At 69.8% G+C, this 56,917-nt stretch carries 50 protein-coding genes and 1 pseudogene (1 of these 51 cut by a window edge); 19 read left to right on the top strand and 32 right to left on the bottom strand.

Annotation, left to right across the window (positions count from 1 at the left end; genetic code table 11):
• A protein-coding gene (locus tag AQJ84_RS38520; RefSeq protein WP_030038948.1) for a ribonuclease HII crosses the window boundary here: on the bottom strand, nucleotides 1-626 show its 5' portion. Its footprint begins 76 nt before the window's first position; only the first 626 of its 702 coding nucleotides appear in the window; the start codon lies at nucleotides 624-626; the stop codon falls past the left edge of the window.
• A 94-nt stretch (nucleotides 627-720) separates the two neighbouring features.
• On the bottom strand, nucleotides 721-1,344 hold the full coding sequence (locus tag AQJ84_RS38515) for a TetR/AcrR family transcriptional regulator (protein ID WP_030038947.1): 624 nt from the start codon (nucleotides 1,342-1,344) through the stop codon (nucleotides 721-723).
• Nucleotides 1,345-1,531: 187 nt separating this feature from the next.
• Here AQJ84_RS38515 and AQJ84_RS38510 point away from each other — a divergent pair, with 187 nt between their 5' ends.
• On the top strand, nucleotides 1,532-3,079 hold the full coding sequence (locus tag AQJ84_RS38510; RefSeq protein ID WP_030038946.1) for an MFS transporter: 1,548 nt from the start codon (nucleotides 1,532-1,534) through the stop codon (nucleotides 3,077-3,079).
• A 380-nt stretch (nucleotides 3,080-3,459) separates the two neighbouring features.
• Here AQJ84_RS38510 and AQJ84_RS38505 read toward each other — a convergent pair whose 3' ends face one another.
• The 3 genes from AQJ84_RS38505 to AQJ84_RS38495 form a co-directional block, all read right to left on the bottom strand.
• Nucleotides 3,460-4,386 (bottom strand): ADP-ribosylglycohydrolase family protein, encoded by a 927-nt coding sequence (locus AQJ84_RS38505; protein ID WP_030038945.1) that lies wholly within the window; start codon nucleotides 4,384-4,386, stop codon nucleotides 3,460-3,462.
• Nucleotides 4,387-4,398: 12 nt separating this feature from the next.
• Nucleotides 4,399-5,058, bottom strand: a complete 660-nt coding sequence (locus tag AQJ84_RS38500) for a histidine phosphatase family protein (RefSeq protein ID WP_030038944.1) — start codon at nucleotides 5,056-5,058, stop codon at nucleotides 4,399-4,401.
• A gap of 119 nt (nucleotides 5,059-5,177) precedes the next feature.
• Nucleotides 5,178-5,783 carry a YdbC family protein gene (locus tag AQJ84_RS38495; RefSeq protein ID WP_030038943.1) on the bottom strand — a complete coding sequence of 202 codons (606 nt, stop codon included), beginning with the start codon at nucleotides 5,781-5,783 and terminating at the stop codon, nucleotides 5,178-5,180.
• 148 nt (nucleotides 5,784-5,931) lie between these two features.
• Between AQJ84_RS38495 and AQJ84_RS38490 the strand changes: the two genes are divergently transcribed.
• Nucleotides 5,932-6,465, top strand: coding sequence for a TerD family protein (locus AQJ84_RS38490; protein ID WP_030038942.1), 534 nt, complete (start codon nucleotides 5,932-5,934; stop codon nucleotides 6,463-6,465).
• A gap of 135 nt (nucleotides 6,466-6,600) precedes the next feature.
• Here AQJ84_RS38490 and AQJ84_RS38485 read toward each other — a convergent pair whose 3' ends face one another.
• The 3 genes from AQJ84_RS38485 to nrdR form a co-directional block, all read right to left on the bottom strand.
• Complete coding sequence (locus tag AQJ84_RS38485) at nucleotides 6,601-7,626, bottom strand: hypothetical protein (protein WP_225889256.1); 1,026 nt, start codon at nucleotides 7,624-7,626, stop codon at nucleotides 6,601-6,603.
• Nucleotides 7,627-7,924: 298 nt separating this feature from the next.
• Nucleotides 7,925-10,819, bottom strand: coding sequence for a vitamin B12-dependent ribonucleotide reductase (locus AQJ84_RS38480; RefSeq protein ID WP_030038940.1), 2,895 nt, complete (start codon nucleotides 10,817-10,819; stop codon nucleotides 7,925-7,927).
• Nucleotides 10,820-10,981: 162 nt separating this feature from the next.
• Nucleotides 10,982-11,542 (bottom strand): transcriptional regulator NrdR, encoded by a 561-nt coding sequence (nrdR, locus tag AQJ84_RS38475; protein WP_030038939.1) that lies wholly within the window; start codon nucleotides 11,540-11,542, stop codon nucleotides 10,982-10,984.
• A 562-nt stretch (nucleotides 11,543-12,104) separates the two neighbouring features.
• Here nrdR and lexA point away from each other — a divergent pair.
• Nucleotides 12,105-12,884: a transcriptional repressor LexA gene (lexA, locus tag AQJ84_RS38470; RefSeq protein ID WP_030038938.1), complete on the top strand. Its 780-nt coding sequence runs from the start codon at nucleotides 12,105-12,107 to the stop codon at nucleotides 12,882-12,884.
• Between the two features lie 170 nt (nucleotides 12,885-13,054).
• Here lexA and AQJ84_RS38465 read toward each other — a convergent pair whose 3' ends face one another.
• From AQJ84_RS38465 to AQJ84_RS38450, 4 genes are all read right to left on the bottom strand, one after another.
• Complete coding sequence (locus AQJ84_RS38465; protein ID WP_030038937.1) at nucleotides 13,055-15,043, bottom strand: ATP-dependent DNA helicase; 1,989 nt, start codon at nucleotides 15,041-15,043, stop codon at nucleotides 13,055-13,057.
• Between the two features lie 249 nt (nucleotides 15,044-15,292).
• Nucleotides 15,293-16,120, bottom strand: a complete 828-nt coding sequence (locus AQJ84_RS38460; RefSeq protein WP_030038936.1) for a GNAT family N-acetyltransferase — start codon at nucleotides 16,118-16,120, stop codon at nucleotides 15,293-15,295.
• A 125-nt stretch (nucleotides 16,121-16,245) separates the two neighbouring features.
• A complete protein-coding gene (locus AQJ84_RS38455; protein WP_374935218.1) occupies nucleotides 16,246-18,309 on the bottom strand; it encodes an IucA/IucC family protein in 2,064 nt (687 codons plus the stop codon).
• A gap of 241 nt (nucleotides 18,310-18,550) precedes the next feature.
• Entirely contained in the window at nucleotides 18,551-20,158 is a 1,608-nt protein-coding gene (locus tag AQJ84_RS38450) for an aminotransferase class III-fold pyridoxal phosphate-dependent enzyme (protein WP_079022638.1), read from the bottom strand.
• 678 nt (nucleotides 20,159-20,836) lie between these two features.
• Here AQJ84_RS38450 and AQJ84_RS38445 point away from each other — a divergent pair.
• Both AQJ84_RS38445 and AQJ84_RS38440 read left to right on the top strand, forming a co-directional pair.
• Entirely contained in the window at nucleotides 20,837-22,060 is a 1,224-nt protein-coding gene (locus tag AQJ84_RS38445) for a trypsin-like serine peptidase (protein WP_030038932.1), read from the top strand.
• Nucleotides 22,061-22,283: 223 nt separating this feature from the next.
• Nucleotides 22,284-23,486 (top strand): trypsin-like serine peptidase, encoded by a 1,203-nt coding sequence (locus AQJ84_RS38440; protein WP_030038931.1) that lies wholly within the window; start codon nucleotides 22,284-22,286, stop codon nucleotides 23,484-23,486.
• Nucleotides 23,487-23,615: 129 nt separating this feature from the next.
• Here AQJ84_RS38440 and hflX read toward each other — a convergent pair whose 3' ends face one another.
• The 6 genes from hflX to miaA form a co-directional block, all read right to left on the bottom strand.
• On the bottom strand, nucleotides 23,616-25,109 hold the full coding sequence (gene hflX, locus AQJ84_RS38435) for a GTPase HflX (protein WP_030038930.1): 1,494 nt from the start codon (nucleotides 25,107-25,109) through the stop codon (nucleotides 23,616-23,618).
• A 168-nt stretch (nucleotides 25,110-25,277) separates the two neighbouring features.
• The gene (locus AQJ84_RS38430; protein ID WP_030038929.1) at nucleotides 25,278-26,771 is read right to left on the bottom strand and encodes a M1 family metallopeptidase; all 1,494 of its coding nucleotides are present in this window, start codon (nucleotides 26,769-26,771) and stop codon (nucleotides 25,278-25,280) included.
• A 224-nt stretch (nucleotides 26,772-26,995) separates the two neighbouring features.
• Nucleotides 26,996-29,236 carry a RelA/SpoT family protein gene (locus AQJ84_RS38425; protein WP_030038928.1) on the bottom strand — a complete coding sequence of 747 codons (2,241 nt, stop codon included), beginning with the start codon at nucleotides 29,234-29,236 and terminating at the stop codon, nucleotides 26,996-26,998.
• A 208-nt stretch (nucleotides 29,237-29,444) separates the two neighbouring features.
• Nucleotides 29,445-30,314, bottom strand: a complete 870-nt coding sequence (gene dapF / locus AQJ84_RS38420; RefSeq protein WP_030038927.1) for a diaminopimelate epimerase — start codon at nucleotides 30,312-30,314, stop codon at nucleotides 29,445-29,447.
• A 78-nt stretch (nucleotides 30,315-30,392) separates the two neighbouring features.
• On the bottom strand, nucleotides 30,393-30,893 hold the full coding sequence (locus tag AQJ84_RS38415; protein ID WP_030038926.1) for a hypothetical protein: 501 nt from the start codon (nucleotides 30,891-30,893) through the stop codon (nucleotides 30,393-30,395).
• Nucleotides 30,894-31,001: 108 nt separating this feature from the next.
• Nucleotides 31,002-31,940 (bottom strand): tRNA (adenosine(37)-N6)-dimethylallyltransferase MiaA, encoded by a 939-nt coding sequence (gene miaA / locus AQJ84_RS38410; protein WP_030038925.1) that lies wholly within the window; start codon nucleotides 31,938-31,940, stop codon nucleotides 31,002-31,004.
• Between the two features lie 182 nt (nucleotides 31,941-32,122).
• On the opposite strand from miaA, the gene AQJ84_RS38405 reads away from it, so the two are divergent.
• Both AQJ84_RS38405 and AQJ84_RS38400 read left to right on the top strand, forming a co-directional pair.
• Nucleotides 32,123-32,437 (top strand): hypothetical protein, encoded by a 315-nt coding sequence (locus tag AQJ84_RS38405; protein WP_053190908.1) that lies wholly within the window; start codon nucleotides 32,123-32,125, stop codon nucleotides 32,435-32,437.
• A gap of 24 nt (nucleotides 32,438-32,461) precedes the next feature.
• On the top strand, nucleotides 32,462-32,776 hold the full coding sequence (locus AQJ84_RS38400) for an antitoxin (RefSeq protein ID WP_030038923.1): 315 nt from the start codon (nucleotides 32,462-32,464) through the stop codon (nucleotides 32,774-32,776).
• Between the two features lie 167 nt (nucleotides 32,777-32,943).
• On the opposite strand, the gene AQJ84_RS38395 is transcribed toward AQJ84_RS38400, so the two are convergent.
• The 4 genes from AQJ84_RS38395 to AQJ84_RS38380 form a co-directional block, all read right to left on the bottom strand.
• Nucleotides 32,944-33,657 (bottom strand): class III extradiol dioxygenase subunit B-like domain-containing protein, encoded by a 714-nt coding sequence (locus AQJ84_RS38395; RefSeq protein ID WP_030038922.1) that lies wholly within the window; start codon nucleotides 33,655-33,657, stop codon nucleotides 32,944-32,946.
• A gap of 43 nt (nucleotides 33,658-33,700) precedes the next feature.
• Nucleotides 33,701-35,221 carry a tRNA (N6-isopentenyl adenosine(37)-C2)-methylthiotransferase MiaB gene (gene miaB / locus AQJ84_RS38390; RefSeq protein ID WP_030038921.1) on the bottom strand — a complete coding sequence of 507 codons (1,521 nt, stop codon included), beginning with the start codon at nucleotides 35,219-35,221 and terminating at the stop codon, nucleotides 33,701-33,703.
• A 72-nt stretch (nucleotides 35,222-35,293) separates the two neighbouring features.
• On the bottom strand, nucleotides 35,294-35,965 hold the full coding sequence (locus tag AQJ84_RS38385; RefSeq protein WP_030038920.1) for a response regulator: 672 nt from the start codon (nucleotides 35,963-35,965) through the stop codon (nucleotides 35,294-35,296).
• The gene (locus AQJ84_RS38380; protein ID WP_225877159.1) at nucleotides 35,965-36,915 is read right to left on the bottom strand and encodes a sensor histidine kinase; all 951 of its coding nucleotides are present in this window, start codon (nucleotides 36,913-36,915) and stop codon (nucleotides 35,965-35,967) included. Before AQJ84_RS38380 ends, AQJ84_RS38385 begins: the two co-directional genes overlap by 1 nt.
• A gap of 234 nt (nucleotides 36,916-37,149) precedes the next feature.
• Here AQJ84_RS38380 and AQJ84_RS38375 point away from each other — a divergent pair, with 234 nt between their 5' ends.
• A complete protein-coding gene (locus AQJ84_RS38375) occupies nucleotides 37,150-37,635 on the top strand; it encodes a cation:proton antiporter regulatory subunit (protein WP_030038918.1) in 486 nt (161 codons plus the stop codon).
• Nucleotides 37,636-37,639: 4 nt separating this feature from the next.
• A complete protein-coding gene (locus AQJ84_RS38370; RefSeq protein WP_030038917.1) occupies nucleotides 37,640-38,869 on the top strand; it encodes a cation:proton antiporter in 1,230 nt (409 codons plus the stop codon).
• A gap of 43 nt (nucleotides 38,870-38,912) precedes the next feature.
• Here AQJ84_RS38370 and AQJ84_RS38365 read toward each other — a convergent pair whose 3' ends face one another.
• Nucleotides 38,913-39,317: a pyrophosphohydrolase domain-containing protein gene (locus AQJ84_RS38365; protein ID WP_030038916.1), complete on the bottom strand. Its 405-nt coding sequence runs from the start codon at nucleotides 39,315-39,317 to the stop codon at nucleotides 38,913-38,915.
• 265 nt (nucleotides 39,318-39,582) lie between these two features.
• On the opposite strand from AQJ84_RS38365, the gene AQJ84_RS38360 reads away from it, so the two are divergent.
• A complete protein-coding gene (locus AQJ84_RS38360) occupies nucleotides 39,583-40,581 on the top strand; it encodes a TAXI family TRAP transporter solute-binding subunit (protein WP_030038915.1) in 999 nt (332 codons plus the stop codon).
• A gap of 163 nt (nucleotides 40,582-40,744) precedes the next feature.
• Here AQJ84_RS38360 and AQJ84_RS38355 read toward each other — a convergent pair whose 3' ends face one another.
• Nucleotides 40,745-42,130: a sensor histidine kinase gene (locus AQJ84_RS38355; protein WP_053190905.1), complete on the bottom strand. Its 1,386-nt coding sequence runs from the start codon at nucleotides 42,128-42,130 to the stop codon at nucleotides 40,745-40,747.
• A gap of 9 nt (nucleotides 42,131-42,139) precedes the next feature.
• Nucleotides 42,140-42,826 carry a response regulator transcription factor gene (locus AQJ84_RS38350; RefSeq protein WP_030038913.1) on the bottom strand — a complete coding sequence of 229 codons (687 nt, stop codon included), beginning with the start codon at nucleotides 42,824-42,826 and terminating at the stop codon, nucleotides 42,140-42,142.
• 287 nt (nucleotides 42,827-43,113) lie between these two features.
• Between AQJ84_RS38350 and AQJ84_RS38345 the strand changes: the two genes are divergently transcribed.
• From AQJ84_RS38345 to AQJ84_RS38315, 8 genes are all read left to right on the top strand, one after another.
• Nucleotides 43,114-43,890 (top strand): amino acid ABC transporter ATP-binding protein, encoded by a 777-nt coding sequence (locus AQJ84_RS38345; RefSeq protein ID WP_030038912.1) that lies wholly within the window; start codon nucleotides 43,114-43,116, stop codon nucleotides 43,888-43,890.
• A gap of 88 nt (nucleotides 43,891-43,978) precedes the next feature.
• On the top strand, nucleotides 43,979-44,827 hold the full coding sequence (locus tag AQJ84_RS38340) for a glutamate ABC transporter substrate-binding protein (RefSeq protein WP_030038911.1): 849 nt from the start codon (nucleotides 43,979-43,981) through the stop codon (nucleotides 44,825-44,827).
• A 97-nt stretch (nucleotides 44,828-44,924) separates the two neighbouring features.
• Nucleotides 44,925-45,599, top strand: a complete 675-nt coding sequence (locus tag AQJ84_RS38335) for an amino acid ABC transporter permease (RefSeq protein ID WP_030038910.1) — start codon at nucleotides 44,925-44,927, stop codon at nucleotides 45,597-45,599.
• Nucleotides 45,596-46,504 carry an amino acid ABC transporter permease gene (locus tag AQJ84_RS38330; protein ID WP_030038909.1) on the top strand — a complete coding sequence of 303 codons (909 nt, stop codon included), beginning with the start codon at nucleotides 45,596-45,598 and terminating at the stop codon, nucleotides 46,502-46,504. Before AQJ84_RS38335 ends, AQJ84_RS38330 begins: the two co-directional genes overlap by 4 nt.
• Before the next feature lie 176 nt (nucleotides 46,505-46,680).
• Nucleotides 46,681-48,330, top strand: a complete 1,650-nt coding sequence (locus AQJ84_RS38325; RefSeq protein WP_053190902.1) for an FAD-dependent monooxygenase — start codon at nucleotides 46,681-46,683, stop codon at nucleotides 48,328-48,330.
• 33 nt (nucleotides 48,331-48,363) lie between these two features.
• Entirely contained in the window at nucleotides 48,364-48,537 is a 174-nt protein-coding gene (locus AQJ84_RS45190; protein WP_374935206.1) for a putative leader peptide, read from the top strand.
• 81 nt (nucleotides 48,538-48,618) lie between these two features.
• A complete protein-coding gene (locus tag AQJ84_RS38320; RefSeq protein WP_030038906.1) occupies nucleotides 48,619-49,182 on the top strand; it encodes a cupin domain-containing protein in 564 nt (187 codons plus the stop codon).
• 122 nt (nucleotides 49,183-49,304) lie between these two features.
• On the top strand, nucleotides 49,305-49,673 hold the full coding sequence (locus AQJ84_RS38315; RefSeq protein WP_053190946.1) for a rhodanese-like domain-containing protein: 369 nt from the start codon (nucleotides 49,305-49,307) through the stop codon (nucleotides 49,671-49,673).
• Between the two features lie 35 nt (nucleotides 49,674-49,708).
• Here the strand turns inward: AQJ84_RS38315 and recX are convergent, their stop codons facing one another.
• The 4 genes from recX to AQJ84_RS38295 form a co-directional block, all read right to left on the bottom strand.
• Complete coding sequence (gene recX, locus AQJ84_RS38310; RefSeq protein WP_053190900.1) at nucleotides 49,709-50,602, bottom strand: recombination regulator RecX; 894 nt, start codon at nucleotides 50,600-50,602, stop codon at nucleotides 49,709-49,711.
• Between the two features lie 3 nt (nucleotides 50,603-50,605).
• Nucleotides 50,606-51,727: a recombinase RecA gene (recA, locus tag AQJ84_RS38305; protein WP_030038902.1), complete on the bottom strand. Its 1,122-nt coding sequence runs from the start codon at nucleotides 51,725-51,727 to the stop codon at nucleotides 50,606-50,608.
• A 365-nt stretch (nucleotides 51,728-52,092) separates the two neighbouring features.
• Nucleotides 52,093-53,346 (bottom strand): AI-2E family transporter, encoded by a 1,254-nt coding sequence (locus AQJ84_RS38300; protein ID WP_198536296.1) that lies wholly within the window; start codon nucleotides 53,344-53,346, stop codon nucleotides 52,093-52,095.
• Nucleotides 53,347-53,516: 170 nt separating this feature from the next.
• On the bottom strand, nucleotides 53,517-53,711 hold the full coding sequence (locus AQJ84_RS38295; protein ID WP_030038900.1) for a DUF3046 domain-containing protein: 195 nt from the start codon (nucleotides 53,709-53,711) through the stop codon (nucleotides 53,517-53,519).
• An 80-nt stretch (nucleotides 53,712-53,791) separates the two neighbouring features.
• On the opposite strand from AQJ84_RS38295, the gene AQJ84_RS38290 reads away from it, so the two are divergent.
• The gene (locus AQJ84_RS38290; RefSeq protein ID WP_030038899.1) at nucleotides 53,792-54,736 is read left to right on the top strand and encodes a hypothetical protein; all 945 of its coding nucleotides are present in this window, start codon (nucleotides 53,792-53,794) and stop codon (nucleotides 54,734-54,736) included.
• 140 nt (nucleotides 54,737-54,876) lie between these two features.
• Here AQJ84_RS38290 and AQJ84_RS38285 read toward each other — a convergent pair whose 3' ends face one another.
• The 3 genes and pseudogenes from AQJ84_RS38285 to AQJ84_RS38275 all read right to left on the bottom strand — a co-directional run bounded on the left by AQJ84_RS38285 (nucleotide 54,877) and on the right by AQJ84_RS38275 (nucleotide 56,788).
• Nucleotides 54,877-55,185, bottom strand: a complete 309-nt coding sequence (locus AQJ84_RS38285; RefSeq protein ID WP_053190897.1) for an AzlD domain-containing protein — start codon at nucleotides 55,183-55,185, stop codon at nucleotides 54,877-54,879.
• The gene (locus AQJ84_RS38280; protein ID WP_198536298.1) at nucleotides 55,182-55,904 is read right to left on the bottom strand and encodes an AzlC family ABC transporter permease; all 723 of its coding nucleotides are present in this window, start codon (nucleotides 55,902-55,904) and stop codon (nucleotides 55,182-55,184) included. The genes AQJ84_RS38285 and AQJ84_RS38280 overlap by 4 nt, the downstream gene beginning before the upstream one ends.
• Nucleotides 55,859-56,788: pseudogene (locus AQJ84_RS38275) on the bottom strand (AraC family transcriptional regulator). The gene AQJ84_RS38280 and the pseudogene AQJ84_RS38275 overlap by 46 nt, the downstream one beginning before the upstream one ends.
• Nucleotides 56,789-56,917 lie beyond the last annotated feature (129 nt).

Genomic DNA, 56,917 nt, shown 5'->3' with positions numbered 1-56,917 from the left:
CGCCACTGGGGCAGCGCATCAAGATACGCCCACGACAGCCGGTGGTACGGGGTGGGTCCCCGCTCCTCCAGCGCGGCCTTGTGCACGGGCGACGGATACCCGGCGTTGGCCGCAAAATCGAAGTCTGCATGGTCGATACCCAGTTCGGCCATCATTTTGTCGCGCTGAACCTTGGCGATCACCGAGGCCGCCGCGACAGCCACGCACGACCGGTCACCCTTGATCACCGTGCGGACCTTCCACGGCGTCCCGAGATAGTCGTGCTTCCCGTCGAGGATCACCGCGTCGGGACGGACCGGCAGGGCGTCCAGAGCACGCACCGCCGCGAGCCGCAGAGCAGCCGTCATACCCATCTGGTCGATCTCCTCCGGGGAGGCGTGCCCCAGGGCATACGACGACACCCACTGGTGCAACTCCTTGGCGAGCTCGGTGCGCCGCTTGACGCTGAGCAGCTTGGAGTCGGTGAGACCTTCGGGGGGTCGGCGCAGTCCGGTGACCGCCGCGCAGACGCTGACGGGGCCGGCCCAGGCACCGCGGCCCACCTCGTCGACACCGGCAATGATCTTCGCTCCGGTCGTGGCGCGGAGGGAGCGCTCGACGGTGTGAGTAGGCGGTTCGTACGGCATGGCGCCCTTAGCCTACGCCGCCCGGATCACCCTTCGACACCCCGGTTTCCCTTAACGGCTTCGACGGTGTCCGCGAGCCCTTTGCCTGTCGGCGTCACGCGCCGGTCGGCCGCAGTAGCGGAACCATCAACTGGTCGATCATGTCTTCGACATCTCGGTCGTTCCATTCGCTCGCGCACATCTTGGAGCGATACATCATCATGGCCGGGATGGCATCGAAGACGTAACCGTTCGCCGCGTCGCCCCGCACCTCTCCACGCTCTATCCCGCGCGCGATGACCTCGCGCAGCAGCGCGAGGGTCGGCTCCACTACACCCCCGAAGATCACGCCATGGAAGCGCTCCACCTGCGCGGGGTCGCATTCGTGAATCACCGCCCGGAGAGCGAAGCCCGGGCGTGAGTACATCGCATCACGCGCCCGCAGGCACAGCGAGAGCAGATCCTCGCGCACGCTCCCAAGATCGGGAGCCTCTCCGAGAGGCGGCAACCCGGCCTGGAGCGCATCCGCGACAAGGTCCTCCTTGGAGGGCCAACGCCGGTACACGGCGGCCTTGCCGGTCTGGGCGCCGGAAGCGACGCCCTCCATGGTGAGGCCCTTCCAGCCGACCGTACTGAGCTGATCCAGGGCGGCTTCGAGGATCGCGCGTTCGAGCACGACGCCGCGCCGACGAAGGGAGGCCGTCCGAGCGGGGGCGGCCGTCCAGCGCGAGGTAACCATCTGAGCGTCTCCAACAGACAGGGGGAGCGGGGTTTTGGGGAGGGAGGGGATCAGCGCGCAGAAGCAGCGGGGGACGCGCCACGCGACAACAGGCCGAGTGAACGCTTGCGTTCACTACACGGGACTCACTACCGTTGACGCAACAGTGAACGCGATCGTTCACTAAAGCTGTCGTGGGGGACCCATAGTGACGACCTCTCAGTTGATTAAGGACCAGAAACCAGGTGCGGCCCGCCGGGAGGGGCATCCCGGCATCGCACTCGCCGTCATCGCGGCCTGCCAACTCATGGTGGTACTCGACGCGACGATTGTGAACATCGCGCTCCCGCACATACAAGACGCGCTCAAGTTCAGTACGACTGACCTCACCTGGGTGGTGAGCTCCTACACCCTGACCTTCGGCGGCCTGCTGCTCCTCGGCGGCCGGGCCGGCGACATCCTCGGCCGTCGTCGGGTCTTCATGACCGGCATCCTGCTGTTCACCTTCGCCTCGCTGCTCGGCGGACTGGCCCAGGAGCCGTGGCAGTTGCTGGCGGCACGCGTTCTGCAAGGGGTGGGGGGCGCGATCGCGTCGCCCACGTCGTTGGCCCTCATCACCACGACGTTCCCCGAAGGCCCGGAGAGGAACCGGGCTTTCGGCGTCTTCGCCGCGGTGTCCGCGGGCGGCGGCGCCATCGGTCTGCTCGCGGGCGGCATGCTCACGGAGTGGCTCGACTGGCGTTGGGTGCTCTTCGTGAACGTCCCCATCGGCGTGTTGATCGCCGTGCTCACCCCGCTGTACATCAGCGAGTCCGAGCGGCACACCGGACGCTTCGACATCGCCGGCGCGTTGACCTCGACCTCCGGCATGGCCCTGCTCGTCTACGGGTTCATCCGGGCAGCGGACGAGGGGTGGCGCGACAGCCTGACCATCGGCTCGTTCGGTGCTGCCGTGGTTCTGCTGTTGGCCTTCGCGTTCATCGAGTCCCGCGCCAAGGAACCGAGCACCCCACTCAGGATGTTCGCCGATCGCAATCGCTCGGGAACATACGTGATCATGCTGAGCCTCGCCGCGGCAATGTTCGGCATGTTCTTCTACATCGTGCTCTTCGTGCAGAACGTGCTGGGGTACAGCCCGATCAAGGCCGGTCTCGCCTTCCTCCCGGTCACGGTCGTCATCGGTCTGGGGGCCGCCCTGTCGCAGCGGTTCCTGCCGGTTCTCGGGCCCAAGCCCTTCATGATCGTCGGCTCGGCGCTGGCAGCGATCGGGCTGGGCTGGCAGGCCCTCATCAGCTCCGACAGCTCCTATGCCGGCGGCGTGCTCGGGCCGATGCTGGTGTTCGGCTTCGGCATGGGCCTGAACTTCGTGACGCTGACACTCACCGCGGTCTCCGGTGTCGCCCCGCATGAAGCGGGAGCGGCCTCCGGACTCCTCAACACCACTCAGCAGGTGGGCGGTTCGCTCGGCCTGTCCATCCTCACGACGGTTTTCGGCTCGGCCAGCAAGGACGAGGCGGAGAAGCAGCTGCCGAAGTTCCTCGCCGAAGGTTCGGCGGAACAGAAGGCACAGTTCGGCCAGACACACCAGCTGCCCGCCCCCTGGGGACACGAGGTGCTCGCCCAGGGCATCTCGACGGGCTTCATCGCGGCCGCGGCAATGGCCGTCCTCGCCCTGATCACCGCCTGGTCGGTGATCAGGGTCCGCAAGAGCGATCTGGACGCCCTGGCCGGCACGGCGGGACCCGGCATCGGCTGAGCCGACCGACCCCATCCAGCGATGCGAATGGCCGACCCCGGTCCAAGAGCCCCGAGGCAGGGACCGCGGTCCGGCCATTCGCACGCCACGCGCTCGGGCCGACACACCCAGCACCGCCAGCGCAACCAGCGTCGTCACCGAACCTCGTAGGAAATGCATGGTCACCCCCGCCCTGCTCGCGTGTCACCTGCCCGTGCGACCCCGTATCGCACACGGCGACTGACACGAGAACGCCCCGCCGGTCACACAGAGTTCCCAACACGTACAGAGAGTTGTGAAAGGCTCGCGATCGCGCTCGCCGACAGACAGTGAGCAGCACACCGCCACGCCGGGAGCCACCGTCAAGCCTCAGAACGCAGGTCAGCCTTCGACCCGAGTCCTCAGACCTCGGACCTCGGACCTCGGACCGAAGCGGGAACCCAGTCAGGCAGAACCTCCGTCTGTTCCACCCAGGCCGTCGGCGGCGTGCCCGCTTTGCCCGCGGCGATCACCCCGCCCACGATGGCGCAGGTCGTGTCGACATCGCCGCCGACCTGCGCCGTCGTCCAGAAGGCCTGCTCGTAGTCCCCCAGGGCCCTGGCGGCCGACCAGAGCGCGAAGGGGACGGTGTCGTGGGCCGTCGTACGCCGCCCGCAGCCCAGTACGGCAGCGACGGTGCCGGCATCGGCGTAGTCGAGCATGTCCCGGGCTCGCCTTAGTCCGGCGCCCACGGCGCTCTTGGGAACCAGCGCGATCACACCGTCGAGGAGCACCTCGGGGCTGGGCGGGCCACCGGGAGCGGCGGCCAGCGCTGCGGCCGCGGCGACGGCCATGGCACCGACCACGGCCTCACGGTGCTGGTGCGTGGGGTACGAGGAGATCTCCGCCTGGTGGGTGGCCTGCTCGGGGTCGTCCGCGTACCAAGCGCCCAGGGGGGCGACGCGCATCGCGGCCCCGTTGCCCCAGGACCCCTGGCCGTTGAAGAGCTCGGCCGCGAGTTCCCGCCAGTCGCCGCCCTCCCGGACCAGCCGAAGCAGACGGTTGACCGCCGGGCCGTAGCCACGGTCGAAGTCGTGGTGCTCGGCGAAGGAGCGAGCCAGGGCGTCCTGGTCGATGCGGTGGTGGGCGGCCAGGACCGCGACCACGGAGCAGGCCATCTCCGTGTCGTCCGTCCACTGCCAGGGGCCTGGCGGCAGCTCGCGGTCCTTCAGCAGGGGGTAGTTCACCGGCACGAAGAACTGCGAGCCCAGCGCGTCCCCCACGGCCAGTCCACGCAGGCTGGCCAGGGCGCGATCCAGGCGCCCGTCGGGAGAGGAGTCAGCGGTCATCGCCCTGCCACTCTATCCGGTGATCCCGTACGGCTCCGGATCCCGCCATCGGTCGAAGGGCCGGTCGAGCACATACTTGCCGTCGTCTCCCAGAACGAGCATCCGCATCTCCGCGTTCCCGGGATTCGCGAGTGACTCGAACTCCGCGACCGTCCAGTGGAACCAGCGCATGCAGAACAACCGCATGGCCAGACCGTGCGTGACGAGCAGGACGTTGGAGGGGTGGTCGGGTGCCTCGAAGCTGCGGTACAGGCTCTCCAGGAAGTTGCCGACGCGGTCGTACACGTCGGCCCCGGACTCCCCCTGAGCGAAACGGTAGAAGAAGTGCCCGTACGCGTCCCTATAGGCCTTCTGAAGCCGCACGTCGTCGCGGTCCTGCCAGTTTCCCCAGTCCTGCTCGCGCAGCCGGGGCTCCTCGCGCACCCGTATGAGCTCGGGGTCCAGGTGGAAGGCACGCAGGGTCTCGTGCGTTCGGCGATACGGAGAGACGTACACGCTGACGCGCTCGCGTCCGAACACCTCGCGCAGCCGCTTGCCCGTCTCCTCTGCCTGCTGCAGGCCCCGGTCGGTCAGGGCCAGGGCGTGGTCGGGTTCACGCTCGTACACGGTGTCATCAACATTGCCCGTTGACTCGCCGTGCCGGACAAGGACGATGCGCCGTGGTCGTGCCATGCCAAGACCCTAGATCGAGTGACGGCTCATAGAGCACTCCTACGGCCTCCATACAGCGTAGGTCACACACTTTCCGCACCAGCGGCCACATCAAGAGCCACGAGCCGCCGACCGGGACGTCACACCGTCCAGCTCGGTTCCAGCTCCACGATGTCGCCCGTGAGGGACGCGACGTCCGCCTCCGTCTGCGCCCTCAGGGCGAGGCGCTCCACCCGCTCGGTGCGGTATTTGCCGTGTTCGGCGGCCGAGAGCCACATCGACAGGACCAGGAACTCGCTTCCGGGCGCCTCTCCGAACAGTCCGCGGATCATGCCGGGCGATCCGGCCATCGCGGGGTTCCAGACCTTTTCCTGCATGAGCGTGAAGTGCTCGGCGCGCTCCTCGTGGACGCGGCAGTGGGCGACGCGTACCAGGTCCGCGTCCGAGAACCGCGGTTCGAAGCCGGTCTTCACGTCGAAGCGGTAGTCGAACAGTTTGGCCTGGCGGTCCTTGAAGGTGCCCGACTGCGCCGTGGCCAGTCGGTCGTACGACCTGGCCATGAAGGAGTCGTAGAAGGCGCGGCTCTCCCAGAAGGCGAAAGTGTGCGCCACGCCCGGCCGCCCCCGGCTCCATCCACCACCCTGTCCCCGAAACCCCGGCTCCCCCAGAAGCCCCGCCCACTTTCGCTGCCCCCGCTCGAAACCGCGGCGGTCCACCACGGTGCAGCGAATCCACTTGACCAGCACCGCGCCATGGTAAGGCCACGGGGCGTGGCGCAGGTCACTCTCGAACGGAGTGCTCTCCGGCGGGCGCACGCGTACGCGTGGCAGGATGGACAACCTGCCTTGTCCGCCCGGCAGTTCGGGCGGCGCCTCCGGGGGAAGGGGAAGTCTGGTGAACGGCCTCAAGAAGGGCATCCGAAAGGTCGAGATCGCCCTCAAGTGGGACCCGAGTCCGGCTGGAGAGCCGCCCAGCGATCTGGACGTCGTCGCCGCCACCTACCTGACGAGCGATCCGCACGGGGATCCCGACTACGTGGTGCACTTCGACAGCCGCTCCCCCGACGGCACCATCTACCTCAACCGTGACAGCAAGGACGGCAAGGGCTTCGGGTGGGACGAGGTCATGACGGTCGAGCTGGAGCGGCTCGACGCCCGCTACGCGCGCGTGGTGGTCGGCGTGGTGATACAGCAGCGGCCGGAACGTCGGACCTTCGTGAGCGTGATCAACCCCGCGCTCCGCATCCGTGAGGGTTACACCGACCTCGCCGCGGACAACTTCGGGGAGGTGCTCGGGGCGACGGCGGCCACAGTCGGCGAGTTCGTACGCGAGGGCTCCGGCACCTGGGAGTTCCATCCCGGCGTCCAGGGCTTCGAGGACGACCCCGCGACGTTCACGGCGACCATGGGCCGGACCCGCCGGCCCTGACCCTCCCTTGCCGCTTCGGATGAACGACACGCTGTGAGGGCGGCGGCACCGAGAAGTCGGCGCCGCCGCCCTGGCAATGCGCGCATCCCTGAGGACGCAGGTCTGCGGATGAGAGCAGTGCCGGCGGCCAGGCGCTTATTCCTGAGGTGCGCTTTTCCTCGGAGGACCAAGCAGGTCGCCGAACGCCCTCAGCACCAAGTGGGACGCTGACTCAGCGAGCCAGAGCAAACGATGATCGTCGGCAGCTATGGCGTTCCTTGCCGTTTCGCACCATTCCTCCCGTTCGAGGAGGGCGACGTAGCCCTCCCGACAGGTCTGCCACCGTCCGACGGACTCGATCGAGCCCTCGTCCCCGTGCTCGCCGAGGCTTCCCGCGAGTAGTGCGGCGGTGTAGTAGCGGCTGGGCGAAGGCCCCAGCCGCTCAAGGTGACGCAGCAGAGCAGCCAGCGCTTCCTCGGCGTGCGGATAGTGCGCGAGCGTCATGCCCATGCCCTGGCAAGAGGTGAGCACGTGGAGGAGGCTGCCAGCGTGCTCCACGACCTCGGCATCCGCAACCGCTCCAACGAGGGCCTGGTGGAGGCCTGCGGCCAGCGCCACCTTGCCGGCGAAGTAACCGTTGAGGAAGTCCCCGTCCACGGCATTCCGCAACAGCCAGTGACGGACGTCCGGATGACCCTCCACCAGCCGACACAGCGCCTCGACCACGTAGACCCGCCCCCAGCCGGCTACTCGATCCGCCAGCCAGAGGAGCGCACCCGCGCCGTCCGGCAACCGCTCCATCGCATGCGCCGCGAGTGGACCGAAGGTGCAGGAGAGGAGTCCGACGGTCTGGATGTACGGAACATCGTCGACAGTGCCGACCGCGGCGAGCAGGGACAGGCCGACGACGACATCGTCCGTGTCGGTTCCGTGCCTGACGAGCCGGCGCCCCGCCTCCCTGGCCCGTGCGCCTCCGCGCAAGGCAGCCGCGGCGACGCGTGGGTTGGGATGGATGGGCACGTGGATGCCGTGAAAACGGCCGACCAGTTGATCGGGGACGGACCGTGGGTCGCTGAAGTTCTCATCGAGGACGGCCGCGACGTCGGCCCCGATCTGCTCACGATCACGGGGGTGCTCTGGCCGCGGCCTACTGCGACGACGCTCTTCGTCGGGATACGGCACACCATCACGTGGCAGCGGGGCGTCGGGGGTCAGCCCGTGGAGACGCAGGGCATGGTCGAACAGTGTGGTCCTGGATCCGGGAAGCTCAGTCCCGGCGGCCTCGCTCAACGGAGGCGGAAGGGCTCGATTCTCTTGATCATGCCCCTGAGCCTGCCATCACGGCACCTGCGACGACAAGCCCACGACAGGCATCTCGATGGCATCGCATACGACCGGCCGGGATCGCGTAGACCAAGGGCGGTGGAGCGACATGCGCTCCACCGCCCTGACCGGGTTCAGCCCTGGAGGCCGCCCGGGATCAGCTGCAGCCGCTCGTCGAGCCGCAGCCCTCGCAGATGTAGCAGGAACCGGCCCGCTGCATCTTCGTACCGCAGGAGAAGCACAGCGGGGCGTCGGCCTGGATGCCCAGCTGCATCTCCACCAGCTCGGCGCTGGTGTGGGCCTGCTGCGGGGCGGGCTTGGCCACCTCGACCTCGGCCTTCGGCGTGGCGACGGCCTTCAGCTCCTGGGCACGCGGCGCCGACTGTGCGAGCCCCTCGACGTCGACCTCGTCGTCGGAGGGCTCGTACGAACCCGTCTCCAGGTGGCGCTGACGCTCCTCGGCGGAGTGGATACCGAGGGCCGAACGCGTCTCGAAGGGCAGGAAGTCGAGCGCCAGGCGGCGGAAGATGTAGTCGACGATCGACTGCGCCATCCGCACGTCCGGGTCGTCCGTCATGCCGGCCGGCTCGAAGCGCATGTTGGTGAACTTGGAGACGTACGTCTCCAGCGGCACGCCGTACTGCAGGCCGACGGAGACGGCGATCGAGAAGGCGTCCATCATGCCCGCGAGGGTCGAGCCCTGCTTCGACATCTTCAGGAAGACCTCGCCCAGGCCGTCGTCCGGGTAGGAGTTGGCCGTCATGTAGCCCTCGGCGCCGCCGACGGTGAAGGACGTCGTGATCCCGGGGCGGCCCTTGGGAAGGCGCTTGCGGACCGGGCGGTACTCGACGATCTTCTCGACCGTCTCGCGAATGGTCGCCTCGGCCTTCTCCGTGACCTCGGCCTTCTCCTTCTCCTTGGTCTTGGCGGAGAGCGGCTGGCCGACCTTGCAGTTGTCGCGGTAGATGGCGAGCGCCTTGACGCCCATCTTCCAGGCCTCGAAGTAGACCTCCTCGACGTCCTCGACGGTCGCCGACTCCGGCAGGTTGACCGTCTTGGAGAGGGCGCCGGAGATCCACGGCTGGATCGCGGCCATCATGCGGACGTGGCCCATCGCGGAGATGGAACGCTCGCCCATGGCGCAGTCGAAGACCTCGTAGTGCTCCTGCTTGAGACCGGGGGCGTCGATCACATTGCCGTGGTCGGCGATGTGGGCGACGATCGCCTCGATCTGCTCCTCCTGGTAGCCCAGGCGGCGCAGAGCCTGCGGGACGGTGCCGTTGACGATCTGCATCGAGCCGCCGCCGACCAGCTTCTTGAACTTGACCAGCGCCAGGTCGGGCTCCAGGCCGGTGGTGTCGCAGGACATCGCGAGACCGATGGTGCCGGTCGGGGCGATGACGGACGCCTGGGAGTTACGGAAACCGTTCTTCTCACCGAGACGCAGCACGTCCTGCCAGGCTTCCGTGGCGGCGGCCCAGATCGGCGTGTCCAGGTCGTCGATGCGGACGGCCTTCGTGTTCTCGTCCGAGTGCTGCTTCATGACCCGCAGGTGCGGCTGCGCGTTGCGGGCGTAGCCGTCGTACGGGCCGACGACCGCGGCGAGTTCGGCGGAGCGTCGGTACGACGTGCCGGTCATCAGGGAGGTGATGGCACCGGCGAGGGCGCGGCCGCCGTCGGAGTCATAGGCGTGGCCGGTCGCCATCAACAGGGCGCCGAGGTTGGCGTAACCGATGCCGAGCTGGCGGAACGCGCGCGTGTTCTCGCCGATCTTCTGGGTCGGGAAGTCCGCGAAGCAGATGGAGATGTCCATCGCGGTGATGACGAGCTCGACGACCTTCGCGAAGCGCTCGACGTCGAAGGACTGGTTGCCCTTGGTGTCGTCCTTCAGGAACTTCATCAGGTTCAGCGAGGCGAGGTTGCAGGACGTGTTGTCCAGGTGCATGTACTCGCTGCAGGGGTTCGAGCCGTTGATCCGGCCGGACTCCGGGCAGGTGTGCCAGTGGTTGATGGTGTCGTCGTACTGGATGCCGGGGTCGGCGCAGGCCCAGGCGGCCTCGGCCATCTTGCGGAAGAGGGACTTGGCGTCGACCTCCTCGATGACCTCACCGGTCATGCGGGACGTCAGGCCGAACTTGCCGCCCGTCTCGACGGCCTTCATGAAGGTGTCGTTGACCCGGACCGAGTTGTTGGCGTTCTGGTACTGGACAGACGTGATGTCGTCGCCGCCCAGGTCCATGTCGAAGCCCGCGTCACGGAGGGCGCGGATCTTCTCCTCTTCCTTCACCTTGGTCTCGATGAAGTCCTCGATGTCGGGGTGGTCGACGTCGAGGATGACCATCTTGGCGGCGCGGCGGGTGGCGCCACCGGACTTGATCGTTCCTGCGGAGGCGTCGGCGCCTCGCATGAAGGAGACCGGACCGGAGGCGTTGCCGCCGGAGGAGAGCAGCTCCTTGGAGGAGCGGATGCGGGAGAGGTTCAGGCCGGCGCCGGAACCGCCCTTGAAGATCATGCCCTCTTCCTTGTACCAGTCGAGGATCGACTCCATGGAGTCGTCCACGGCCAGGATGAAGCAGGCGGAGACCTGCTGGGGCTGCGGCGTACCGACGTTGAACCAGACGGGGCTGTTGAAACTGAAGATCTGGTGCAGGAGGGCGTACGCCAGCTCGTGCTCGAAGATCTCGGCGTCAGCGGGCGAGGCGAAGTACTTGTAGTCCTCGCCGGCCTTCCGATACGTCTTCACGATGCGGTCGATCAGCTGCTTGAGGCCGGTCTCACGCTGCGGGGTGCCCACGGCACCGCGGAAGTACTTGCTGGTGACGATGTTGACCGCGTTCACCGACCAGAAGTCGGGGAACTCGACGCCACGCTGCTCGAAGTTGACCGAGCCGTCGCGCCAGTTGGTCATGACGACGTCACGGCGCTCCCAGGACACCTCGTCGTACGGATGCACGCCGGGGGTGGTGTGGATGCGCTCGATACGCAGCCCCTTGGTCGCCTTGGTGCCCTTGGCGCGGGAACTCCGTGCCGGACCGCTCGCCGTCTCTGTCATGCCGCCTCCCTGTACGGGCTAAAACGCCCTGAAGTGCCCCGATGTTCCCGGGACACGGTGTTCTGTCTGGTGCTGCGGACACCCTCACTACGGCCCGCAACAGGTCTTCTCATCGCCGTTGCCCGGCTGGGCCCGGAGTCTTGGTCCGGGGCCGGCCCGCGGTCAGTCGGCGGCGCGTGCGGGCTCGGGAACCTGAGCAGTCCCTCCGGACCCGCTGTCGTCTTCGTGGCTCCCCGCGTCGGCACCGTCGCGGTCTTCGTCGTCCGCGGCGGGGGATCCCGTCTGTTCCCTGAGCTCCGCGATCGCGGCCTCGAAGTCCTCGAGCGAGTTGAACGCCCGGTAGACGGAGGCGAATCGCAGATAGGCGACGAGGTCGAGCTCCTGCAACGGGCCGAGTATGGCCAGCCCCACGTCGTGGGTGGTCAGCTCGGCGCTTCCGGTGGCCCGCACCGCCTCCTCGACCCGTTGGCCGAGCTGGGCGAGCGCGTCCTCGGTGACAGGCCGTCCCTGGCATGCCTTGCGCACACCATTGATGACCTTGGTACGGCTGAAAGGCTCGGTGACTCCGGACCGCTTGACCACCATGAGCGAGCAGGTCTCCACAGTCGTGAAACGACGGGAGCAGTCAGGACACTGGCGGCGCCTGCGGATCGACGTGCCGTCGTCGGTCGTACGACTGTCGACCACGCGGCTGTCGGGGTGCCTGCAGAAGGGGCAGTGCATGAACTTCCAACCCTCCTCACAGCAGACTCAATAGCCCCAGGAGGCCCTTGGGCCCCTCGAAGCAGCCCCCAGCATAGGCGATCGCCGTAGGCTCGAAGACCCGGGGGACCACAACTTCTGGGCTGCTGCCGCAATCCAACCACTAGATGTGGGGATTGGCCCATACATACACGCCACGCGCGCGTGTCGCTCGCGCAGGACCACGTGCCACCTGCGCGAACCGGCCCACCGGCACGGAACCGCACAGCCGTATCGCTGCGACACATGCGGAGATACCGTGGGCGCCGCAGGGAGGGCGCGTGGGATTCCGGCAGAGATGGGGGCCGGTTCCGAGCGGGCCGAAAGGCGGATGGCAGACTGGGGCAACACCCACGAGGCCACCACCCCGGCGGTGAAGAGTACAACAATGGGCGCTTTTGTCTGCGAGGCGCCGCGTCATCTATACACCCGGCCACATGATCGCGTCAGGCTATTCACGTTTTTTCACTCGAACGTGTGTTTGGCGCAACCTTTCGAAAGCAACTACCGTTGTCCAGCAGGGAGACCATCGAGAGGGGCCGACGTGACCACCACCGCAGACAGCGCCACCATCACTGCCCAGGACCGCTCCCAGGGCCGACTCGAGCCGGTGCATGCGATGAACGAAGCCATGAATCCCGAGGGGCACAAGCGCTCCCTGCCGGGCCGACCTCCAGGCATCCGGGCGGACAGCTCCGGACTCACGGACAGGCAACGCCGGGTGATCGAGGTCATCAGGGACTCCGTGCAGCGGCGCGGCTACCCGCCGTCGATGCGGGAGATCGGCCAGGCGGTCGGCCTGTCCAGCACCTCGTCCGTCGCACACCAGCTCATGGCACTGGAGCGCAAGGGCTTCCTGCGCCGCGACCCGCACCGCCCGCGTGCCTACGAGGTGCGGGGCTCCGACCAGGCTTCCTCGGCCCAGCCCACGGACACAGCGGGCAAGCCCGCCGCGTCGTACGTACCTCTGGTCGGCCGGATCGCCGCCGGTGGCCCGATCCTCGCGGAGGAATCGGTCGAGGACGTCTTCCCCCTCCCCCGCCAGTTGGTCGGCGACGGTGAGCTGTTCGTCCTGAAGGTCGTCGGCGATTCCATGATCGAGGCCGCGATCTGCGACGGCGACTGGGTCACGGTCCGCCGCCAGCCGGTCGCCGAGAACGGTGACATCGTCGCCGCGATGCTCGACGGCGAGGCGACCGTCAAGCGTTTCAAGCGCGAGGACGGCCATGTCTGGCTCCTCCCGCACAACGCCGCGTACGAGCCGATTCCCGGTGACGACGCGACCATCCTCGGCAAGGTGGTGGCGGTACTTCGGCGCGTGTGACGGCCGCGGCCGGCGGCCCGTGCGAGCGGCCGGCCCTCTGACCGGGCCCCGGGACCTCTGCGCCGGTTCCGGGGCCCTGTGCTGTGCGCGCCCGGGTGACAAAGGGCTTTCGATCGGGGTTGGCCTGTCCCGGCGTCGGGACAGGCCAACCCCCGATCATTCGTCCGTGATCATTCGTCCGTGGCTTCGGTTTCCGCCTTCTGTGCCACCGCGTCGATGGCGGCCAGCGACTTGCGGACCTGGTTACGGTCCGTCGTGTACCAGAAGTCGGGCAGTGACGCCTTCAGGTAGCTCCCGTACCGCGCAGTCGCCAGACGCTGATCCAGTACGGCGACCACACCGCGGTCCCCCGAAGCGCGTACGAGGCGACCGGCGCCCTGGGCCATCAGCAGGGCCGCGTGGGTGGCGGCGACCGACATGAAGCCGTTGCCCCCGGCGTCCTCCACCGCCTTCTGGCGGGCGCTCATCAGCGGATCGTCCGGCCTGGGGAACGGAATCTTGTCCATGACGACCAGCTGACAGCTCGGGCCGGGCACGTCGACGCCCTGCCATAGCGACAGCGTGCCGAAGAGACACGTCCTCGGATCGGCCGCGAAGTTCTTGATCAGTTCGCCGAGGGTCTCCTCACCCTGCAGGAGGATGGGGAACTCGGGGATTCGGGAGCGGAGTTCCTCCGCCGCCAGTTGGGCCGCCCTCATCGAGGAGAACAGGCCCAGGGTGCGTCCGCCGGCAGCCTGGATCAGTTCGGTGAGTTCGTCGAGCATGTCCGCGCGGTCGCCGTCGCGCGCCGGGCGGGCCAGGTGCTTGGCGACATAGAGGATGCCCTGCCTGGGGTAGTCGAAGGGCGAGCCGACATCGACGCCCTTCCACTGCGGGACGTCCTCGCCCTCAGTGCCTTCGGGGGCCAGGCCCAGCGAGGCACCGACACCGTTGAAGTCGCCGCCCAGCTTCAGCGTCGCTGACGTCAGGACGACTGAGCGGTCCGCGAAGAGCTTCTCCCTCAGCAGGCCCGAGACCGACATGGGAGCGACGCGCAGGGAGGCACCGAATCGGTCATGGCGCTCGTACCAGACGACGTCCCATTCGGAGCCGTTGGTGATCCGCTCCGAGACGTCGTGCACGCTCTCCACCGAGGCCAGCGCCTGCTTGCGGACCGCGTCCTCGTCCTGGACGGACTTGTCGCGGGTGGCGCCGATCCCCGAGATCACGGTGCGGCATGCGTCTCGCAAGGCCATCAGCGCGTAGCCGAGGTCCTCCGGAACCTCCTCCAGCCGCCCGGGAAGGGCGAGCTCCATCACCCGCTCGAAGCCCTCGGCAGCGGTCTGGAGCTGGTCTGCCGCCTTCTCGTTGACGAGCTTCGCCGCACGACGCACCGCGCGGTTGACCTGCCCGGGCGTGAGTTCGCCGGTGGCGACACCGGTGACCCGGGAGACCAGTTCGTGGGCCTCGTCGACGATCAGCACCTCGTGCTGAGGGAGAACCGGGGCACCCTCGATGGCGTCGATGGCGAGCAGTGCGTGGTTGGTGACGACGACCTCGGAGAGCTTGGCGCGCTCGCGGGCCATCTCGGCGAAGCACTCGGCCCCGTACGCGCACTTCGAGGCACCCAGGCACTCCCTCGACGAGACCGAAATCTGGGCCCAGGCGCGGTCGGAGACGCCGGGCGTCAGGTCGTCGCGGTCGCCGGTCTCGGTCTCGTCCGCCCAGTCACGCATGCGGAGCAGGTCCTGCCCCAGCTTGCTGGTGGGTGCGGCCGCCTCGAACTGGTCGAAAAGGCCCTCCTCCTCGTCCTGCGGGACGCCCTCGTGGAGCCGATGCAGACACAGGTAGTTGGACCTGCCCTTGAGCATCGCGAACTCCGGGCGGCGGCGCAGCAGCGGATGCAGCGCGTCGACCGTGCGGGGCAGGTCGCGCTCCACGAGCTGGCGCTGCAGGGCAAGAGTGGCGGTCGCTACGACGACGCGCTCCCCGTGCGCGAGCGCGGGCACGAGATAGCCCAGCGACTTTCCGGTGCCGGTGCCGGCCTGGACCAGAAGATGGGAGCCGTCGTCGATCGCGTCAGCGACGGCTTCGGCCATGGTCACCTGGCCTGGGCGCTCCGCGCCGCCGACGGCAGTGACGGCAGCATGCAGGAGTTCGGGGAGTGAGGGCTTCGTCATAGCGCGACCACCCTACGACCCGGCACTGACAAACGGGTGATCAAGGCGGTGACGAGGGGCGGGATCAAGACCGGGTGCTCCTCGGATGGGGATGGGATCGGACAGGTTGCTGCCTGACAGGCCCGCTCGGCCTTGACTCTGGCTGCCTCGACCAGGACGGAGGCCGCTGGCTGGAAAACCCGTGTGACGCGAGTGGGAACCGGATCGGCTCGAGCGGTGTACCAAAAGTGATGACGCTGCGACGTGGCGTCACAGCAGATGCCGCAGGTGCCGGTCTCGGGCCATGAGGGCGACTTGTCTGGTGGGTAGGTCGACCTCGGCAGCGAAGCCGAAGCCCGCGCTGAGAAAGGCGGCGATGGAGGGAATGTTGCGCAGGTCGGGTTCCGCGATCACGCGGGTACAGGCGAACCGCTTGTCGAGTACGAGATCGGCGACGGCTCGCAACAGAGTGCCGCCGAGCCCCCTCCCGCGGTCGGCGACACTGCCGATCAGGAGGTGGATCCCGGTGTCGTGAGGTCGGGCGGGATAGTGACGGGCCAGTTGATCGAGGTCTGCCCGGTAGATCTCCCAGTAGCTCATCGGCGTGCCCTCCAGCACGCCGAGGCATGGAACGCTGCGTCCGTCGCCGGCGAGCTGCGCCCGTAGGTGGCGGTCCGTGACGGACTGATGTCCCCCCAGCTCCCAGAACTCCGCGACGGCGGGGTCGTTCATCCAACGGCTGACAAGCGGCAGATCCCGGTCCAGGCATACGGGAACGAGATGGAACATCCCTGCGGGGGTGGCGGTCGGACCCCACTCTGCTACGCGGTCGAGCAGGTCGTCGGCTGCCGGTGACACGCCGGCAGACGGTGCCGTGACCTCAGCGTGGTCGCGGACCGGACAGCAGTCGGTGCACTGCTTCTCCTCGAAGAGCGCGATGAGTTCATCGGGGAGGCGCAGCTCCAGCGTGTCTTCGCAGTCGAGGGCTTCGGCATCGCTCGTCTCGGCACGGACCGGGCTCAGGCTCGTACCGGAACCGGTGTGGGGGCCGGTGCCGGCGACGGGGGTGGTGCCGGCGCCGGCGTCGGAGTGAGGCACGGCGACGCTCCTCTCAGCAGAGGGGGTGGGCTGTCCTTGGAGGTGGTGTCGGTCGGAGGTGGTGAGGGATATCGGACGCAGATGGAGAGGGGCTGGCGATGGTCACTCGTAGCGATCAGCAGCGATCAGCGATGTAGGGGGTTGGTGATGGTGACGTAGACGGACTGGGTCGCCACCGGGCCGACGAGTTCGTCAAGGCCGTGCAGCCGGGTGAGCAGGTTCGCCTTGCAGCGCAGGACGGGCATGTCGAGCAGACGGGCGGGCAGCGTGGTGCTCAGTCGGGCGGGGCCCGAGGTCACGTCGGTGAGGAAGCCTCGGAAGGCCGCCAGTAGGAGTTGCTCGTCGGCGAGACGCTGGGAGCCGAACGCTCCGATGAGGCCGAGGACGTTGTTGATCGCGAGGTAGTACGCGAATCGTTCCTCGGTGACCTCGTCGGAGACGAAGGTGTCGCTCTGCTCGCCGATGCCGGGCAGCCGGGCGTCGAGTTCCGCGCGCCGGGACTCGCGGAAGTAGTAGCCCTGGTTGTCGCGGTAGCGGCCTCCGATGGGCCAGCCGTCGCCGTCCAGCAGGAGCAACGTGTTCTGTTGGTGCGCTTCCAGGGCGATTCCCGCTTCCGCGTCCAGCCAGAGCACCGGCCGGACGACGTGCTGGAGGTAGCGCAGGAACCACTCGGCGGCCACGGCTCCGCGGGACCGACCGGTCCGGTCTGCGAGGCGGGTGACCACCTCGGCCAGTCGGGACAGCATGACCGGTTGATCGGCGTGCTGCCGCCGGCCCTCGGCGGCGTGCGGTGACGGGGAGGGGCGGGGTGAGATGAATCCGGCGACGCAGGAGACGTCGTCCTGAGGGCCGAACGGGTTGTGCCGGATCATCACGTCGAGGCCGGGCACGGGGTTGCCGTCCGGATCATCGACGGCAAGCCAGGCCGGGTCCCGGACGATGTCGAACCCGGGGTGAGCCGCCTGCCATTGCTTGGAGAGGCCGCTCCGGAGCAGCCGCTGAACCTCGACTCCGCGCTGGAGTTCCTTACGGAGGTTCTCACGGCGGGAGTTGGTGATGTGCAAGCCAAGGGACAACTTGAGCATGGCAGGGGCGCCGGAGCGATAGACGGTTCGTACGGAGGAGGTGGGGTGCCATGACAAACCGTGCCTGCCGAGGTCCTTGAGCAGTCCTGCGTCGAACAGGGCAGCGGTCTCGGAGCGGTGCAGTACTTCGCGGAGTTGCCATGGATGCAGGGGCAGGGCCGTGTGGCCGTCGGGCAGCGGCAATCCGGGGCCCGCGAGCCGTGCGGTGAGCTGGGCGGCGGAGATCGGGCGGCCGCGTTCGGTCCAGGCGGAGTCGGTGGCCAAGGCGGAGGGAGCAACGGCCAGCCAGTGCAGGGGGAAGGAGCCACGCGACTCTGGTGAGTACAACCGCGCTTCTGCTTCGGAAAGGCCTTCGCGGCTCTTCGGAGTCGGATGCAGCGGGTGTCCGAGCACGAGTGCTTGCTCTGCGGCGAGAAGGAGATCCGGCGGGTCCGCCGTGTGCTTCCGTCGCTCGGTCAGGAAGGCGGCGGTTCGGCGAACTGAGTCAGCCACACGTGCGACGAGATCGGCACCGGCTGAAACTGGGGCAGGGGGTGCCTGGTGAGGAGCGTGGGCCGGGGGGACGGGTGGGGTGATGTCGGGGGCGGTCGTGCCGGTCGGGATCTCACGCGTGAGCAGGGCAGCGACGGTGACCGCGTCGCACGGTGGGGAGAAGTCCCCGGCGCCTGCGAGGTACGGCGGACCGAAGCGGTGCCAGCCTGTCGGGGACCAGTAGTACACGGGAACCGAGAGGGTTGTGCCGCTGGCTGGGAGGGGGATGCGGAGGGTGCCGTTGTCGGGTGCGGGCAGATCGGCCTCGCGGACCCAACAGCGCAGCAGGTTCTCCACGGTTGCGGCTTCGGCAGCCGTGTGTGGGTCCGCATGCTCCAAGAGGTCTGTGGCGGTGCCTCGCATCGACTTCGCCCCCGTCGGGTGCCGCCCCTGTACCGGAACTCTCTCCGCCGGCCTTACGGCCGAGCCTGCCTCCTCTGTGAAGGCCTCCGCACGCTGGTCAGGCGACTGCCTGGTGATCGGCGTAGATCGTGGTCCAGGAGAGAGCGGGCCGCCGGAGACGCCGTCGGTGTGCGGGTGGGCACGGCCGTCGGGTTCGAGAGTGGTGTTCAAGGCTGGGTTCCTAGGGGTGGTTCTGGTGCGAGCGGCCGAAGCGAATCGGTTGGTGTGTGATGAGGCGGCAGAAGGCGGGGGTTGGGGATCAGGTGGTCAGGTGGGTGTGCTGAAGGTCAGGTTCTTCGAGGAGGGGCTCCGCGGCGAAGGTCGGGAAGAGGGGGCACGGATGGGCGCAGGCACCCGTAGGGCCACAGCGACGGCGACCGGGCTGACCCGCCTGCTCGGTGCGGTGACCAGGTCAGCCGGCCTGGTCGTGCGGCGGGTGCTGCTGGTCCTGGCGGTGCGGCCTGGATCCCGATGCGGCGTAGTTCCTAGCGACGTTTGCCACCGCATCAGCCAGTCGGTCCAGTACCGCGGTCGCTTGTCCGTCGGTGATCGTCAGTGGCGGAAGCAGCCGGATGACGCTCGTGCGACGGCCACCCAGATCGACGATGAGGCCTCGGCGCAGGCACTCACGCTGGACGGCGGCGGCGAGTTCGGGAGCGGCCGGGCGGGGGCCTCCCATGAAGGCACCGCCGTCGTGACCAGAGACATCAAGGCCGCTCCTCGCCCCTGCTCCTTCCGCAGGCCGATCCGCCGTCACCACCCGATGCCTGCCGTCGGCCCCGACCTCGGCCTCGACCTGGGCCTGGGCTTGGGCCTCGGTCAGACCTACCTCGGCATCCCCCGCGGGGTCGACCAGCTCGATCCCGATCAGCAGGCCCCGGCCCCGGATGTCACCGAGGATGGGGAACTCGCGTGCAAGCGATCGCAGTTGGTCGAGCATGCGGGAGCCAATGGCCCCGGCCCGTTCCCCGAGGCTGTTTTCGCGGACGTAGGACAGGGTCGCCGTGCCTGCGGCCATGGCCAGTTGGTTTCCCGGGAACGCCGCTGTGGGGGTGTGAGGTTCGCCGGCATCGAGGTCGTCCCGGTAGACGAGTACGGCCAGGGGGAGGCTGCCGCCGATGGCGTTGGAGAGGACCATCACGTCGGGTGTGACGCCGCTGTGGTCCACCGCCCAGAAGGCACCGGTGCGCCCCACTCCGGTCTGGATTTCGTCGGCGATCAGGGGCACGGAGCGATCCGCGGTGAGTTGCCGCATGCGTCGCATCCAAGCGTCAGGCGGGGTGATCACGCCGTCCTCGCTCCGGACGGGCTCGAGGAGCATGCCGGCAGGCAGTGCCAGCCCGGAAACGGGGTCGAGGACGGACTCGGTCCACCGAGCGGCGAGTTCGGCGCCACGAGCGCTGCCGATACCGAAGGGGCAGCGGTAGTCCTGTGCTTGAGGCAGGCCGGCCGAGGACGGGTGGGTGGGGTCTCGTGGCATCGGGGGCGCTTCAGTGGTCGCCCCGTCAGGGACACCCGTGAAGGCCAGCATGCCGCTGCGCCCTGTTGCCGACTGGACGAGCTGCTCAGCCGCTTTGACCGCGTCCGTACCGGCTGGTCCGCAGAATCGCACCCGTGCGCGGTCGGCGAGCCCGGGTGGAAGTGTGCGGAACAGTTCGGTGACGAAGGCGTCCTTGACGGGGGTCGCGAGGTCGAGGGCGTGCAATGGGGCACCCGAATCGAGGACCTTGCGGATCGCCTCCAGGACGACGGGGTGGTTGTGACCGAGGGCCAGGGCGCCCGCCCCCGAGAGGCAGTCCAGGTAACGGCGGCCGTCCGCACCCTCGATGGTCAGCCCGCGCGCTCGCACCGGCACGATGGGCAGGGCACGAGCGTAGGTGCGCGCTGCGGGCTCGCGTACCGACTGACGTCGCAGGATGCCCTCGTGCACGAAGCGCGCGCCACGGGACGACTCCGTGCGAGCACACGCCTCGGCGGCCGCCTCATGCGCCCTCGCAGCAATCTCACCAAGCCCGGTCATGACTGCCTCCAAGCCCCGACCCCAACCACACTCCCCTTCACAGCCACGGTTCCCCGCTCTCCCGCCGTCCAGGGGCAAGCCGTCCTCGCGTCCTCGCCCAACCCGACATACGAAACCCCGCGGGCGTTCACTCGAAGATCCTCGAAAGCTGAAGGGAATGGGACGCGGGGGCCGCGGCTGCCCCGCCCGCACGACCGACCTGGGAGAGAGGCCCCGTCGCTACCAACCCCGGACCGCTCCGCGGGTTACGGGTTGCCTCAAGATCCCTGCAGCCGGCCGGCGAGATCCCCACCCAGGCATCGGTCGGACCGCGGCTCCACGCAACACACGTGCCCATCCGCAGCCATTGGCGGCAACACGACCCAACGGCCCCGAAAGGACCAGACGCCAGCAGACGGAAAGCTGCCGGCTCTCCGGACGATTGCCAGATCAGACAGCTCGTAGCGAAACCGTTGCCCTCCCGGCGGAAGTCCCCCACAGCGAGCGCATAGTGTGTGATGCCGTTCCAACACACCGTGGGCTCAGCGTATGAGCAGACCGATGTGGACCGGTTCGCAGGGATCGGATCCGACTGTCCGGATCCGCTGTCCGGATCCGGTCAGCTCGACTCGGGTCGATCCGGTCCTGCCGGGTTCACGGCACAGCAAACAGTTCGTTCACCTCAGGGGGAGTCAGACCATGCGACCGATCCGGCCGTCCTACACCGCCCGTCGCGGCAGGAACGCGCGCCGCAGAACCTCCCCCGTGCTGGCCGCGGTTGCCCTTGCCTCGGCCCTCGCGCTCACCGCCACGGCCTGCGACTCGGGGGCCGCCGAGGCCGGCGGCGGGGCCTCTGCCTCGGCCACGTCCACGGGTGACAACAAGATCACGATCCCGGACGACATCAAGGACAAGCTCAAAGAGCACGGCATCGACCTCGACAACTGGAAGAACGGCGCCTGGAAGGACTGGAGCAAAGAGGACTGGCTGCGCGAGGCCGACGAGTACATCAACCCGATCATCGAGGGTCTCTGGGATCCGGACCGGATGCGGGAGGCCGAGGACCCGGACAACGCCGTCGACGACAGCGACCTCTCCGGCGACCAGGGCGTGACCGACCCGGAACCCGCGCCTGTGGACGCGAAGGCCGTTTCGCCTACGTACCACGACAACGTGCCCGAAGCAGGCAAGGTGTTCTTCGACTCCCCCGAAGGCACGATGGTCTGCTCCGCGACGGTCGTGCAGGACCCGGCTCACCCCGGCAAGTCCAACATGGTGTGGACGGCCGGCCACTGTGTGCACGCCGGCAAGAAGGGCGGCTGGTACCGCAACATCGCGTTCGTGCCGTCGTACAACGACGAGGCGATGGCGACCGAGCAGCTGGGAAGCGCCACCGAGGAGCAGGTCGCTCCCTACGGTGTCTGGTGGGGCGACTGGGCCCAGACCTCGGACCAGTGGATCGAGCAGGGCGGCGCGACCGGCGGTGACGGCGCCTCGTACGACTTCGCGGTCATCCATGTGACCCCGGAGGAGGGAAGCGGCGGTAAGTCCCTGGAGGAGACGGTGGGTTCGGCCCTGCCGGTGGACTTCAAGGCGCCGGCCGTGACGAAGGTGCCGAGCATCACGGCGACCGGCTACCCGGCGGCGGCACCCTTCGACGGCGAGACCATGTACCAGTGCACGGACAAGCCGGGGCGGCTGTCGATCAGCGCCCCGGACCCGACGATGTACCGCATCGGCTGCACCATGACGGGCGGTTCGTCGGGTGGCGGCTGGGTCGCGACCGGCTCGGACGGCAAGCCGGCGCTGGTCTCCAACACCTCGATCGGTCCGGTGACGGCGGGCTGGCTGGCAGGTCCGCGACTGGGTGAGGTGGCCAAGGGTGTGTACGACTCGGTGAGCGACAAGTTCGCCGGACAGTGACCGGTCGCTGAGCTCGAGCGGCGGTGAGGTGGGACGAACGGCGGCGCGGTGGGCATGACGTGGAACCTTCACCGCCTCGCCGCCGTTCACCCCCAACTGCACGGGCATAGTGGGGTGTCGTCCGCTGGGAAGATCCACCGGGTCACCCCCAGCGGACGACAAGCCCATGACATTCACGGCCTGAGCCGCGCACCGCGCACGTACCCACGGGGGTTACCGCACCATGCGTTCCACACGTACGCCCGCAGCACCACGCCACGGGCGGCGCACTCGCAATTTCCTCACCGTCACCGGCCTCGTCTGCGCCCTGGCCCTGACCGCGACCGCGTGCAACGGCTCGGACGAGGACACCGCCGGCGACAAGCCCGCCGCCGGCTCTTCCCGGACCGCCCCGGGCAAGGTCAAGATCCCCGCCGGTGTCGCCGACAAGCTCAGGGAGCACGGCATCGATGTCGACGACTGGGCGGCCGGCGGCTGGAAGGACTGGGACAGGGACAAGTGGCTCAGTGACGCCAAGGACTTCGTCAACCCGGTGATCGAGGGTCTGTGGAAACCCGAGCGGATGCAGTCCGCCAAGGAGGCCAACAAGACCCTCTCGACGAAGGACGCCGCAGCCGACCAGGGCCTCAGCGACCCGGAGCCGGCGCCGGTCGAGGCCACGGCGGAGAAGACGCCGTACCACCAGAACGCGGCCCCGGTCGGCAAGGTCTTCTTCGACACCCCGGAAGGCCCGGCAGTCTGCTCCGGCACCGTCGTCAAGGACGTGAACCATCCGGGCAGGTCCAACCTCGTGTGGACGGCCGGCCACTGCGTGCACGCCGGGGGCAACGGAGGCTGGTACCGCAACATCGTCTTCGTCCCCGCGTACAACGACCTCGGCAAGTCCGAGGCGCAGCTCGCCGACGCGTCCGCCGCTGAAGTCGCGCCCTACGGCAACTGGTGGGTGGACTGGGCGTCGACGTCGAACGGCTGGATCCAGGGCGGTTCGGAGACCGGCGGCACGGGTGCCGCGTACGACTACTCGGTGCTGCATGTGAAGCCGGAGTCCGGCGCCAAGTCCCTGGAGGAGACCACCGGCGCACTGGATGTCGACTTCTCCGCCCCGTCCGCGACCGAGGTCGCCACGATGGGCGCCTGGGGATACCCGGCCGCCCCGCCGTACAACGGTCTCAAGATGTTCAAGTGCCTCGACCGGCCGGGGCGGTTCTCGCTCAGCACGAGCCTGCCGACGATGTACCGCATCGGCTGCACCATGACGGGCGGCTCCTCTGGCGGCGGCTGGTTCCGCGTGGTGGACGGCAGGACCAAGCTGGTCTCGAACACCTCGATCGGCCCGACGGACAACACCTGGCTCGCCGGCCCCCAGCTGGGCCAGGACGCCGAGGCGCTCTACGAGAACATGAGCAAGACGTACGGCGGTCGGTGACAACGCCGACGACACCGGCACTGTCACCGACACGCTGAAGCCCCGCCCCCTGTGACAGGAGGCGGGGCTTCACGCTGCACATCGCACCGGACGTGGATCAGACCGGGCGTGGATCAGACCGGCTGTGGATCAGACCGCGGGAGCGGGCACGTACGGCGCGAGGTCCGCCGCCAGTTCCTCGTGGACCCGCACCTTCAGCAGGGTGCCCTCCGGGGTGTGCTCCGCGGAGATCACCTCGCCCTCGTCGTGAGCGCGCGCGACCAGCTTGCCGTGCGTGTACGGCACGAGCGCCTCCACCTCGACGGACGGCCGCGGCAGCTCGTTGTCGATCAGCGCGAGCAGTTCGTCGATGTTCTGGCCGGTGCGGGCCGAGACCGCGATGGAGCGCTTCTCGATCCGCATGAGCCGCTGAAGCGTCAGCGGGTCCGCCGCGTCGGCCTTGTTGATCACGACGATCTCGGGCACGCCGGTGGCGCCGACGTCCCTGATCACCTCGCGCACGGCGGCCAGCTGCTCCTCCGGGTTCGGGTGCGAGCCGTCCACCACGTGCAGGATCAGGTCGGACTCGCCGACCTCCTCCATGGTGGAGCGGAACGCCTCGACCAGGTGGTGCGGCAGGTGCCGGACGAAACCGACGGTGTCAGCCAGCGTGTACAGCCGGCCGCTCGGGGTCTCGGCCCGGCGGACGGTCGGGTCCAGGGTCGCGAACAGGGCGTTCTCGACCAGCACTCCCGCGCCCGTGAGACGGTTGAGCAGCGAGGACTTGCCGGCGTTGGTGTAGCCCGCGATGGCGACCGAGGGCACCTTGTTGCGCTTGCGCTCCTGGCGCTTGATCTCGCGGCCGGTCTTCATGTCCGCGATCTCCCGGCGCATCTTCGCCATCTTCTCGCGGATCCGACGCCGGTCCGTCTCGATCTTGGTCTCACCGGGACCACGGGTGGCCAGGCCGCCGCCCTTGCCGCCGCCCATCTGACGGGACAGCGACTGACCCCAGCCTCGCAGCCTCGGCAGCATGTACTGCATCTGCGCGAGTGCGACCTGTGCCTTGCCCTCTCGGGACTTGGCGTGCTGGGCGAAGATGTCGAGGATCAGGGCCGTACGGTCGATGACCTTGACCTTGACGACGTCTTCGAGGTGGATGAGCTGGCCCGGGCTGAGCTCACCGTCGCAGATGACGGTGTCGGCGCCCGTTTCGAGCACGATGTCACGCAGCTCGTCGGCCTTGCCGGAGCCGATGTAGGTGGCCGCGTCGGGCTTGTCGCGGCGCTGGGTCACGCCGTCGAGCACGAGCGCACCCGCGGTCTCCGCGAGGGCGGCGAGCTCGGCGAGGGAGTTGTCCGCGTCCTGCACGGTCCCCGAGGTCCAGACTCCGACGAGTACGACCCGCTCCAGACGGAGCTGTCGGTACTCGACCTCGGTGACGTCCTCGAGTTCGGTGGAGAGGCCCGCGACGCGGCGCAGGGCCGCACGCTCGGAGCGGTCGAACTGGTCGCCGTCCCGTTCTCCGTCGATCTCGTGGCTCCAGGCGACGTCCTCTTCCATCAGGGCATCGGCCCGAAGACCTTCGGCGTAACCATGCGCGAGGCGCTGTGTGTCCTGGGAAGAAGATGAAGAGGAGGTCATTGGATCCTTACGTCGTTGGGGATTCCGATGGGGCGGCGACAGTGCGGAAGCGGATTGCCGAGCCGTCCCGTCACTGTTCACAACGCACGAGCACTCGGGGAGATTCCCGTGCCCCGTGCCGCGCCGACCTGAAGATGGTCGCACGGCACGGCCCGTCTCGTCACCGTGTTATTCGGCGGCGGTCTGCGCGGGTGCGGCCGACTTCCAGTCCGGGTGGCCGGGCATCGGCGGCGTCTTCTCGCCGTAGAGCCAGCCCTCGAAGAACCCGCCCAGCTCGCGGCCGGAGACCTCCTCGGCGAGCTCGACGAAGTCCGCGGTGGTGGCGACGCCGTCGCGGTGGCGGCTCACCCACGCCTTCTGCAGGCGCTCGAAGGCGGGACGGCCGATCTCCTGGCGCAGGGCGTACAGGGCAAGCGCGGCGCCGTCGTACACGTTCGGCCGGAAGATGCTGATCTTCTGGCCGGGCTTGGGTGCCTTGGGTGCGGCGGGCGGTCCGCCGGCCGCACGCCAGCGGTCGGAGGCGCCGTAGGCGGCCTTCATCCGGTCCTCCATGGGGCGGTTCGCCTTCTCCTCCGCGTACAGGGCCTCGTACCAGGTGGCGTGTCCCTCGTTCAGCCACAGGTCGGACCAGGTGCGGGGGCTGACGCTGTCGCCGAACCACTGGTGGGCCAGCTCGTGCACCATGATCGACTCGACGTACCACTTCGGGTAGGCGGGTTCGGTGAACAGGTCCCTCTCGAAGAGCGAGAGGGTCTGTGTCTCCAGTTCGAAGCCGGTGTCGGCCTCGGCCATCAGGAGCCCGTAGGCCTCGAAGGGGTACGGCCCGACCTTCTCCTCCATCCAGACGATCTGGTCGGGCGTCTTCGCCAGCCACGGCTCCAGCCGCTCACGGTCCTTGGTGGGTACGACGTCCCGAACGGGCAGTCCGTGCGGGCCGCTGCGGCGCAGCACCGTGGAGCGGCCGATCGACACCTGGGTGAGTTCGGTGGCCATGGGGTGCTGGGTCCGGTAGGTCCAGGTCGTCGCCCGGCCCGCCCGGTCCACGCCGGTCGGCAGACCGTTGGCGACGGCCGTGTACCCCTCGGGCGCGGTGACCCGGATGGTGAACATGGCCTTGTCCGAGGGGTGGTCGTTGCACGGGAACACCAGGTGGGCGGCGTCGGCCTGGTTGGCCATGGCGAGGCCGTCCGCGGTCCGCACCCAGCCGCCGTCCCGGTCCTCGGCGGAGACCGGATCGCTGGTGTGCCGGACGGTGACCCGCGTCCAGCTCCCTTCGGGCAGCGACTCCTCGGGCGTCACCACCAAGTCCTCACCCGCGCTGCTGAAGGCCGCCGCCTCACCGTCGACCTCGACCGACTCGACCTTGCCGTGTGCGAAGTCGAGGTTCACGTGGTCGAGGGAGGCCGTCGTCCAGGCGTCGATCGTGGTGACCGCCTGGAGGGGCTTGCTGTTGGTGCCCGGATAGGTGAACGAGAGGTCGTACGACGCCACGTCGTATCCGGGGTTGCCCAGGTACGGGAAGAGGCGGTCGCCGACACCCAGCGGGGTGGCGGGAGCGCTCGCGGCGACCAGGCAGACGGCGGAGGCGAGGAGCGCGGTCGCCCAGAGACGGCGGGCGGCTTTGGTGCGGGCTGGGGAAGCCGGGGTGCGGGGGGTGAGCATGGACCACGGCTACCAGCGCGGACGTGCCGTACGGCGACGGCGCGCGACCGGCCCACCCGAACGAGTAGGTCGGGCTGGGCGACGGGAGGGCACGACCGACCGCGCTCCTTCGAACGCCGCGCCTTGCGCGCGCTCGCATCGGCACCCGTGCAGAGGCACGCGCGCGTGCATCGCCCCGGTAGGGTCTCGTTCCTGCCGCCGGTTTCAGCCTGCTGGAGGCCGTGTCACCCGCCCGGCGTCTGGGCCCGGCTGACGTCGTACACGCCCGGCACGTTCCGCATCGCCCGCATCAGGGCGGGCAGGTGTGCCGCGTCGGGCAGTTCGACCGTGTAGGTGTGGCGGACGCGCTGCTGGCTCGGGGGCTCGACGGTCGCGGAGACGATCTCGGCGCCCTCCGAGGCCATCGCCTCCGTCAGGTCGGCGAGCAGATGCGGACGGCCGAACGATTCGGCGAACAGCGTGACCCGGCAGCCGCTGGTGTCCCCCCAGCGCACGCCGACCTCCGCGCGGTCCGCGTTCCGCATGCGCTCCACCGCCGCGCACTCCACCCGGTGGACTGTCACGGCTCCGCCGCGGACGGGGAAGCCGATCACCTCGTCGGGCGGTACGGGCGTGCAGCAACCCGCGAGTCGCACGCTCGCGCCGGGCTGGTCGACGACGGCGTTCGCGGCGACCGGACGGCCGGTGGGGCGGGGAGCCGAGGGGTTCGCGCCCGTGCAGCGTTCGGCGGGCCGGGCGGCGGGGTCTTCGAAGTCGCCGACGGCTGCCTCGGCCGAGTCCCCGGTGGTGCCGTCCCGGGACGGCACCTCGGTGCACTGGAAGGGGGCAACCGCTCCCTCGTCCTGCGCCTCGGCGGGCGTCGGATGCGTCGAGAGCCATCGTTGGATGGCGATCCGGGCGGCCGGCGTGTGCGCGTGCTCCAGCCACTCCCTGGAGGGCTCGGAGGCGGGATCCTGTCCCATGAGCAGCTGAACGGTGTCGCCGTCGCGCAGAACCGTGCTCAGGGTCGCCAGGCGGCCGTTGACGCGGGCGCCGAAGCACGCGTGCGCGTCCTCGCCGTACTGCGCGTACGCGGCGTCCACGCAGGTCGCGCCCTCGGGCAGGCCCAGGGTGCCGCCGTCGGGGCGGAAGACGGTGATCTCGCGGTCCTGCGCGAGGTCCTCGCGCAGGGTGGACCAGAAGGTGTCGGGGTCGGACGCGGCCTCCTGCCAGTCGAGGAGGCGGGAGAGCCAGCCGGGCCGGGTCGGGTCGATGCGCTCACCGTCGACCGTCGTGCTGTGCTCCTCGGAGGGAGAGGCGTAGGGATTGCCCAGGGCGACGACTCCGGCCTCGGCGACCTTGTGCATCTGGTGGGTGCGGATGAGGACTTCGGTGACCTGGCCGTCCGGACGGGCCAACGCCGTGTGCAGGGACTGGTAGAGGTTGAACTTGGGGACGGCGATGAAGTCCTTGAACTCCGAGACGACGGGCGTCATACAGGTGTGCAGTTCGCCGAGTACGCCGTAGCAGTCGGCGTCCTCGTTCACCAGGACCAGCAGGCGGCCGAAGTCGGCGCCGCGCAGGCGGCCGCGTTTGCGGGCCACCCGGTGTACGGAGACGAAGTGCCGTGGCCGGATGAGGACTTCGGCCGGGATGCCGGCGTCCCGCAGGACCGTGCGCATCGCGTCGGCCGTCTCGGCGAGCGGGTCGTCCGCGCGTGAGGCGTTGTCGACGATCAACTGGCGGGTGTGGGCGTACTCCTCGGGGTGGAGGATGGCGAAGACCAGGTCCTCCAGCTCGGTCTTGAGCGCCTGGACGCCGAGCCGTTCGGCGAGCGGGATGAGGACGTCCCGGGTGACCTTGGCGATGCGGGCCTGTTTCTCGGGGCGCATCACGCCGAGGGTGCGCATGTTGTGCAGCCGGTCGGCGAGTTTGATCGACATCACCCGGACGTCGTTGCCGGTGGCGACGAGCATCTTGCGGAAGGTCTCGGGCTCGGCGGCGGCGCCGTAGTCGACCTTCTCCAGTTTGGTGACGCCGTCGACGAGGAAGCGCACCTCCTCGCCGAACTGCTCACGGACCTGATCCAGCGTCACGTCCGTGTCCTCGACGGTGTCGTGGAGCAGAGAGGCCGTCAGGGTCGTTGTCTCGGCGCCGAGTTCGGCGAGGATCAGGGTCACGGCGAGCGGGTGGGTGATGTACGGCTCACCGCTCTTGCGCATCTGTCCGCGGTGCGAGGACTCCGCCAGGACGTAGGCACGGCGCAGCTGTTCGAGGTCGGCGTCGGGGTGATGCGCGCGGTGGGCGTCGACCACGTGGCCGATGGCGTCGGGCAGCCGGTCACGGGCGGTGGGGCCGAGCAACGCGGCGCGGCCGAGGCGGCGCAGGTCGATCCGGGGGCGGGCCTTCCTGCGGGGGACCGTCGGCAGCACCGGGCCTGAGGTCACCGGGCCTGGGCTCGCGGGATTCGTGGCCTCCGCACTCATGGGCACCTCCGGCTGCGTGGACCGGCGGACGGGGTGCCCCAGGGCGGACACGGCTCGGGGGATGGCATCAATCCCCCGTCCGGGCCGGTGCTTGATGCTACCGAGCCCACCACGTGCGGCTGACCGCCTCTCGCCGAGCGTGAAAAGGATCACCCATTAGAGCGATGCTTCGCAGGTTTACGGTTTCGCGTCTCGTGCCCGCGACGCGTCAGCGAAGGGAGCTTTCCAGCCAGTCCGCGTCGATCTCACCCTCGGCGACGATCACCGCGGGTCCGGTCATCTCGATCTCACCGTCGGGCCGCTCGGTGATCACCAGGGTGCCGCCGGGCACGTCGACGGTGTACGTCGCCGGAGTCCCGGTCACGGCCGGGTCGGCGCCGTCGCGGCGGGCTGTGGCCACGGCGACGGCGCACGCGCCCGTGCCGCAGGAGCGGGTCTCGCCGGAGCCGCGCTCGTGCACCCGCAGGGCGACGTGCCGGGGACCGCGGTCGACGACGAACTCGACGTTCACCCCGTCCGGATAGGCGGTGGCCGGGCTGAAGGGGGGCGGGGAGAACAGGTCGCCCGCGTGCTCGAGGTCGTCAACGAAGGCGACGGCGTGCGGGTTGCCCATGTTCACGTTGCGCGCGGGCCAGCTGCGTTCGCCGACACTGACCGTGACGTCCCCTTCGGGGAGCCGCGCCTTGCCCATGCCGACGGTGATCTCGCCGTTCTTGGCGAGGTGCACGGTCTTCACTCCCCCGCGTGTGGCGATCGCGAGGTCGCCCTCACCGGCGTACCCGGCGTGCTGGAGGTAGCGCGCGAAGACCCGCACGCCGTTGCCGCACATCTCCGCGATCGAGCCGTCGCCGTTGCGGTAGTCCATGAACCACTCCGCCTCGGCCGCCAGGTCCTTGGCCTCGGGGTGTGCCGCGGACCGCACCACGTGCAGCAGGCCGTCACCGCCGACGCCCGCCCGGCGGTCGCACAGGGCGACGACCGCGGCCGGGGACAGGTCCATGGCGTTCTCGGGGTCGGGGACGATCACGAAGTCGTTCTCGGTGCCGTGACCCTTGAGGAAGGCGATCCGCGTGCTCATTCCTCGATCGTACGGGGTGGCTCCGACATCCCCACGCGCGCGTGGAGGACGGTCCGGCCGAGGGCCCCCGGGGCGGCGTCAGCGCAGGCGAGCGACGCGCCACACGGCCAGTACGACGACCGCGGCCACCACGACGACGTAGGCGATCACGACCCGCCAGTCGGGGCGGCGTCCGGAGCCCCGCTGGGGCAGTCCGGGCCACGTGTAACCAACGCGACGAGCGGCCATCATGCCCCAGCCGGCCGCGCAGGAGCAGATGAGCAGCCCCAGCATGGCGATCACGGCACCACTGTCGCCGAAGTCGAAGGCCAGCGGGAAGGCGAACATCAGGGAGCCGACCGCGGCCAGGCTGACGATGGGGGCGAGCTGCCAGATGCGCATCCGGCGCTGCGGGCGCAGCTCGACCTCGACCTCCGGGCCACCCGGGAACATCTCGTCGGGCTCGGGGCCGTCGGCGGTCACACCGCCGTGCTCCTCGGGCCCGTCGGGGCTCAGACGGTCGCCGTCCTGCTCCGTTTCACCGCTCTCAGCGGTGAGGGGCTCGGTGCCTTGTGCGGTGTCGCGAGGGCCGGCCTCCATCGCCACGCGCCCTCCCAACTCGGACTCCACTTGGTCGATCGAAGCTCGATGATGGCACGGCGTCGAAGGCCCGGATGACGGCCGGAGCGTCCCGATGCCAGGACGTGATCAGGCTGTAACCGGTCGTTCGACCAACGCCAGCGCGAGCTGAGGAAGTTCTGTGAGATCCGCCGCAGCCCCACTCAACCAATGCACCCGGGGGTCGCGCCTGAACCACGAATCCTGACGGCGCGCGAAGCGCTTGGTGGCACGTACGGTCTCGGCCCGCGCTTCTTCGAGGGTGCACTCCGCGGCGAGCGCCGCGAGCACCTGCTGGTAGCCGAGCGCGCGCGAGGCCGTACGCCCCTCGCGCAACCCTTGCGCCTCCAGTGCGCGCACTTCTTCCACCAGCCCGGCCTCCCACATCCGGTCGACCCGGCGCGCGATGCGCTCGTCGAGCTCGGGCCGCGCCACGTCGACGCCGATCTGCAGGGTGTCGTAGACCGAGTCGTGTCCGGGGAGGTTGGCGGTGAAGGGCTTGCCGGTGATCTCGATCACCTCGAGGGCGCGGACGATACGGCGGCCGTTGCTGGGCAGGATCGCGTGCGCGGCCTCGGGGTCGGCAGCGGCCAGGCGCGCGTGCAGCGCTCCCGAGCCGCGCAGGGTCAGCTCCTCCTCGAGGCGGGCCCTGACCTCGGGATCCGTACCGGGGAACTCCAGGTTGTCCACGGCCCCGCGGACGTACAGGCCGGACCCGCCGACCAGGATCGGCCAGCGGCCCTCGGCGAGCAGCGCGTCGATCCGGGCGCGGGCCAGCCTCTGGTACTCGGCGACGGAGGCGGTGGCCGTGACGTCCCAGATGTCCAGGAGGTGGTGCGGGATGCCCGCGCGCTCCTCGAGCGTCAGCTTGGCGGTGCCGATGTCCATCCCTCGGTACAGCTGCATGGAGTCGGCGTTGACGACCTCGCCGCCGAGACGCTGGGCCAGGAAGACGCCCAGATCGGACTTTCCGGCCGCGGTGGGTCCGACGACGGCGATGACTCGGGGGGCGGGGGGTGCGCTGCTCACCGCCCCAGTCTCGCAAACCTCACGACCCCGCCTCGAACGAGTTACGTGACGGCACGCACGCGGGGTCGTTGCCAGTTGCGAGGCTTCCCGCCGCCTGTTCACGGAGGCGGCGACCCGGTGGCGCAAACGGACGCACCGGACGACGCGGGATTTCGCCCGCACGAGTAACGTATGGAGTGGATATGGGCGTTTTCGCACGACTTCTCAGGAGGTCGAAGGCCACGGAGGAGGCGTCGACCGCCGAGACGCAGGCCGGCTCGGCGACCGCCGAGTCGGCGGCTCAGGAGGCGGCAGAGGCGAAGGGGTCGGCCGAGGCCGGGACCGAGGCGGCCGGGACCGAGGCGAAGACCGACGCCAAGGCCGAGGTCGCGGTGGAGGAGACGGCGGCACCGGCCGCCGAGGAGTCCGCCGGTTCCGGCGACGGCGTCGAGATCCCCAAGCAGCAGTCCGCAGGAGAGGCGGCCGACAGCGAGGCCGGAGAAGGCGCCCGCACGTAACTGCCCCGCGAGGGAAGGTGGACCATGGGTCTCCTGCACAATTTGAAGGCCAAGCTCAGCCCGGCCAAGGACAAGGTCTCAGGCCTCGCGCAGCAGCACGGGGGCAAGATCCAGCACGGTCTCGACAAGGCCGCGCACGTCGTGGACGAGAAGACCAAGGGCAAGTACAGCGACAAGATCCAGACCGGAACGGGCAAGGCCAAGGGCGCCATGGACCGACTCGCGCACAAGGACGGCACGGACCCGGGCCGCGCCACCGGCACCCCGCCGGCGGCCCCGCCGCCCGCCTCCCCGCCTCCGGCCTCTCCGCCGCCGGCAGGACCCCCGCCGACTTCCTGAACGACGGCACGGCACCTCGACGGACGGCCGCGGAGCACTGCGCTCCCGGCCGTCCGCCGTGTCCGGCGCCTGGCGGCGCAGGCTGGTCACGCGTCGGTGGTCACGCCACCCGGGGTTGGGTCTCGCGCTGCGCGATGCGGCTACGCCACGCGGTTACGCCGAGCCGGTCAGGACCAGGCCGCGACCACGTATCCCACGCCGTACGGCGCGTCCTCGTACAGGAGGGTGCCGCCGAGGTCCGTGTCCTCGGCCGCGCCCGCCAACACCTGCCAGGGGGCCCGGCCGGCTGCCTTCAACTGGTACGCCAGGTCGGCGTCCAGCGTCTTGAGCGCCGCCACGTCGGCCGACCCCAGCGCCCGCGCGACCTCCGCGTCGAAGGGTGCCGCCCGCTCGTCGAGATAGCCGGGCGCCTTGAGGGTGCGGCACGCGCTGGCGTCGCCCATCACCAGCAGCGCCACCCGCTCCGCCCGGGCAGCGATTTCCCTTCCGACTTCGATACACCGCTCGGCCTCGAGGGGTTCCGCCAGGCCCAGTCCCTCGATCGGGGCATCCGCCCAACCGGCCCGCTCCAGCAGCCACGCGGCCACGGCGAGCGAGGGCGGAAGCGGACCTCCGGCCGGCTCGCCCCGGTCCGCGCCCAGGCGTACGCCGACGTCCACGCCGAACCCGTGGAACGAGCCCGGCGTGCCCTCCGGGTGGGTGCCGAGCCCGCTCTGCTCGGCCGGTCCGACCACCACGAGCCGGTCGGGGCGGGCTGCGGCGAGGACGCCGAGCGCGTCCGTGCACGCCGCGCGCGCGGCATCCAGCTCGGGTGCGGCGCCCGCGGCGACCTCGGGCACGAGCAGGGGCGGGCAGGGGCAGACTGCGGCGGCGACAAGCATGATCGGCAGGGTAACCCCGGGGGACGTCGGGAGCGCAGCCGACTCAGTCGCAACCGCACCCGCCGCCGGTGGCGACCGGCACCGGTCCGGGGGCGCCGATCTTCGGCAGGCCCAGCATCACGCCCGCCGGCTTGGCGGCCTTCTCGGCGTTGCGCTTCTCCCAGGCGTCGCCCGCGCGCGTGGGGCGGACGGCGAGGGTGGGGCCCTCGGCGAGGAGGTGGTGCGGGGCCGCGTAGGTGATCTCGACGGTCACCACGTCGCCGGGGCGCACCTCCTGCTCCGGCTTGGTGAAGTGGACCAGGCGGTTGTCGGGGGCGCGGCCGGAGAGGCGGTGGGTGGCGCCGTCCTTGCGGCCCTCTCCCTCGGCGACCATGAGGTCGAGCGTGCGGCCGACCTGCTTCTTGTTCTCCTCCCAGGAGATCTCCTCCTGGAGGGCGACAAGACGCTCGTAGCGCGCCTGGACGACCTCCTTGGGGATCTGGTTCTCCATGGTCGCGGCCGGGGTGCCGGGGCGCTTGGAGTACTGGAAGGTGAAGGCCTGCGCGAAGCGGGCCTCGCGGACGGCGTGCAGGGTCTGCTCGAAGTCCTCCTCGGTCTCGCCGGGGAAGCCCACGATGATGTCGGTCGTGATCGCCGCGTGCGGGATGGCCTCGCGGACCTTTCGGATGATGCCCAGGTAGCGGTCCTGGCGGTACGAGCGGCGCATCGCCTTCAGGACCGTGTCCGAACCCGACTGCAGGGGCATGTGCAGCTGCGGCATCACGTTCGGCGTCTCGGCCATGGCCGCGATCACGTCGTCCGTGAAGTCGCGCGGGTGTGGCGAGGTGAAGCGGACGCGCTCCAGGCCGTCGATGGTCCCGCAGGCCCGCAGCAGCTTGCTGAAGGCCTCGCGGTCGCCGATGTCGGAGCCGTAGGCGTTCACGTTCTGGCCGAGCAGGGTGATCTCGGAGACGCCCTCGCCGACCAGAGCCTCGATCTCGGCGAGGATGTCGCCGGTACGGCGGTCCTTCTCCTTGCCGCGCAGGGCCGGGACGATGCAGAACGTGCAGGTGTTGTTGCAGCCGACGGAGATGGAGACCCAGGCCGCGTACGCGCTCTCGCGCCGCGTCGGCAGCGTGGAGGGGAATGCCTCGAGCGACTCGGCGATCTCGACCTGTGCCTCCTCCTGGACGCGGGCGCGCTCCAGGAGGACCGGCAGTTTGCCGATGTTGTGCGTACCGAAGACGACGTCCACCCAGGGCGCCTTCTTCACGATGGTGTCGCGGTCCTTCTGCGCGAGACAGCCGCCGACCGCGATCTGCATGCCAGGTCGCTTCGTCTTCATGGGGGCGAGGCGGCCGAGGTTGCCGTACAGCCGGTTGTCGGCGTTCTCGCGTACCGCGCAGGTGTTGAAGACGACGACGTCCGCGTCGCCGTCAGCCCCTTCGGGGGCGCGCACGTACCCGGCGTCTTCGAGCAGCCCCGACAATCGCTCGGAGTCGTGGACGTTCATCTGGCACCCGTAGGTGCGTACCTCGTATGTCTTCACGCCCACTGCTGCCAGGCCCCGGTCACTGCTGCTCATGCGACAAGGGTAGGCGGTGCCCGGAGTGCGTTCTGCGCCCGAGCCCGGACACCGCGGGCTCGGACACGACTCTCACGGATCGATCAGGCCTGCTCGGATCGCGTAGCGGGTCAGTTCCAGACGGTCGCGCACGCCGAGTTTCTGGAGCAGGTTCGCGCGGTGGCGTTCGACCGTCTTGGCGCTGATGAAGAGCATCTCGCCGATCTCCTTCGAGGTGTGGCCCTCGGCGACGAGCTTGAGGATCTCCTCCTCGCGTTCGGTGATGGCCCGCTCGGGCAGGCCGTCGCCCCGGTGGAGGCGGTCGAGGTACGAGCGGACGAGGGCCCGCTCCGCGCCCGGGTAGATGAAGGGTTCGTCGAGTACGACCGCCCGGCACGCTTCCACGAGGTCGCGGTCGGCGACTGACTTCAGGACGTAGCCTCCGGCGCCCGCCTTGAGGGCCTCGAAGAAGTACTGCTCGTTGTCGTACATCGTGAGGATGAGGATGCGCAGCTCCGGTAGGCGGCGGGAGAGTTCGCGGGCCGCCTGGAGGCCGGTCATCCGGGGCATCGCGATGTCCAGGACCGCCAGATCGACGTCACGCGCGCGTGCCAGCTCGACCGCCTCCGCCCCGTCGCCGGCCTCGGCCACGACGGTGAGGTCCGGCTCATTCTCGAGGATGAGACGCACGCCTCTTCGTACGAGGGTGTGGTCGTCGGCGAGCAGGACGCGGATCGTCTTCCTCAGCGGCGGTCGCGGCGCCATCAGCGGGTCTTTCCCGGCGCGGCCGGTACGCGCAGGCGTATCTCCGTGCCCTGTCCGGGGGCGGGCTGCAGGCAGAGCGTGGCTCCTATGAGGAGGGCACGTTCGCGCATCCCGCTGATGCCGGAGCCCTCCAGCGCCCCGCCGAGGCCCTTGCCGTTGTCGCGTACGAGGAGCTCGACGCCGTCGGTGACCGGCCGCAGCAGGACTTCCGCCCGGTCGGCGGCGGCGTGCCGGGCCGTGTTGGTGAGACCCTCCTGGGCTACTCGGTAGATCACGAGTTCTGACTCCTGGGTCAGCCGGGGCAGATCGCCGGGGACGTGGTGACGGACGGTCAGCCCGTGCGTGGTGAACTCGGCCGCGAGGGAGCGCAGTGCGCTCGGCAGGCCGAGTTCGTCCAGGACACCGGGGCGCAGTCGGCGGGCGATGCGGCGGATCTCGTCGAGGCCGGCGCGGGTGGCCTCCTGCGCCTGGTGCACGTCCTCCCGCAGCTCGTCCGGCACCCGGTCGGCGACGCGCTTGAGCTGGAGGAGGACCGCGGTCAGGGTCTGCCCGACCTCGTCGTGGAGTTCGCGGGCCACACGGTGGCGTTCGCGCTCCTGGGCGGAGAGCGCGCGGGCGGCGCCGGTGGCGCGTTCGGCCTCCAGCCGGTCGAGCATCGTGTTGTACGTCGTGATCAGCGCGGCGGTCTCGGCGGGGCCGGCGACGGCGGCACGGGCTCCCGGGCGCAGCAGGTCGGCCGTCGCCATGGCCAGGCCCAGGCGCTGGAGCGGGGCGAGGCCGAAGCGCAGCACCAGCGCGTTGGCGGCCAGCAGGGAGGCGAGTCCCACCACGACCGCCGCCGCCTCGCCCGGGCGGACCGGGGTCGACACGGTGACCGGGCCCAGCAGCAGTGCGGCGGCCACGACCAGGCCGGCGGCGTTGAGCGAGAAGATCCGCCAGAACAGCGACACGGTTCCGCTCCCGCCCCTCTCCGTGTTCCCTCGGGGCACCGCCGTCTCGCGCCCGTCCAGCGGCCCTCCCGTCTCCGCGTACGGCACCGTCCCAGCCAGCTTCGCCGCGCGCCTGCGGCCTCGTATATCCGTGACGACACCCATGTCGCCACGGTACGGGCGGCTGACAGCATGGCCATTCCGTGGGGTCCGACGACGCTCGGGCCACGAAAGCCAGCACTGAGGGGAAGAAACGTGTCTGCTCCACGCCTGAGGGCGACGCCGCTGCCGGGTATCGGGGTCCAGTACGACCTTGTCACCCGGGAAGACCGCCATCTGTCCGTGGTGGCGCACCGCGACGGCGCCCGCACCGTGAGCGTGTACCGGGCCGACGATCCCGACTCCTGCGCGCAGTCGCTCAGGCTGAACGGCGCCGAGGCGGGCGCGCTGATCGACGCGCTCAAGCCGTCCCACCACAGTGCGAGCCTGCTCTACACCACCGACCTGGGTCTGGTCGCCGAGCGCATCGAGGTGGCGGCGACCTCGCGGTGGAACGGGCGGGTGCTGGGCGAGACCCGAATGCGCACCGACACGGGCGCGTCCATCGTGGCGGTGCTCCGGCGGGCGGAGGCGATTCCGTCACCGGCCCCGGACTTCCGGCTCGTCGGCGGGGACACCCTCATCGTGATCGGCACCCGTGAGGGCGTGGACGCCGCCGCGGCGATACTCGGACGGGAGTGAACGGGTGCACTCCGCGGTCCTGTTGATCGAGTTCGGTTCCATCATCCTCGGCCTGGGCCTGCTGGGCCGGTTCGCCGGCCGCTTCCAGCTCTCGCCCATCCCGCTGTATCTGCTGGCCGGCCTGGCCTTCGGCGAGGGCGGACTGCTGCCGCTGGGGGCCAGCGAGGAGTTCGTCGCGACCGGCGCCGAGATCGGCGTCATCCTGCTGTTGCTCATGCTCGGCCTGGAGTACTCGGCCGGCGATCTGATCACCAACCTCAAGTCGCACTACCCCTCCGGCCTGGTCGACTGTGCGTTCAACGCCGTGCCGGGCGCGGTGGCGGCGCTGCTGCTCGGCTGGGGTCCGGTGGCCGCCGTCGTGCTGGCCGGAGTCACCTGGATCTCCTCGTCCGGCGTGATCGCGAAGGTGCTCGGCGATCTGGGCCGGGTGGGCAACCGGGAGACGCCGGTGATCCTCAGCGTCCTCGTCCTGGAGGACCTCGCGATGGCGGTCTACCTGCCCATCGTCACCGCCCTGGTGGCCGGGGCCGGGCTGATGGCCGGCAGCGTGACCCTGGCGATCGCTCTGGGCGCGGCGGGGCTCGTCCTGTTCGTGGCCGTGCGCTACGGCCGCCTGATCTCACGGTTCGTCTCCAGCGACGACCCGGAGAAGCTGCTGCTGGTCGTGCTGGGGCTGACGATCCTGGTGGCGGGCGTCGCCCAGCAGCTCCAGGTGTCCGCCGCGGTGGGCGCGTTCCTGGTGGGCATCGCGCTGTCCGGCGAGGTCGCGGAGGGTGCGCACACGCTGCTGAGCCCCTTGCGGGACCTCTTCGCCGCCGTCTTCTTCGTCTTTTTCGGACTGCACACCGACCCGGCCAGCATCCCGCCCGTGCTGCTGCCCGCCCTCGCGCTGGCCGTCCTCACCGCCGCGACGAAGATCGCCACCGGCTACTGGGCCGCCCGGCGGGCCGGGATCTCCGTCAAGGGCCGCTGGCGCACGGGCGGCGCGCTCGTGGCCCGCGGCGAGTTCTCGATCGTCATCGCCGGCCTCGCGGTCAGCGCGGGCATCGAGCCGTCCCTGGGCCCCCTGGCCACGGCGTACGTCCTCATCCTGGTCGTCCTCGGCCCCCTCACCGCGCGCTACACGGAGCCTCTGGCGTCCTGGTGGACCCGCCGCGCTGCGGACCGCAGGGAGACGCGCGAGGCGTCGTCGCGGGCGGAGGCGGAGGCGGGGGCGTCGGTGGGAGGCGAGTGAGCGGACCGCTGTGGCGAGGGGAGCGCTGGAGCGCGCAGGCTCCCTACGCCTCGCCCGGCACCCACCCCTGCCGCCGCAGCACCCCCGCCACGTCCGGTGCCTCGTAGTGGTCGCCCTTGAGGACCTTGCCGTCGCTCCGGCGGGCGATGTGGCCGTCGGGACCCCGCTTGGTCATGTTGGAGCGGTGGATCTCGGCGATCACCGCGTCGAGGTCGATGCCGTGGACGAGGGCCGTGCCGTAGGCGACGTACACGACGTCGGCGAGCTCGTGCGCGAGCCGGTCGAGGGGGCCGGTGACGGAGACCTCCGCGACCTCCGCGGCCTCCTCGGCGAGCAGCTCGCCGCGATGGGCGGCCAGTTCCGGCGAGACCTCGGTGGGTGTGGTGCGGGCGGCGAGCCCGACGGCGAGGTGGAATGCGCGGACCAGGTCGACGGGCGATGAGCTCATACGCCGACTCTAGCGATCGCCTACGACAACGCCCTCGGCGCCGCCGAGCACCCAGCGTCAGGCCACAGGCCACAGGCCTCAGGCCTCAGGCCTCAGGCCTCAGGCTCAGGCGTCAGGCGTCAGTACCTGGCCGCCAGCCCTGGTACCCCGCACCGGCGCCCGGCCCCTCTCCCCCACTGGCCCTACTGCGCCGCTACCCCCACTGCACCTCCCTCCCGAAGCCGCCCCTGGCCAGCACCGCACCCCGGCTGGCAGGATCGCCCGCATGTCCAGAGTGTTCGCCACCATCGGCAGGCGCCGGGCCCTGCAGGGAGCCGCCGCCGGCTTCGTCGTGCTCGGGTTGCTGCTGTGGTGGCTTCTGCCGCTGGGCGAGGCGCCGCCGAGCGGGACGATCACGTTCAGCACGGGGACGAAGGCCGGGGTGTACCAGGAGTACGGACGACGGCTGAGCAACGAGCTCGACAAGGACATGCCGGACCTGAAGGTGCGGCTGATGACCAGTGACGGCTCCCAGGCGAACGTCGCGCGCGTGGCCACCGGCAAGGCCGACTTCACCATAGCGGCGGCCGACGCCGTCGAGACGTACGCACTGGCCAAGGGCCCCGGCGCAGACCGCCTGCGCGGTGTCGCCCGCCTCTACGACGACTACGTGCAGCTCATCGTCCCGCCCGACTCGAACGTCCAGAGCGTCGCGGACCTGAGGGGCAAGCGCGTCGCCATAGGGCGCCCCTTCTCGGGCGTGCGGCTGATCGCCACCCGGGTGCTCAAGGCCGCGGGCATCGACGCCCGGAAGGACATCACGCCGCTGGCCGACGGGATCGACACCGGCCCGGAGCGGATGAAGCGTGGCGACATCGACGCGTTCTTCTGGTCGGGCGGTCTGCCGACGCAGGGTCTGAAGAAGCTGGCCGTCGGCTACCCCTACCGGTTCGTGCCGATCGGCTCCGACCTCGTCTCCAAACTGCACGACCAGGGCGGCGCCTCCCGCTACTACCGGGCCACGAACATGCCGGAGTCGGCCTACCCCTCGATCCAGAAGGGGGCCACGGTCGCGACCCTGGCGGTGTCCAACGTGCTGATCACGCGCAAGGACACGGATGCGCGGCTCACCGAGTGGCTGACCCGGGCCGTCCTCAAGAGCCGGGACGAGATCGGCTCCCACGTCCACTCCGCCCAGCTGGTCGACGTCCGCACGGCGATCTACACGGACCCGCTGGCGCTGCACGACGGCGCCCGGCGCTACTACCGCTCCGTCAAGCCGTAGCGGGCGTCCCGTCGGCGTCGTACGAGACGTCACGCAAGCGCCGTACGGGCGTCTCGTCGTCCGTCGCAGTACGTGTCATCGGAAGGCGGCAGGCAAACACGCGCGTGAGGCGCGGTGCATCTCGGCCTGTTGCCCTACTCCGTGGTCCACCGCGCTACGGACGTCAGGTCGCCGATCGGGGTACCCGGACCGTCACCGTCAGGCCGTGCGGCTCGTGGTGGTCGTATGTGATCGAGCCGCCGCCGGCTGTGAGGAGCGCGCGGGAGATGGACAGGCCGAGGCCGGAGCCCTTGATGTTCTGGTGACGGCCGCTGCGCCAGAAGCGGTCGCCCACGCGGGTGAGTTCCTCGTCGGTCAGCCCCGGCCCGTTGTCGTTGACCACGACGGTGGTGGTGTCGCCGTCGGAGGCGACCGTCACCTCGACGGTCTCGTCCCTCGGTGTGAACTTCACCGCGTTGTCGATCACCGCGTCCAGGGCGCTGGACAGCGTGACCGGGTCGGCCCAGCCGGTGGTGGGCGGGCAGTCCCCCACCAGGCGTACGCCCTTGGCCTGTGCGGTCGGTGTCCAGGCCGCGACGCGCTCGGCGGCGAGCGCACCGATGTCGGTGATCCTCAGGTCGGCCTCGGTGTGCTCGGCCAGGGCCAGGTCGAGCAGGTCGTCCAGGACCTCTGCCAGACGCTTGCCCTCGGCCTGCACGGAGGCGATCTCCTGGTTGCCCTCCGGGAGTTCGAACGCGAGCAGCTCGATGCGCAGCAGCAGCGCGGCGAGCGGGTTGCGCAGCTGGTGCGAGGCGTCGGCGACGAAGGCACGCTGCTGCTCCAGGACGTCCTCGACGTTGTCCGCCATCTCGTTGAACGACCGGGCCAGCCGCCGGAGTTCCGGCGGGCCGCCGGCGGCGGCGACGCGTGACTTCAGGGCCCCGCTCGCGATCGCGTGGGTGGTGGCGTCGAGGACGCGCACGGGCCTGAGGACCCAGCCGGTCAGGCGCAGCGCGGCGCCGACGGCCAGCAGCATGGCGGCGATCTCGCCCGCGCCGATGACCAGCCAGCCGTGCAGGATGCGCGAACGCATCTGCCCGGTGGGCGAGTCGGTGACCACGACCGCGACGACGTCACCGTCCCGGATGACCGGCGAGGCGACGACCAGACGGTTGCGCTGCCAGGGCCACACCTGTTTCGGGTCGTGACTGCGGCGGCTGAGCAGGGCCTCGCCGAAGGCGGCGCGCACCTCTCCCTCGTCCGGCAGGACGAAGGTCGAGGGCGCCTTGGCCATGGAGGTGCGGTTGCGGTAGAAGACGCCCGCGCGGATGCCGTAGACCTCGTGGTAGCTGGCCAGCTCGATGCCCAGGGTGTCCCGGCGCTCGTTTCCCGCGCCGGGCCTGTCGGTGACGAACTGGGCGAGCGCCGCGAAGCGGGCCGTGTCGTCGATCCGGTCGACGACCACCTTCTGCTGCTGGGCCGCGGCCACGCTGACGGCGAGCGGGACGCCCAGGGCGAGCAGCACGGCCGCCATCAGGATGATGAGCAGCGGGAGCAGACGTGTGCGCACCCGGCCCCGCTACGCGCCCGGGGCGACGAGCCGGTAGCCCACGCCGCGTACGGTCTCGATCAGCGCCGGCATCCGCAGCTTGGCGCGCAGGGACGCCACGTGCACCTCAAGAGTGCGTCCGGTCCCCTCCCAGCTGGTGCGCCACACCTCGCTGATGATCTGCTCCCGGCGGAAGACGACTCCGGGACGCTGCGCGAGCAGGGCGAGCAGGTCGAACTCCTTGCGGGTCAGCTGGACGACCGCTCCGCCCACGCTGACCTGACGGGTGGGCAGCTCGATGTGCACCGGGCCGAGGGTCAGGGCGGTGTCGCTCGCGCCCGGGACGTCCTCGTGGGCGGTGCGCCGGCTGACGGCGTGGATCCGCGCCAGCAGCTCTCCGGTGTCGTACGGCTTCACCACGTAGTCGTCGGCGCCCATGTTGAGGCCGTGGATGCGGGAGCGGACGTCGGAGCGGGCGGTGACCATGATGACCGGGGTGCTGGTGCGCTTGCGGATCTTGCCGCACACCTCGTAGCCGTCCTGGTCGGGCAGCCCCAGGTCGAGGAGGACGACTCCGAAGCCGGCGCCTTCCGGTACGAGGGCCTGAAGAGCCTCCTCGCCGCTGCGGGCGTGCGTGACGTCGAAACCGTGCCGCGCCAGCACCGCGGACAGGGCGGCTGCGACGTGGTTGTCGTCTTCGACGAGGAGCAGTCTCATCCGGGCCCCCTTCGGTTCATCGGACGTACGATCAGGTTGTGTACAGAAAACGTGTGCACGCGCGCGTGCACATGGCAGTCACGCTGATGGATGAGGACGGCGTCAAGAGGGTTCCGGTTGCGCGCGGCTACCGTTACCCGGCCGATACGCGCCCAGCTCGCAAGTGCTACGACACGTGTCCGATTGCTATCGGATCGTGATGCTCAGATTCCCCTCAGATGTAATGACGCTGGTCGCGAGTGGTTACTACTGTCCTCCGAAACCGAGGAGGACGGAGCCTTAGAGCGATGACCGAAGTATCGGTGGCCAAGGAAGACATGGCCGCGACCGGAGAACTGGTCGTCCTGAAGAGCGTCAACAAGCACTTCGGCGCGTTGCACGTACTCCAGGACATCGATCTGACGATCGCCCGCGGCGAGGTCGTCGTGGTCATCGGACCCTCCGGGTCCGGGAAGTCCACCCTGTGCCGCGCCATCAACCGCCTGGAGACAATCGACTCCGGCACGATCGCCATCGACGGCAAGCCGCTGCCCCAGGAGGGCAAGGCGCTGGCCCGGCTACGTGCCGACGTGGGAATGGTCTTCCAGTCCTTCAATCTGTTCGCGCACAAGACCGTGCTCGAGAACGTCATGCTGGGCCAGATCAAGGTCCGCAGGGCCGACAAGAAGGCGGCCGAGGAGAAGGCCCGCGCCCTGCTCGACCGCGTGGGTGTCGCCAGCCAGGCGGACAAGTACCCCGCACAGCTCTCCGGCGGCCAGCAGCAGCGTGTCGCGATCGCTCGCGCCCTGGCCATGGACCCCAAGGTCATGCTCTTCGACGAGCCCACCTCGGCGCTCGACCCGGAGATGATCAACGAGGTGCTGGAGGTCATGCAGCAGCTCGCCCGTGACGGCATGACCATGATCGTCGTCACCCACGAGATGGGCTTCGCCCGTTCGGCCGCGAACCGGGTGGTGTTCATGGCGGACGGTCGGATCGTCGAAGAAGCTGTGCCGGACCAGTTCTTCAGCAACCCGCGCAGCGACCGAGCCAAGGACTTCCTGTCGAAGATCCTGCACCACTGACGCATCCGCACCCCTGACGCGCCCGGATCACCAGGGCGGTGTCATCCGCAACGACGGCATTCTCCTCACCACGCAAAGGATGTTCACCATGAAGCTCCGCAAGGTCTCCGCCGCGGCGGCCGCTGCGCTCGTTCTCACGCTGACCGCGACCGCATGCGGAGGCGACGACAAGGACAGCAGCGACACCGGCTCGGGTTCCGGTGGCGGCGACAAGATCAAGATCGGCATCAAGTACGACCAGCCCGGCCTGGGTCTGAAGGAGCCCGACGGGTCGTTCTCCGGCTTCGACGTCGACGTGGCCACGTACGTTGCCAAGGAACTCGGCTACGAGCCCAACCAGATCGAGTTCGTCGAGACGAAGAGCGCCGACCGCGAGAACGCGCTTGCTCGCGGCGACGTCAAGTTCATCGCGGCCACCTACTCGATCAACGACGAGCGTGCCAAGAAGGTCGACTTCGCCGGCCCGTACCTGCTGGCCCACCAGGACCTGCTGGTCAAGGCCGACTCGGACATCAGCGAGGGCACCGACCTCAACGGCAAGAACCTGTGCTCGGTGACCGGCTCCACCTCGGCGCAGAATGTCAAGGACGAGATCGCCCCGAAGGCCAACCTGAAGCAGCTGAGCGGCTACTCGGAGTGCATCTCCGGCCTGCAGGCCGGCTCCGTGGACGCGCTGACCACGGACGACTCGATCCTCGCGGGCTTCGCCGCGCAGGACCAGTACAAGGGTCAGTTCAAACTCACCGGTCTCAAGCTCAGCAACGAGAACTACGGCATCGGCGTGAAGAAGGGCGACACCGAGACCGTGAACAAGATCAACGACGCCCTGGAGAAGATGGTCAGCGACGGCGCCTGGGAGACGGCGGTCAAGGACAACTTCGGTCCGGCCAACTACAAGAACGAGCCCGCGCCGAAGATCGGCAACATCGTCAAGTAAGCGCGATGGTTCACCGGCGTGCCGTCGCCGATCGCGATCAAGGCGGCGGCACGCCGCGCTGTCCACGTACGCCACCCACCCGGAAGCGCGGGAGATCGTGTTCGACTTTCTTTCAGACTATGACGACCCGAGCATTTGGGGCGCCTTCTGGATGACGGTGAAGCTCACCGCCCTCTCCGGCGTCGGCTCCCTGGTCTGGGGCACCCTCCTGGCCGCGATGCGCGTCAGCCCGGTCCCGCTCATGCGTGGGTTCGGCACCGCCTACGTCAACATCGTCCGGAACATTCCCCTGACCGTCATCATCCTCTTCACCTCGCTCGGTCTCGCCGACATCTTCGGCATGACGATGGGTGCCTCCGACTTCAAGGTCCAGGGCTTCCGGTTGGCGGTGCTCGGCCTCGTCGCCTACACCGCGGCGTTCGTCTGCGAGGCGATCCGCTCCGGCATCAACACCGTGCCGCTCGGCCAGGCCGAGGCGGCACGCGCCATCGGCCTGAGCTTCAGCCAGACCCTGTCGCTGATCATCCTGCCGCAGGCCTTCCGCTCGGTCATCGGCCCGCTGGCCAACGTGCTGATCGCGTTGACCAAGAACACCACCGTGGCCGCCGCGATCGGCGTGGCCGAGGCCGCCTTCCTGATGAAGGAAATGATCGAGAACGAGGCCCAGACGCTGCTCATCGGCGCCGTCTTCGCATTCGGGTTCGTGGTACTGACCCTCCCCACCGGCCTCATCCTGGGCTGGCTGAGCAAGCGACTGGCGGTGAAGCGATGAGCTCCGTCCTCTACGACACTCCGGGGCCCCGCGCCAAGAGGCGCAACGTCCTCTTCTCGGTGGTCTTCTTCGTCCTGCTGCTCCTGCTCCTGTGGTGGGTCTGGCAGACCATGGACGACAAGAACCAGCTGACCTGGGCCTTGTGGAAGCCGTTCACCGAGTCGCAGGCCTGGACGACGTACCTGCTGCCAGGATTGGCCGACACGCTGAAGGCGGCGGCTCTCGCCATGGTGATCGCCCTTCCGCTGGGCGGGCTCTTCGGCATCGCCCGCCTCTCCGACCACCGTTGGGTGAGGGTTCCGGCCGGTGCGGTGGTCGAGTTCTTCCGGTCCATCCCGGTGCTGCTGCTGATGCTGTTCGCCAACGAGTTCTACGCCCGCTACACGGGCGTCAGCACCGAGGAGCGGCCCCTGTACGCGGTCGTCACCGGCCTCGTGCTCTACAACGCGTCCGTCCTCGCCGAGATCGTCCGGGCCGGCATCCTGTCCCTGCCGAAGGGCCAGTCGGAGGCCGCTATGGCGGTCGGTCTGCGCAAGGGCCAGACGATGACCAACGTCCTGCTGCCGCAGGCCGTCACCGCGATGCTGCCGGCCATCGTCAGCCAGCTCGTGGTCATCGTGAAGGACACCGCGCTGGGCGGCGTGATGATCGGGTTCACCGAGCTGCTCAACACGCGCAGCACACTCGCGGCCGTCTACGCCAACGTCATCCCCAGCTTCATCGTGGTAGCGGTCATTTACATCGTGCTCAACTTCATTCTCACCAGCTTCGCGGGCTGGCTGGAGAAGCGGCTGCGGCGCAGCAAGCGGAGCACGGGCGTGGTCCTCGGCAAGGAGGACGTGGAAGAGCTCAACGCCGCCGAGATCAGGGGCTCCTTCGGAACCGGTGCAGGTGGCGGTATCTGATGATCAGCCAAGTGGCATGAACGACACGGGGGCAGTGGCATGATCGCCACTGCCCTTCGTCACTTGACGCAAGCACCCGCAATCTGTTGCATACGTTCTGTGATCGTGCACCCTGCTCCACCTTCCTGTTCACCCATGTCCCTCGGGACACCACCGCGGGCAGGGGGCGCCGCGCCGTGGACCCGGTGATCATCGTCGGAGCGGGGCCCGTCGGGCTCACGCTCGCCCTCGCTCTGGCACGTCAGGAAGTGCCCTCCGTGGTCCTCGACGAAGGACCGGGCAAGGACGAACCGCGCCTGGCGCGCACCGTCGTCCTGCGCGAGGACACCGCCGCCCTCATCGAGCGGCTGACCGGCGTACCGCTCGCCGAAGCCGGCGTCCACTGGGCCGGATGGCGGTCGATGCGGCGCAAGCAGGTGATGCGCGAGGTCATCTTCGAGGGCGCTCCGGACGCCGCGGACGCCGAGGGCGAGGCCACTCCCGCTCCCCTGCACGTCGCCCAGCACGTGCTGACCGGCGCTCTGCGCGCCGCCCTGGCCGGCGAGCGCCTGGCCAGGATCGCCGTGAACAGCCGCCTCGACGGCATCGAACAGGAACCCTCGGGCGTGACCGCCCACACCCGCGGCCCCAAGGGCACCTGGTGGCGTGGCAGTTATCTGATCGGCTGTGACGGCCCCCGCTCCACGGTCCGCAAGCTCCAGGACATCCGCTTCCCGGGCCGTACGTCGGTCGAACGACACGCCGTCGCGGCACTGCGTACGGAACTCCCCTGGCCCGACCAGGCGTTGCTTCATCGAACACCGCCATGGCGCACGGCCGGCCCCTCGGCCGGCGAGATCACCGGACGTCCCCTGCCGGACGGGGTGTGGCGCCTCGACTGGCTGCTGCCGCCGGGCAAGGACCTGGTCACGCCCGAGCAGCTGGTGGCCCGGGTCCGGGAGACCCTGGCCGGGTGGGCCGACGGCTCGACACCGTCGTACGAACTCCTGGACACCGGCGTCCACACGGTCCACCACCGGCTGGCCCGCCGCTGGCGCGTCGGACGGGTCTTCCTCGCCGGGGACGCCGCGCACCTCCTGGGCGCGCTCGGCACCCAGGGCCTCGACGAGGGCATCAGGGACGCGGACAACCTCGCCTGGAAACTGGCGCTGGCCTGGCACCACGGTCCGCATGAGGCGCTGCTCGACAGCTACCAGGAGGAGCGGCGCGCGGCCGTCTCCGCCCGGCTGCGCGCCGCCGACCAGGCGCTGCCGCTGCTGCGCGGAGGCGGTGGCCTGCGCGCGTACGTCTCCGGCGGGGCCCGTGGCCACGACGCGTTGCTCGCGGACGGTCACCTGGGGCGCGGAGTCCTGGGTGCGCCGGGCTCGTACGCCGACTCACCGCTCGCACCCCGGCACATCGAGGGACGGGCCCCGGTCGACACGGCGCCGGGCGCGCCGGTCACCGATGTGCGGGTGACCGCGGAGGACGGCTCCTTCGTACAGCTGCGGGACCGCCTCGGTCGCGGCGCGCTGCTGGTCGTACTGATCGCGCCGGGCACCGGCGTGTGGGAGCGCAAGCACTGGGTGAGCGCCGGGATCATGCCCCGGCTGGCGGCGGCGGTGTCCGCGCTGCCGCACGCCGCCGAGCTGCTGGTCGCCGAGGAGTACCCGGGAGCGGCCCCGCACACCGTCCTTCTCGTACGGCCCGACGGTCACCTCGTCACGGCACTGACCGGAGTCCGTCCCGCCGACCTGTACGCGGCGGCGGAGGCGGCGCTGGGCGGGCCGGTGCGGGCGGAAGCGGGGGCAGGGGCGGGAGCGGGGGCTGCGGCCGGCTCGAGGTGAGCTGGGTGGCTCGAGCTGAGTGGTGATCGGTTCGTGCCGGCCACTGTGCTCGCTGTCACTGTGCGTCCACATAGTGACAGCGAGTTGACCGGCCCGCACCACCATGGTGTACTCCGGATCGTGATCGACACCTGTGTGCACCTGTGGCGGAAGGTCCATGTGGACCTCGTCCGCTATGCGGGCTGCGTGTGTCGCCCGTCCTGCTGAATTCGCATCCCCCATCACCTCGGCGCGCGCCGCTTCTGCGTTGACGCGCACCGCACGCGAACGCTCTTCAGGACGGTACCCGTGTCTGTCTCCCCTGCTGTTTCCACTGTCTCCTCTGCCGGTTCCGCCGTTTCCGTGGGCTCCGCTGCCTCCGGGCCCACGCAGGCGGACCTCCTCGACTTCGTCCGGCGCACGGCCGGCGACACCGCGCTGATCGATTCCCTCCCGCTCGACCCGGAGGGCCGCACCTGGGTGCGGTTGGAAGGGCCCGGCGGAAGTGAGGCCTGGCTGATCGGCTGGCCTCCCGGAAGCGGCACCGGGTGGCACGACCACGCCGAATCGGTGGGCGCGTTCGTGACCGCGGCCGGTGAGCTCAAGGAGAACTCTCTCGCCGCACGGCTGCCCACCGACGGCTGGAAGACACTGGAACTGACCGAGGGCGTGGACCGTGAACGCCGGCTGACCACCGGACAGGGCCGCGCCTTCGGCCGCCACCACGTCCACGAGGTCCTCAACGAGTCCTCCGACCAGCACGCGATCTCCGTCCACGCCTACTACCCGCCTCTCCCCCAGATCCGCCGCTACAGCCGCAGCGGGCCGATCCTGCGCCTGGAGCAGGTGGAGCGCCCGGAGGACTGGCAGTGAGCCGGGCGGGAAGCCCGGACGCGGCCGGTGTGATCCGAACGGACAGCGCCGACGGTTCCGTCGATGCCGTCGATGCCGTCGATGCCGTCGATGCCGTCGGCCCGAGTGAACGGCCCGCCGGGATCGACGAGTTGCTGGAGCGGGTGCGCGGCGGTTTCGAGCGGGTGGAGCCGCGGGATGCCTACGACGCTGTCCTGGCCGGCGACGCGCTGTTGGTGGACATCCGCTACGCCGCCCTGCGCGAGCGGGACGGCCTGATCCCCGGCGCCCTCGTCATCGAACGCAACGAACTGGAGTGGCGGCTCGACCCGCAGGGCAGCCACCGCGCCCCCGAGGCCACGGGCCATGACCTGCGTGTCGTGGTGATCTGCAACGAGGGGTACGCCTCGAGTCTGGCGGCCGCGTCCCTGCACCAGCTGGGGCTGAGCCGGGCCACCGACATGGCCGGGGGCTTCCAGGCGTGGCGGGCGGCAGGGCTTCCGGTGACGTGATGACGTCGTAGCCACCGGCGCCGTCCTCACTCCCCTCAAAACCCCTCGTCCTCAAGGAACTCCGCGTCCTCGCCCTCCTCCTCCAGCGCCCGCCGAACCACCCTGAGGGCCATGCCCTCGGGATAGCCCTTGCGGGCGAGCATGCCGGCGAGGCGGCGCAGTCGCTTGTCCCGGTCGAGGCCTCGCGTGGAGCGCAGCTTCCGGGCGACCAGCTCGCGTGCGGTCGCCTCCTCCTGCTCGGAGTCGACCTGCCCGACGGCCTCGTCGATGAGCGTGGAGTCGACGCCCTTGTTCCGCAGTTCCCGGGCGAGTGCGCGCCGGGCCAGTCCTCGCCCGTGGTGCCGCGACTCCACCCAGGCGTCCGCGAACGCGCTGTCGTTGATCAGCCCGACCTCCTCGAACCTCGACAGCACCTCCTCGGCGGCGTCGTCCGGGATCTCCCGCTTGCGCAGGGCGTCCGCGAGCTGCTTTCGCGTGCGCGGGGTCCCGGTGAGCAGGCGCAGACAGATCGCCCTCGCCCGCTCGACCGGGTCCGCGGGAGACGCCTCTTCCTCGGCCCTCGACGAGAAGGAGGCACCTCCGTCCTCACCGGACGACTCCGCGCGGCCGCGCCGACGGCGCCCGCGCGAGCCACCCGCACCCCGTGCCCCGCCGTTCCGGCGGGTACCGCCGGACGGCGTATCGGCACCGAAGCCGGCGGAACTGCCGCCGTCCGACCCGTGCGGCCCGTCCTGCCACTGTCCACCGCCCGGCTCGTCGCCGTACGACCCCCTCGTGCCGTACGAAGACGTGCGGGCGTGGTCCCCGTCCGCGTCTTGGACCGCGTCCGCGCCGCTCAGGTCGGCGAAGCGCCCGTCGCCGCCCCGGCCCCGCTCATGCGGAGCATCCGGGTCGGCGGCGTACTCGGCCCAGTCGGTTCGCCGTGTCACGGATCAGCTCTTGGCCGCCGCGGCCTTGGTCTTGGCGGCCTTGGTCACCGCCGGAGCCGGCACCGCCTTCGCGGCGTCGTCCGTGGCGATCACGGCGTCCGCGCCCGGCTCGGCAGCCGGTTCCACGGGACTGACCCCGACACCCAGCTTCTCCTTGATCTTCTTCTCGATCTCGTTGGCCAGGTCGGGGTTGTCCTTGAGGAAGTTGCGCGCGTTCTCCTTGCCCTGGCCGAGCTGGTCGCCCTCGTACGTGTACCAGGCGCCCGCCTTGCGGACGAAGCCGTTCTCCACGCCCATGTCGATCAGGCCGCCCTCGCGGCTGATGCCCTGCCCGTAGAGAATGTCGAACTCGGCCTGCTTGAAGGGCGGCGCCACCTTGTTCTTGACGACCTTGACGCGGGTGCGGTTGCCGACCGCGTCGGTGCCGTCCTTCAGCGTCTCGATACGTCGGATGTCGAGCCGCACCGAGGCGTAGAACTTCAGCGCCCGGCCACCTGTCGTGGTCTCCGGCGAGCCGAACATCACGCCGATCTTCTCGCGGAGCTGGTTGATGAAGATCGCGGTGGTCTTGGACTGGTTGAGCGCGCTGGTGATCTTCCGCAGGGCCTGGCTCATCAGACGGGCCTGGAGACCGACGTGGCTGTCACCCATCTCGCCCTCGATCTCCGCGCGCGGGACGAGTGCGGCGACGGAGTCGATCACGATCAGGTCGAGGGCGCCGGAGCGGACCAGCATGTCCACGATCTCCAGGGCCTGCTCGCCGTTGTCGGGCTGGGACAGGATCAGGTTGTCGATGTCGACGCCGAGCTTCTTCGCGTACTCGGGGTCGAGGGCGTGCTCCGCGTCGACGAACGCGACCTGGCCGCCGGCCTTCTGGGCGTTGGCCACGGCGTGCAGGGTCAGGGTCGTCTTACCGGAGGACTCCGGCCCGTACACCTCCACGACACGACCGCGCGGCAGGCCTCCGACGCCGAGCGCGACGTCGAGTGCGGTCGACCCGGTGGGGATGACCTCGATGGGCTCGTTCGGCCGCTCGCCCAGGCGCATGACCGCGCCCTTGCCGAATTGCCGTTCAATCTGTGCGAGAGCGGCGTCGAGCGCCTTCTCGCGGTCGGTTCCTGCCATGGGTTCCACCCGGTTTGCTTGAGTCGATCGCTTCACGTCAAAGACGCTAACGCCTGCCACTGACAATGGGCCCCGACGCCCGTCCGGCCTGTGGATAACTCGGGAACTTCTCCACCGAAACCATGTCGAAACGCCCGTCGGGAGCCGCGCCGGAGTCTCCATAGGAATGGATGTTCGATTTTCGTGTCAAGCGCACCACGCGGCACCTACGAGACTACGTCGGCCCGGCCGCCCGCCCCCAAGCCACGCCACCTGCCAACTGCCCCTGCCCCCGACAGCTCCGCCCCCTGCCCCCCCGACAGCTCCTGGCACGCGTGTCGTCGCAGCAGCGCCATGAAAGCGACGGCCGAGGCCCGCCCCCTCGATCAGGAGGAACGGTCGGCCGGGTACTCGCTCCCCGGCCGCCGGGCCCACAGGGCACGCAGACGCACGAACGGGCCGTCCCCCTCCCCGCGTCTGCGGTGGCCGTGGACCCGAGGGTCGTCCGTGACGTCATACCGCTTCACGTACGCCCCGAGGAAGGCCTGCAGCGTGGCGATCGCGGGGATGGCGATCAGTGCGCCGACGGCGCCGAGGAGAGCTGTTCCGGCGATGACGGAACCGAAGGCGACCGCGGGGTGGATGTCGACGGTCTTCGAGGTCAGCTTGGGCTGCAGTACGTAGTTCTCGAACTGCTGGTAGACCACGACGAAGATCAGCACCCACAGCGCGTACCAGGGATCGACGGTGAAGGCGATCAGCATGGGCAGGGCGCCCGCGAGGTACGTGCCGATCGTGGGGATGAACTGCGAGACCAGCCCCACCCACACGGCGAGCACGGGCGCGTACGGCACGTCGAGCGTCTGCAACAGGATGTAGTGCGCGACGCCCGAGATGAGGGCCATCAGACCGCGCGAGTAGATGTAGCCGCCGGTCTTGTTCACCGCGATCTCCCACGCGCGCAGCACCTCGGCCTGCTTGGCGGGCGGCAGGATGGAGCAGAGAGCGCGGCGCAACCGGGGGCCGTCGGCGGCGAAGTAGAAGGAGAACAGCGCGATCGTCAGCAGTTGGAAGAGCCCGCCGAGGACCTGCGCGGACACGTCCAGGACGCCGGTGGCGCTGTTCTGCACGTAGTTGCGCAGCCAGTCGGAGCGGAGCACGCCCTCCTGGACGTCCACTCTCCTCAACTCGGTGTTGAAGTGGGTGTTGATCCAGTTGATGACGGAGTCGAGATACTCGGGGAAATCCTCGACGATCTTGATGATCTGGCCGGCCAGCATCGAACCGAGCAGCGTGACGAAGCCGGCCGCCACGACCATCACGCCGAGGAAGACGACAGCGGTCGCCAGGCCCCGGCGCATCCCGCGCGTGGCCATCCAGCTCACCGCGGGTTCGATGGCCAGGGCCAGGAAGAACGCGATGAGGACATTGATCAACAGGTTGGTGAGCTGGTGGAAGGCCCAACTGCCCAGCTGGAACACGGCGACGAGGGCGAGCGCGAGCACCATGGCGCGGGGCAGCCAGCGAGGCATGCGTGCGTTCGGCCCGGCGGCGAGGCCGGCCGGAGGCCGACCTGGCGGCGTCGTGCCGGACGGGGAGGTGTGCGGGGTGACCTGGCCGGTCTCGTCAGTGGGTGCCACGGTGCAAGTCTCGCCCACCCGACTGACAATCGGCTCCAGTCCGGCGATCTTCGTGACCGATCAGTGCATCCCTCGTAGGACGTTCATGACCGAACAGCGTTTCTCTTACCGGAGGTTCATGATCGTCCATCATCGATCGGCGCATCCGGCACCGACCCCTTCGTACCGGATCAGTGCTTGTCCCACGGAACACTCATGACCGTGCACACCACCCGCCACACGTCCTTCGCCTCCCAGCCCGCGTCCAGCGCCTCGTGCACCGTGCGCCCGCCCAGCTCCGCCATCACATGATCGCGCGCGAAGGTGTCGGCGTACCCCGGACCGAAGTGATCCGTCATCCGCTCCCAGAAGACCGTCAACCGCATGCCTCCAGTATCCCGCCCCTGAGAGTGGGCCTGAGCCGGGACCGCTTGCCGAGACCGCTTTCCGCCCTACGGTCTGACGCATGGCCGAAACAGGAGCTTCCCCACTCCCCCAGACGCCCCGGGCGCACTCCCCGCTCGCGCGTGCCGAGCACTTCGTCTGGCTCACCGCACGCGTTCTGGAGCAGCGCCTTTTCGCATACCACTTCCTCAAGGGAAGCGCCGATCCGGTGGAAACGGCGCTGGACGCCCACCGCAACGAGGACGGCGGGTACGGCCACGCGCTGGAGCCGGATCTGCGGGGTCCGGTCAGCCAGCCGCTGCACACCGGTCACGCCCTGCGGATCCTGGACGCCATCGGGCGCTGTGGCGGACAGCGCGTGGAGCGGATCTGCCGGTACCTGACCTCCGTGACCACACCGGACGGTGCCCTTCCGGCGATCCACCCGAGCCAGCGCGGCTACCCGACGGCCCCCTTCATCCCGATCCTGGACGACCCACCGAGCGACCTCCTCGCCACCGGCCCGGTGGTCGGGCTCCTGCACCGCAACGAGGTGTGGCACGCCTGGCTGTTCCGGGCCACCGACTTCTGCTGGCACAGGGTCGAGTCCCTGAAGGAGTCCCACCCCTACGAGCTCCAGGCCGCCGTGGCCTTCCTCGACTCCGTTCCCGACCGCCCGCGCGCGGAGGCGGTCGCCGACCGGCTCGGCCGTCTGGTGCGTGAGCACCGGCTCGCGGTCCTGGACCCCGATCAGACCGACGCGTACCCGGTCGCGCCGGGCTACGCCCCCGGCGAGCACCATTTCCCGCACGACTACGCGAAGACACCGACCTCCCTGGCGCGCGCGTGGTTCACGGACGACGAGATGGCCCGCTCCCTGGACTTCCTCGCGAACGACCAGCAGGAGGACGGCGGCTGGCCGATCCGCTGGCGCCAGTGGGCCCCTGGCACGGCCTTGGAGGCACGCCCCATGGTGTCGCTGGACGCGCTGCGCACCCTGAGAGCGTTCGGCCGTCCCCTGGGCTGAGTCGACGCGAGCCGCCCGGCGGGCGGCATCCGCGAGCTGTCTCGGGACCGCCGGCGCCCCAGGGCCCAGGTCAGTGCACGCGTCCCTCCCCTCACGCGAAGCAGCGCGCTACAGGCGTAGCGGCACCTGCGACCGGAGACTCACCCGCCCACCGCCCGCACCCCCGCCGTCACCACCACGGCTGTCGCGACCACGATCAGGAAGGGCGCGCGCAGCACCAAGGCCACGGCGGCCGCCGCGAGCCCCGCAGCCCTCGCGTCCAGCACCAGTGCGCGCCCGTCCGCGAATGTCTGCTGGGCCGTGAGCGCGGCGAGAAGAGCGACGGGCAACAGCGCGGCCAGCCGCTTCACGAGGGGCCGCTCGAGAGCGCCCGCGGGCACGAGCAGCCCGACGAGCTTGACGACATAGCACCCGAGGGCGGTCGCACCGATCGCGATCCAGGTGTTCAACGGTCTTCCCCCGGTCCGTCTTCATGGCCGGCGCCCTTACGACGGCCCTCGGCCCACAGCACGGCCGGCGCGGCGAGCGCGGCCACCAGAACGGGCACGCCGGCGGGCAGCACAGGCAGCAGCCCCAGCCCCAGAACGACCGCGACACCGGCGACCGTCCGCTCGACGGCGGTCGTCAACATGGGCGCCAGCAACGCCAGGAAGACCGCGGGTCCGGCCGCGTCCAGCCCCCAGGCGTCGGTGTCGCCGATGGCCTCGGCGCCCAGCGCGCCGAGCAGCGTGGTGAGGTTCCACAGCACGTACAGACTGAGCCCCGTCACGGCGAACCCGATCCGGGCACCACGCCGCGTGGGCTGTGCCAGCGCGACCGCCGTCGTCTCGTCGATGACCCACTGGGCGGCGAACGGACGCACCGCGCGCGGGAGGGCCAGCAACTGCGACAGCCGAAGCCCGTAGAAGGCGTTGCGTACCCCGAGGAAGAACGCCCCCGCGGCAGCGGTGAGCGGATTCCCGCCCGCCGCGAGCGCCCCGACCAGCGCGAACTGCGACGCCCCGGTGAACACCAGCAGACTGAGCGCGCAGGTCTGCAACAGCGTGAGACCGCTGCCCGCGGAGGTCACCCCGAAGGCGAACCCGGACAGCCCGACGGCGACCCCGACCCCGAGGGCGTCCCTCACGACGGCGGAGTCGGGCCTGCCTCCACCATCGCGCTTGTCCATGAGACCTGTCTGCTCTGTCACACGTCGGACGGTAGAAGCAGCCGCTCCCGCTCGTCTTGTACGTTCTTGCGCTCAATGCGGTACGCCCCCGGTGGCACGCCCACGATCCGCGTGAAGTGCCGATTCAGATGCGGCTGGTCCGTGAATCCCACCGCGACGGCCGCCTCGGCCGGAGTCGTCCCGGAATCCAGCAGCCGCCTCGCCCGACGCACCCGCGCGTCGGTCAGCCAGGCGTGCGGCGGCATCCCGTACGCGTCCCGGAAGGCCCGCAGCAACGCGAACGGGCTGGTCCCCAGCTCACCGGCCAGCCTCTCCAGCGTCGGCGGCTCGGCCATCCGCTCCTCCAGCACGGCACGCACGCGTGCCGCCACCCGGGCCCCCGCGGTCCGCACCTCCCGCTGCGGCAGCGCCCCACCGTTCAACCGGAGCAGCCGGGTCACCGCAACCCGCAACAAGGTGTCGGCGGCCAGCGCGTTCCCCTCCTCGGCGGCCCGCAACACCTGATGCACCAGTTGCACGGCATACGGATCATCCAGCACCGGCCGGACGAACCCGGGCGTCCCCCGGATCAAGGTCGTTTCGGCAGCGATCTCCGCCACGACCTCCGGCGACGGATACACGGCCCCGTACCGCCACCCCTCGGGCACACCGGCCCGCCCGGTGTGCGGCGTATCCGGATTGACCAGCGCCAGCGCCCCGGCCCCCGCGTACTGATCGGCGCCACGATGGTGAAACACCTCGACCCCGTCAGCGATGGCAGCGATGACGAACTGCTCATGCGTATGCCGCACGAAGGCCTTGCGCACGTACCGCGCCCGCAGCAGATCGACCCCGGGCAACTCGGCATACCGCCAGTGCCGCGCCCGCTCACCCGAACCTCCCATACCCCTCATTCTCCGCCACGACAACGCCCACCTCCTCGCCCAGTCCCCCGGGCGCTCCCTTGCCTCCCTCCCCACGGCCCTCGCCCTCCCAGGCCGGCCCCCGGCGTCCCGCACCCGCGTACAACAAGC

It is taken from the genome of Streptomyces resistomycificus (assembly GCF_001514265.1).
Taxonomy (GTDB): Bacteria; Actinomycetota; Actinomycetes; order Streptomycetales; family Streptomycetaceae; genus Streptomyces; species Streptomyces resistomycificus.
The sequence above is the reverse complement of the archived record's forward strand: the minus strand, read 5'-3'. Positions and strand labels throughout refer to the sequence as shown.

Excerpts from the sequence above, each read along its gene's own strand:
- AQJ84_RS38515 (WP_030038947.1), bottom strand. The coding sequence starts at position 1,344 with ATGGTTACCTCGCGCTGGACGGCCGCCCCCGCTCGGACGGCCTCCCTT.
- AQJ84_RS38505 (WP_030038945.1), bottom strand. The coding sequence starts at position 4,386 with ATGACCGCTGACTCCTCTCCCGACGGGCGCCTGGATCGCGCCCTGGCC.
- AQJ84_RS38500 (WP_030038944.1), bottom strand. The coding sequence starts at position 5,058 with ATGGCACGACCACGGCGCATCGTCCTTGTCCGGCACGGCGAGTCAACG.
- AQJ84_RS38480 (WP_030038940.1), bottom strand. The coding sequence starts at position 10,819 with ATGACAGAGACGGCGAGCGGTCCGGCACGGAGTTCCCGCGCCAAGGGC.
- nrdR (WP_030038939.1), bottom strand. The coding sequence starts at position 11,542 with ATGCACTGCCCCTTCTGCAGGCACCCCGACAGCCGCGTGGTCGACAGT.
- AQJ84_RS38465 (WP_030038937.1), bottom strand. The coding sequence starts at position 15,043 with ATGACGAAGCCCTCACTCCCCGAACTCCTGCATGCTGCCGTCACTGCC.
- AQJ84_RS38450 (WP_079022638.1), bottom strand. The coding sequence starts at position 20,158 with ATGACCGGGCTTGGTGAGATTGCTGCGAGGGCGCATGAGGCGGCCGCC.
- AQJ84_RS38445 (WP_030038932.1), top strand. The coding sequence starts at position 20,837 with ATGCGACCGATCCGGCCGTCCTACACCGCCCGTCGCGGCAGGAACGCG.
- AQJ84_RS38440 (WP_030038931.1), top strand. The coding sequence starts at position 22,284 with ATGCGTTCCACACGTACGCCCGCAGCACCACGCCACGGGCGGCGCACT.
- hflX (WP_030038930.1), bottom strand. The coding sequence starts at position 25,109 with ATGACCTCCTCTTCATCTTCTTCCCAGGACACACAGCGCCTCGCGCAT.
- AQJ84_RS38430 (WP_030038929.1), bottom strand. The coding sequence starts at position 26,771 with ATGCTCACCCCCCGCACCCCGGCTTCCCCAGCCCGCACCAAAGCCGCC.
- AQJ84_RS38425 (WP_030038928.1), bottom strand. The coding sequence starts at position 29,236 with ATGAGTGCGGAGGCCACGAATCCCGCGAGCCCAGGCCCGGTGACCTCA.
- dapF (WP_030038927.1), bottom strand. The coding sequence starts at position 30,314 with ATGAGCACGCGGATCGCCTTCCTCAAGGGTCACGGCACCGAGAACGAC.
- AQJ84_RS38415 (WP_030038926.1), bottom strand. The coding sequence starts at position 30,893 with ATGGAGGCCGGCCCTCGCGACACCGCACAAGGCACCGAGCCCCTCACC.
- AQJ84_RS38405 (WP_053190908.1), top strand. The coding sequence starts at position 32,123 with ATGGGCGTTTTCGCACGACTTCTCAGGAGGTCGAAGGCCACGGAGGAG.
- AQJ84_RS38400 (WP_030038923.1), top strand. The coding sequence starts at position 32,462 with ATGGGTCTCCTGCACAATTTGAAGGCCAAGCTCAGCCCGGCCAAGGAC.
- AQJ84_RS38395 (WP_030038922.1), bottom strand. The coding sequence starts at position 33,657 with ATGCTTGTCGCCGCCGCAGTCTGCCCCTGCCCGCCCCTGCTCGTGCCC.
- miaB (WP_030038921.1), bottom strand. The coding sequence starts at position 35,221 with ATGAGCAGCAGTGACCGGGGCCTGGCAGCAGTGGGCGTGAAGACATAC.
- AQJ84_RS38385 (WP_030038920.1), bottom strand. The coding sequence starts at position 35,965 with ATGGCGCCGCGACCGCCGCTGAGGAAGACGATCCGCGTCCTGCTCGCC.
- AQJ84_RS38365 (WP_030038916.1), bottom strand. The coding sequence starts at position 39,317 with ATGAGCTCATCGCCCGTCGACCTGGTCCGCGCATTCCACCTCGCCGTC.
- AQJ84_RS38360 (WP_030038915.1), top strand. The coding sequence starts at position 39,583 with ATGTCCAGAGTGTTCGCCACCATCGGCAGGCGCCGGGCCCTGCAGGGA.
- AQJ84_RS38350 (WP_030038913.1), bottom strand. The coding sequence starts at position 42,826 with ATGAGACTGCTCCTCGTCGAAGACGACAACCACGTCGCAGCCGCCCTG.
- AQJ84_RS38345 (WP_030038912.1), top strand. The coding sequence starts at position 43,114 with ATGACCGAAGTATCGGTGGCCAAGGAAGACATGGCCGCGACCGGAGAA.
- AQJ84_RS38340 (WP_030038911.1), top strand. The coding sequence starts at position 43,979 with ATGAAGCTCCGCAAGGTCTCCGCCGCGGCGGCCGCTGCGCTCGTTCTC.
- AQJ84_RS38330 (WP_030038909.1), top strand. The coding sequence starts at position 45,596 with ATGAGCTCCGTCCTCTACGACACTCCGGGGCCCCGCGCCAAGAGGCGC.
- recA (WP_030038902.1), bottom strand. The coding sequence starts at position 51,727 with ATGGCAGGAACCGACCGCGAGAAGGCGCTCGACGCCGCTCTCGCACAG.
- AQJ84_RS38295 (WP_030038900.1), bottom strand. The coding sequence starts at position 53,711 with ATGCGGTTGACGGTCTTCTGGGAGCGGATGACGGATCACTTCGGTCCG.
- AQJ84_RS38290 (WP_030038899.1), top strand. The coding sequence starts at position 53,792 with ATGGCCGAAACAGGAGCTTCCCCACTCCCCCAGACGCCCCGGGCGCAC.
- AQJ84_RS38280 (WP_198536298.1), bottom strand. The coding sequence starts at position 55,904 with ATGGACAAGCGCGATGGTGGAGGCAGGCCCGACTCCGCCGTCGTGAGG.